This window comes from Gordonia sp. SCSIO 19800 (genome assembly GCF_018132775.1).
GTDB classification, from domain to species: Bacteria; Actinomycetota; Actinomycetes; order Mycobacteriales; family Mycobacteriaceae; genus Gordonia; species Gordonia hongkongensis.
The window spans coordinates 57,672-115,342 of record NZ_JAGRQM010000005.1 but is presented as its reverse complement, the minus strand read 5'-3'; the positions used below and the strand labels follow the sequence as shown (position 1 = coordinate 115,342).

At 67.6% G+C, this 57,671-nt stretch carries 49 protein-coding genes, 3 tRNA genes and 1 pseudogene (2 of these 53 cut by a window edge); 26 read left to right on the top strand and 27 right to left on the bottom strand.

Translation table 11 applies throughout. From position 1 onward, the window contains the following. Positions 1–137: the start of an Fpg/Nei family DNA glycosylase gene (locus KB201_RS07925; protein WP_068972584.1), read on the bottom strand. It extends 667 nt beyond the left edge of the window; 137 of the gene's 804 nt are visible here — the first part of the coding sequence; its start codon is at positions 135–137; its stop codon lies off the left edge, out of view. 15 nt (positions 138–152) lie between these two features. Next, entirely contained in the window at positions 153–635 is a 483-nt protein-coding gene (locus KB201_RS07920; RefSeq protein WP_058250044.1) for a ribose-5-phosphate isomerase, read from the bottom strand. 22 nt (positions 636–657) lie between these two features. Between KB201_RS07920 and KB201_RS07915 the strand changes: the two genes are divergently transcribed. Continuing rightward, the gene (locus KB201_RS07915; RefSeq protein ID WP_058250043.1) at positions 658–1,704 is read left to right on the top strand and encodes a M48 family metallopeptidase; all 1,047 of its coding nucleotides are present in this window, start codon (positions 658–660) and stop codon (positions 1,702–1,704) included. 33 nt (positions 1,705–1,737) lie between these two features. On the opposite strand, the gene KB201_RS07910 is transcribed toward KB201_RS07915, so the two are convergent. Next, on the bottom strand, positions 1,738–2,358 hold the full coding sequence (locus tag KB201_RS07910) for a DsbA family protein (protein WP_058250042.1): 621 nt from the start codon (positions 2,356–2,358) through the stop codon (positions 1,738–1,740). Between the two features lie 194 nt (positions 2,359–2,552). Between KB201_RS07910 and KB201_RS07905 the strand changes: the two genes are divergently transcribed. Beyond that, positions 2,553–3,818: a TetR/AcrR family transcriptional regulator gene (locus tag KB201_RS07905; protein WP_083229513.1), complete on the top strand. Its 1,266-nt coding sequence runs from the start codon at positions 2,553–2,555 to the stop codon at positions 3,816–3,818. Between the two features lie 19 nt (positions 3,819–3,837). After that, entirely contained in the window at positions 3,838–6,441 is a 2,604-nt protein-coding gene (gene pepN / locus KB201_RS07900; protein WP_068972589.1) for an aminopeptidase N, read from the top strand. 18 nt (positions 6,442–6,459) lie between these two features. Here pepN and KB201_RS07895 read toward each other — a convergent pair whose 3' ends face one another. Continuing rightward, complete coding sequence (locus KB201_RS07895) at positions 6,460–7,140, bottom strand: response regulator (protein WP_211538773.1); 681 nt, start codon at positions 7,138–7,140, stop codon at positions 6,460–6,462. Further along, entirely contained in the window at positions 7,137–8,696 is a 1,560-nt protein-coding gene (locus KB201_RS07890; protein ID WP_211538772.1) for an ATP-binding protein, read from the bottom strand. Before KB201_RS07890 ends, KB201_RS07895 begins: the two co-directional genes overlap by 4 nt. Positions 8,697–8,839: 143 nt before the next feature. On the opposite strand from KB201_RS07890, the gene KB201_RS07885 reads away from it, so the two are divergent. After that, on the top strand, positions 8,840–10,273 hold the full coding sequence (locus KB201_RS07885; protein WP_211538771.1) for a cation:dicarboxylate symporter family transporter: 1,434 nt from the start codon (positions 8,840–8,842) through the stop codon (positions 10,271–10,273). 68 nt (positions 10,274–10,341) lie between these two features. On the opposite strand, the gene KB201_RS07880 is transcribed toward KB201_RS07885, so the two are convergent. From KB201_RS07880 to KB201_RS07870, 3 genes are all read right to left on the bottom strand, one after another. Next, a complete protein-coding gene (locus KB201_RS07880) occupies positions 10,342–10,836 on the bottom strand; it encodes a DUF5130 family protein (RefSeq protein ID WP_189340153.1) in 495 nt (164 codons plus the stop codon). Further along, a complete protein-coding gene (locus KB201_RS07875) occupies positions 10,823–11,077 on the bottom strand; it encodes a hypothetical protein (protein ID WP_058250036.1) in 255 nt (84 codons plus the stop codon). Before KB201_RS07875 ends, KB201_RS07880 begins: the two co-directional genes overlap by 14 nt. Before the next feature lie 150 nt (positions 11,078–11,227). Then, the gene (locus KB201_RS07870) at positions 11,228–11,809 is read right to left on the bottom strand and encodes an HNH endonuclease (protein ID WP_058250289.1); all 582 of its coding nucleotides are present in this window, start codon (positions 11,807–11,809) and stop codon (positions 11,228–11,230) included. A gap of 133 nt (positions 11,810–11,942) precedes the next feature. Here KB201_RS07870 and KB201_RS07865 point away from each other — a divergent pair, with 133 nt between their 5' ends. Then, complete coding sequence (locus tag KB201_RS07865) at positions 11,943–12,389, top strand: globin (protein WP_223259061.1); 447 nt, start codon at positions 11,943–11,945, stop codon at positions 12,387–12,389. A gap of 77 nt (positions 12,390–12,466) precedes the next feature. Then, a complete protein-coding gene (locus KB201_RS07860) occupies positions 12,467–14,323 on the top strand; it encodes a glycoside hydrolase family 13 protein (protein WP_159370612.1) in 1,857 nt (618 codons plus the stop codon). Between the two features lie 90 nt (positions 14,324–14,413). Here the strand turns inward: KB201_RS07860 and KB201_RS07855 are convergent, their stop codons facing one another. Both KB201_RS07855 and KB201_RS07850 read right to left on the bottom strand, forming a co-directional pair. Further along, positions 14,414–16,117: an HNH endonuclease signature motif containing protein gene (locus KB201_RS07855; protein WP_068972481.1), complete on the bottom strand. Its 1,704-nt coding sequence runs from the start codon at positions 16,115–16,117 to the stop codon at positions 14,414–14,416. 366 nt (positions 16,118–16,483) lie between these two features. Further along, positions 16,484–16,846 (bottom strand): Rv2640c family ArsR-like transcriptional regulator, encoded by a 363-nt coding sequence (locus tag KB201_RS07850; RefSeq protein WP_137811025.1) that lies wholly within the window; start codon positions 16,844–16,846, stop codon positions 16,484–16,486. A 99-nt stretch (positions 16,847–16,945) separates the two neighbouring features. On the opposite strand from KB201_RS07850, the gene KB201_RS07845 reads away from it, so the two are divergent. Then, positions 16,946–17,431 (top strand): ArsI/CadI family heavy metal resistance metalloenzyme, encoded by a 486-nt coding sequence (locus tag KB201_RS07845; RefSeq protein ID WP_171011717.1) that lies wholly within the window; start codon positions 16,946–16,948, stop codon positions 17,429–17,431. 23 nt (positions 17,432–17,454) lie between these two features. Here the strand turns inward: KB201_RS07845 and KB201_RS07840 are convergent, their stop codons facing one another. From KB201_RS07840 to KB201_RS07820, 5 genes are read right to left on the bottom strand one after another with little or no spacing between them, the layout of a single operon-like run. Continuing rightward, positions 17,455–17,865 (bottom strand): low molecular weight phosphatase family protein, encoded by a 411-nt coding sequence (locus KB201_RS07840; RefSeq protein ID WP_137811027.1) that lies wholly within the window; start codon positions 17,863–17,865, stop codon positions 17,455–17,457. Further along, the gene (locus KB201_RS07835) at positions 17,862–18,287 is read right to left on the bottom strand and encodes an arsenate reductase ArsC (RefSeq protein ID WP_137811028.1); all 426 of its coding nucleotides are present in this window, start codon (positions 18,285–18,287) and stop codon (positions 17,862–17,864) included. Before KB201_RS07835 ends, KB201_RS07840 begins: the two co-directional genes overlap by 4 nt. A gap of 41 nt (positions 18,288–18,328) precedes the next feature. Continuing rightward, positions 18,329–19,012 carry a three-helix bundle dimerization domain-containing protein gene (locus KB201_RS07830; protein WP_137811029.1) on the bottom strand — a complete coding sequence of 228 codons (684 nt, stop codon included), beginning with the start codon at positions 19,010–19,012 and terminating at the stop codon, positions 18,329–18,331. Further along, positions 19,005–20,114 (bottom strand): ACR3 family arsenite efflux transporter, encoded by a 1,110-nt coding sequence (arsB, locus tag KB201_RS07825; protein ID WP_137811030.1) that lies wholly within the window; start codon positions 20,112–20,114, stop codon positions 19,005–19,007. Before arsB ends, KB201_RS07830 begins: the two co-directional genes overlap by 8 nt. Beyond that, entirely contained in the window at positions 20,111–20,473 is a 363-nt protein-coding gene (locus KB201_RS07820) for a helix-turn-helix transcriptional regulator (protein ID WP_137811031.1), read from the bottom strand. Before KB201_RS07820 ends, arsB begins: the two co-directional genes overlap by 4 nt. 153 nt (positions 20,474–20,626) lie before the next feature. Between KB201_RS07820 and KB201_RS07815 the strand changes: the two are divergent. Continuing rightward, positions 20,627–21,915 (top strand): annotated as a pseudogene (locus tag KB201_RS07815) (integrase core domain-containing protein). 180 nt (positions 21,916–22,095) lie between these two features. On the opposite strand, the gene KB201_RS07810 reads toward KB201_RS07815, so the two are convergent. The 5 genes from KB201_RS07810 to ettA all read right to left on the bottom strand — a co-directional run bounded on the left by KB201_RS07810 (position 22,096) and on the right by ettA (position 32,124). After that, a complete protein-coding gene (locus KB201_RS07810) occupies positions 22,096–22,785 on the bottom strand; it encodes a hypothetical protein (protein ID WP_058250035.1) in 690 nt (229 codons plus the stop codon). Next, positions 22,785–23,273, bottom strand: coding sequence for a thioesterase family protein (locus KB201_RS07805; RefSeq protein ID WP_065629020.1), 489 nt, complete (start codon positions 23,271–23,273; stop codon positions 22,785–22,787). Before KB201_RS07805 ends, KB201_RS07810 begins: the two co-directional genes overlap by 1 nt. A 73-nt stretch (positions 23,274–23,346) precedes the next feature. After that, positions 23,347–25,608 (bottom strand): molybdopterin-dependent oxidoreductase, encoded by a 2,262-nt coding sequence (locus KB201_RS07800; RefSeq protein ID WP_211538770.1) that lies wholly within the window; start codon positions 25,606–25,608, stop codon positions 23,347–23,349. A gap of 68 nt (positions 25,609–25,676) precedes the next feature. After that, the gene (locus tag KB201_RS07795) at positions 25,677–30,410 is read right to left on the bottom strand and encodes an NAD-glutamate dehydrogenase (RefSeq protein WP_078113585.1); all 4,734 of its coding nucleotides are present in this window, start codon (positions 30,408–30,410) and stop codon (positions 25,677–25,679) included. 40 nt (positions 30,411–30,450) lie between these two features. Continuing rightward, complete coding sequence (gene ettA / locus KB201_RS07790) at positions 30,451–32,124, bottom strand: energy-dependent translational throttle protein EttA (protein WP_065629023.1); 1,674 nt, start codon at positions 32,122–32,124, stop codon at positions 30,451–30,453. A 270-nt stretch (positions 32,125–32,394) separates the two neighbouring features. On the opposite strand from ettA, the gene KB201_RS07785 reads away from it, so the two are divergent. The 5 genes from KB201_RS07785 to KB201_RS07765 are packed head-to-tail and all read left to right on the top strand — an operon-like array spanning position 32,395 to position 37,381. Beyond that, positions 32,395–33,387, top strand: a complete 993-nt coding sequence (locus tag KB201_RS07785; RefSeq protein WP_078113584.1) for a glycoside hydrolase family 26 protein — start codon at positions 32,395–32,397, stop codon at positions 33,385–33,387. Further along, positions 33,384–34,616 (top strand): PP2C family protein-serine/threonine phosphatase, encoded by a 1,233-nt coding sequence (locus KB201_RS07780; protein ID WP_078113583.1) that lies wholly within the window; start codon positions 33,384–33,386, stop codon positions 34,614–34,616. The genes KB201_RS07785 and KB201_RS07780 overlap by 4 nt, the downstream gene beginning before the upstream one ends. Further along, positions 34,613–36,589 carry a glycosyltransferase family 2 protein gene (locus tag KB201_RS07775; RefSeq protein ID WP_211538769.1) on the top strand — a complete coding sequence of 659 codons (1,977 nt, stop codon included), beginning with the start codon at positions 34,613–34,615 and terminating at the stop codon, positions 36,587–36,589. Before KB201_RS07780 ends, KB201_RS07775 begins: the two co-directional genes overlap by 4 nt. Continuing rightward, entirely contained in the window at positions 36,589–36,927 is a 339-nt protein-coding gene (locus tag KB201_RS07770; RefSeq protein WP_058250027.1) for an STAS domain-containing protein, read from the top strand. The genes KB201_RS07775 and KB201_RS07770 overlap by 1 nt, the downstream gene beginning before the upstream one ends. Before the next feature lie 40 nt (positions 36,928–36,967). Further along, the gene (locus KB201_RS07765; protein ID WP_058250026.1) at positions 36,968–37,381 is read left to right on the top strand and encodes an ATP-binding protein; all 414 of its coding nucleotides are present in this window, start codon (positions 36,968–36,970) and stop codon (positions 37,379–37,381) included. 32 nt (positions 37,382–37,413) lie between these two features. Here KB201_RS07765 and KB201_RS07760 read toward each other — a convergent pair whose 3' ends face one another. Next, a complete protein-coding gene (locus KB201_RS07760) occupies positions 37,414–37,842 on the bottom strand; it encodes a single-stranded DNA-binding protein (RefSeq protein ID WP_058250025.1) in 429 nt (142 codons plus the stop codon). 159 nt (positions 37,843–38,001) lie between these two features. On the opposite strand from KB201_RS07760, the gene KB201_RS07755 reads away from it, so the two are divergent. Next, positions 38,002–38,586, top strand: coding sequence for a chorismate mutase (locus KB201_RS07755; protein ID WP_068972493.1), 585 nt, complete (start codon positions 38,002–38,004; stop codon positions 38,584–38,586). Between the two features lie 13 nt (positions 38,587–38,599). On the opposite strand, the gene KB201_RS07750 is transcribed toward KB201_RS07755, so the two are convergent. After that, a complete protein-coding gene (locus KB201_RS07750) occupies positions 38,600–40,624 on the bottom strand; it encodes a cytochrome c oxidase assembly protein (protein ID WP_078113581.1) in 2,025 nt (674 codons plus the stop codon). A gap of 133 nt (positions 40,625–40,757) precedes the next feature. Here KB201_RS07750 and KB201_RS07745 point away from each other — a divergent pair. From KB201_RS07745 to KB201_RS07735, 3 genes are all read left to right on the top strand, one after another. Further along, a tRNA-Arg gene (locus tag KB201_RS07745) sits at positions 40,758–40,831 on the top strand. A gap of 110 nt (positions 40,832–40,941) precedes the next feature. Continuing rightward, entirely contained in the window at positions 40,942–41,304 is a 363-nt protein-coding gene (locus KB201_RS07740) for a hypothetical protein (RefSeq protein WP_058250023.1), read from the top strand. Beyond that, positions 41,304–43,016: an alpha/beta hydrolase gene (locus tag KB201_RS07735; protein ID WP_211538768.1), complete on the top strand. Its 1,713-nt coding sequence runs from the start codon at positions 41,304–41,306 to the stop codon at positions 43,014–43,016. The genes KB201_RS07740 and KB201_RS07735 overlap by 1 nt, the downstream gene beginning before the upstream one ends. Positions 43,017–43,161: 145 nt before the next feature. Here the strand turns inward: KB201_RS07735 and KB201_RS07730 are convergent, their stop codons facing one another. Continuing rightward, entirely contained in the window at positions 43,162–44,481 is a 1,320-nt protein-coding gene (locus tag KB201_RS07730; protein ID WP_068972489.1) for a uracil-xanthine permease family protein, read from the bottom strand. Positions 44,482–44,619: 138 nt separating this feature from the next. Here KB201_RS07730 and KB201_RS07725 point away from each other — a divergent pair, with 138 nt between their 5' ends. The 3 genes from KB201_RS07725 to cmrA all read left to right on the top strand — a co-directional run bounded on the left by KB201_RS07725 (position 44,620) and on the right by cmrA (position 48,153). Then, a complete protein-coding gene (locus KB201_RS07725) occupies positions 44,620–45,168 on the top strand; it encodes a PadR family transcriptional regulator (RefSeq protein WP_211538767.1) in 549 nt (182 codons plus the stop codon). Between the two features lie 73 nt (positions 45,169–45,241). Then, positions 45,242–47,305 (top strand): NADPH-dependent 2,4-dienoyl-CoA reductase, encoded by a 2,064-nt coding sequence (locus tag KB201_RS07720; protein ID WP_058250285.1) that lies wholly within the window; start codon positions 45,242–45,244, stop codon positions 47,303–47,305. Between the two features lie 41 nt (positions 47,306–47,346). After that, the gene (gene cmrA, locus KB201_RS07715) at positions 47,347–48,153 is read left to right on the top strand and encodes a mycolate reductase (RefSeq protein WP_211538766.1); all 807 of its coding nucleotides are present in this window, start codon (positions 47,347–47,349) and stop codon (positions 48,151–48,153) included. Positions 48,154–48,172: 19 nt separating this feature from the next. On the opposite strand, the gene KB201_RS07710 is transcribed toward cmrA, so the two are convergent. Next, positions 48,173–49,729 (bottom strand): helicase HerA-like domain-containing protein, encoded by a 1,557-nt coding sequence (locus tag KB201_RS07710; RefSeq protein WP_374193900.1) that lies wholly within the window; start codon positions 49,727–49,729, stop codon positions 48,173–48,175. A 62-nt stretch (positions 49,730–49,791) separates the two neighbouring features. On the opposite strand from KB201_RS07710, the gene orn reads away from it, so the two are divergent. The 5 genes from orn (at position 49,792) to KB201_RS07685 (ending at position 55,272) form a co-directional block, all read left to right on the top strand. Next, positions 49,792–50,391 (top strand): oligoribonuclease, encoded by a 600-nt coding sequence (gene orn / locus KB201_RS07705; RefSeq protein ID WP_068972491.1) that lies wholly within the window; start codon positions 49,792–49,794, stop codon positions 50,389–50,391. Between the two features lie 102 nt (positions 50,392–50,493). Beyond that, positions 50,494–50,566, top strand: a tRNA-His gene (locus KB201_RS07700). A 160-nt stretch (positions 50,567–50,726) separates the two neighbouring features. Next, the gene (locus KB201_RS07695) at positions 50,727–51,071 is read left to right on the top strand and encodes a YciI family protein (protein ID WP_010841666.1); all 345 of its coding nucleotides are present in this window, start codon (positions 50,727–50,729) and stop codon (positions 51,069–51,071) included. 3 nt (positions 51,072–51,074) lie between these two features. Then, positions 51,075–52,406: an RNA polymerase sigma factor gene (locus KB201_RS07690; protein ID WP_165630217.1), complete on the top strand. Its 1,332-nt coding sequence runs from the start codon at positions 51,075–51,077 to the stop codon at positions 52,404–52,406. An 814-nt stretch (positions 52,407–53,220) separates the two neighbouring features. Beyond that, complete coding sequence (locus KB201_RS07685; RefSeq protein WP_211538764.1) at positions 53,221–55,272, top strand: neutral/alkaline ceramidase; 2,052 nt, start codon at positions 53,221–53,223, stop codon at positions 55,270–55,272. 57 nt (positions 55,273–55,329) lie between these two features. Here KB201_RS07685 and KB201_RS07680 read toward each other — a convergent pair whose 3' ends face one another. The 3 genes from KB201_RS07680 to KB201_RS07670 form a co-directional block, all read right to left on the bottom strand. Further along, a complete protein-coding gene (locus tag KB201_RS07680) occupies positions 55,330–56,520 on the bottom strand; it encodes an Ig-like domain-containing protein (RefSeq protein ID WP_058250283.1) in 1,191 nt (396 codons plus the stop codon). Positions 56,521–56,833: 313 nt separating this feature from the next. Then, a tRNA-Lys gene (locus tag KB201_RS07675) sits at positions 56,834–56,906 on the bottom strand. A 127-nt stretch (positions 56,907–57,033) separates the two neighbouring features. After that, complete coding sequence (locus tag KB201_RS07670) at positions 57,034–57,258, bottom strand: DUF3618 domain-containing protein (RefSeq protein WP_058250014.1); 225 nt, start codon at positions 57,256–57,258, stop codon at positions 57,034–57,036. A 150-nt stretch (positions 57,259–57,408) separates the two neighbouring features. Here KB201_RS07670 and bcp point away from each other — a divergent pair, with 150 nt between their 5' ends. Next, positions 57,409–57,671, top strand: the 5' portion of a protein-coding gene (gene bcp / locus KB201_RS07665) for a thioredoxin-dependent thiol peroxidase (protein ID WP_055474734.1). It continues 214 nt past the right edge of the window; the window shows 263 of its 477 coding nt (coding positions 1–263); the start codon lies at positions 57,409–57,411; its stop codon lies beyond the right edge, outside the window.

The window sequence follows — 57,671 nt, the reverse complement described above, 5'->3', positions numbered from 1 at the left end:
GCGTGGAAGGTGAGTCCGTCCACCATCGCCGCACCGTCGGCGAACCGACCCTGCGGGCTGCTGACGCGAACCCGCTGCCCGCCGAACAGTCGCTGCTGCCGGCGGGCCAGTCGATGGAGAGTGTGGCCCTCGGGCACGAACTCGGCCGAGACCTACTGGGCCGGGGCCCCCGGCACCTCGGGAGCCTCGCCGGTGCGCTCGTACTCCGCGAGGATGTCGATGCGCCGCTGGTGCCGCGCCTCTTCCGACCACGGGGTGGCCAGGAACGCGTCCACGATGGCCAGCGCCTCGGCAGTGCTGTGCATCCGGCCGCCGATGCCGATGAGCTGTGCGTTGTTGTGCTGCCGGGCGAGCTGGGCGGTCTCGACGCTCCAGGCGAGTGCGCAGCGCGCGCCGGGGACCTTGTTCGCGGCGATCTGTTCGCCGTTGCCGCTGCCGCCGAGCACGATTCCCAGGCTGCCCGGGTCGGCGACGGTCTTGGCCGCGGCGGCGATGCAGAACGCCGGGTAGTCGTCGGCGGGGTCCATCTCGTGGGCACCGCAGTCCACGACCTCGTGGCCGGTGGCCTCGAGATGGTCTGCGATCTGGTTCTTGAGTTCGAATCCGGCATGGTCGGCACCGAGGTAGACACGCATGGCGTCACTATAGATTGAGGGCGTGGACACGCCCCTGCCCGTCCCCCGCGAGCCGGCCGCCGGCACACCCGCCTCCGGGGCACCGATCCCCAACGTGCCCGGCGTCGCCGACCCGCCGCCACCCGCGCCCGCCGACCCCGGTCGACGGTGGCTGCGCCCGGCGCACTACGCCGCGCGGCCGCGGCTGCACCCCTGGGAGATCCCCACCCTCGTGCTGGTGATCCTCGCGACGGTGGTCGGGTACGCGGCGATCATCGTCCTCGTCGCGCTGGGCACCCTCGACCAACTCCTGTTGGGCGCGTTGCTGTTTCCGCTCCTGCTGTTCGTGATCCGCGGCCTGACCTATGCATCACCGCGGGTCAACGGCGTACAGATGACGCCGACCCAGTTCCCCGACGGACACCGGATGGTCGTCGAAGCCGCAGCCCGCTTCGGACTGGAGTACGTGCCGGATGCCTACGTCGTCCTCGGCAACGGCGCGATCAACGCATTCGCCTCCGGGCACGGGTTCCGGCGATTCGTCGTCGTGTACTCCGACCTGTTCGAGGTGGGCGGCGCCGCCCGGGACCCGCAGGCGCTCGAGTTCATCATCGGCCACGAGGTCGGGCACATCGCCGCCGGGCACACCTCGTACTGGCGACAGCTCTCGACGATCGTCGGCATGAACATCCCCGTGCTCGGCGCCGCCCTGTCCCGCGCGCAGGAGTACAGCGCGGACAACTACGGGTACTACGCCAGACCCGGTGGGGCGCCCGGGGCGATGGGGGTCCTGGCCGCCGGCAAGTACATGCTCTCGGCGGTGGACTTCGACCAGTTCGCCGACCGGGCGACCCACGAGCGCGGGTTCTTCACCTTCCTGACCAACGCGATGTCGTCGCATCCGGTGCTGACCTGGCGGGCAGCCGCACTTCGCGACCGGACCCGCGCGGGGGCGATGCTGCTGCGTCCCAGCCAGATCGTCCGGGGCGTCGGGAGCGGAAACGTGGTGGCGGTGCCGCCGCCTCCCCATCCGGCGACCCTCGGGCCCGACGGACTGCCCAACGGCATCGAACCGCCACCACGCTTCTGACGTACGGAACCGCAAGCGCGCAACCGAACCCGATCAGTCGAACTGCGGATCCTCGTTGCGGGTGCGCTTGAGCTCGAAGAAGTGGGGGTAGGACGCGAGTGCGCGCGCACCGTCCCACACCGTCCCGGCGTCCTCACCACGCGGGATCCGCGACAACACGGGGCCGAAGAAGGCGACGTCGTTGACGTGGATGGTGGGCGTCCCGACATCGTCGCCCACCTTGTCCATCCCGGCGTGGTGGCTCTCGCGGATGACCTCGTCGAACTCGGTGCCGTCGGCGGCCTCGGCGAGCGAGGCGTCGAGGCCGACCTCCTCGAGCGCGCCCGCGATGACCTCGTCGAGATCCTTGATGCCCTGGTTGTGGATGCGGGTCCCCATCGCCGTGTACAGCGGCGCCAGGATCTCGTCGCCCTTCTGCGCGGCGGCGGCGGCGATGACCCGGACCGGACGCCAGGCGTGCTTGAGGCCCTCGCGGTACTCCTCGGGGATGTCCTTGCCCTCGTTGAGGACGGCGAGGCTCATGATGTGGAAATTGACCTCGATCGGCCGGACCTTCTCGGCCTCGAGGATCCAGCGTGAGGTGATCCAGCACCACGGGCAGAGCGGGTCGAACCAGAAATCGACGCGATCGGTGGGCTGGGCCTGCTCTGACATGGAACATCCTCTCGAGAGTCGACATTGAACACGTGCCGCCGACGATCGGCCGGTGGCGCCGTCGGACGGCTCAACACCCCGGCGGTTCGAACTGTTCCCGATGCGCGGAGCAGTCGCCGGCGCTGTGGATTCGCGGGGCCCGGTCCGGGCACGGTGTGAGATGGTGCAAGAACCGCCGAGGAAGAGGACCCGGGATGCCGTCGTCGCCACCGTCCGATCCGGACGAACCCGCCCGGGTGGTCGCGCGTCTCCGGCCGCTCGAACCCCGATCTCTCGGACAGCGCTCGGCACAGATCGTCCGGGCCGCCACAAGACTGTTCCAGGACGCGGGATTCCGAAACGTCAGCATCGAGCAGATCGGCGCCGCGGTCGGTCTCACCGGGCCGGCGGTGTACCGACATTTCCCCGGCAAACACGACATCCTCTCGCAAGCGCTGACGACGCAGGTGGAGCTCGTCGCGACACTCATGGCCGACGCCGAGGAGCACGGCCGCTCGCCGGTCGAGCAGCTCGCACTTCTGCTCGACGGGCTCGGTGACCTCACCGCCCATCGGGACGTGTCGACGCTGTGGCGTCGCGAGCAACGGCATCTGCAGCCGGCCGAACTCGACGTCATGCGCGGATACTTCGCCCAGTTGAGTGAGCACTTCGCCGCACTGGTCGCAGCGGCGCGTCCCGACGTCGCGCCGTCGGACGCGGCGATGCTGGGTGCCGCTGCACTCAGCGTGTACTCCAACACCTCCGGGATGCGGGGCTCCTTGTCGCCCGCCCGCCTCATGGAGGTCCAGCGCGCCGTGGCGGACTCCATCCTCGCGTGCCGGCTGCCGGGGCCACCGGAGCCGGACCCCGATGCCGAGCGCGCACCCGCGCACCGTCGCCCCGCCTCCCGTCGCGAGCGCATTCTCGACGCCGCCACCCAGTTGTTCTCCGAGCGGGGGTTCCCCGACGTCCGGATCGACGAGATCGCCCGCACGGCCGACGTCTCGATCGCGACGCTTTATCAGGAGGTGTCGGGCAAATCCGATCTCCTGCTGGCCGTTCTGTGGCGCGGCGTGCAGGGAATCCTCTACGTCACCGCCCATGCGTTGAGCCGCGCCGGTTCCGACGACCCCCTCGACGTGCTCATCCGCGTATTCGTCGAGTACGCACTCGACGTCCACGGCCGCATCATGCCCGTCTTCACCAGTGACCTCATGTATCTGCCGGACACCGAGCAGACGCAGCTCCGGAACGCGCAGACGGATTACCGGGCCGAATGGATCGACGCGATCCGGTCCCGTAACCCACTGCTGACCGCGGCCGACGCGAATGCGCTCGCCCAGGCGTTGTTCGGCTACACGTGCGAGATCATCGAGTCGCCGCAGCTGCGGTCCCGGCCCGGGGTCACCGCCGAACTCGAGACGATCGCACGGGCGATCCTGAACCCCGCCGGACTGCGTGGAGCACCGCCGGAGTCCTGACCTGGATAAGCTGGCCTGCGTGACTGCTCCGAACCTCACCAGAGACCAGGCCCGCGACCGCGCAGCGATTCTCGACGTGTCGAACTACCAGATCGACCTCGACCTCACCGACGGTTCCGGGGCGCCCGGGACCGAGACCTTCCGCTCGACGACGACGGTGCGGTTCACCGCGACGGAGGGCAGCGAGACGTTCGTCGATCTCGTGGCACCCACGCTGATCTCGGCCACCCTCAACGGAGCCGACCTCGACGTCTCCGGTTTCGACGAATCAGTGGGTATCCCGCTGTCGGGCCTCGCCGCCGAGAACACGCTCACCGTGGTCGCCGACTGCGCGTACTCCAACACCGGCGAAGGATTGCACCGGTTCGTCGACCAGTCCGACGACTCGGTGTACCTGTACTCACAGTTCGAGACGGCCGACGCCAAGCGGATGTTCGCTTGCTTCGATCAGCCCGATCTCAAGGCGACCTACACGGTGACCGTCACCGCTCCCGCGGACTGGAAGGTCATCTCCAACGCCGCGCACGCGGAGGCTCCTGGCGAACCGGACGGCTCCACATCCGCTGTGGTGCACCGATTCCGGGAAACAGTACCGATGAGCACCTACCTCGTCGCACTCATCGCGGGGCCGTATGCGGAGTGGACCGACGTCTACTCCGACGAGCACGGCGACATCCCGCTCGGCATCTACTGCCGCGCATCGCTCGCCGAGCACATGGACGCCGAGCGCCTGTTCACCGAGACCAAACAGGGCTTCGGCTTCTACCACCAGAACTTCGGGATCCCGTACGCCTTCGGCAAATACGACCAGCTGTTCGTCCCCGAGTTCAACGCCGGCGCGATGGAGAACGCCGGCGCCGTGACGTTCCTCGAGGACTACGTCTTCCGGTCCCGCGTGACCAAATACCTCTACGAGCGCCGCGCCGAGACCGTCCTGCACGAGATGGCACACATGTGGTTCGGCGACCTGGTCACAATGCAGTGGTGGGATGACCTGTGGCTCAACGAGTCGTTCGCTACCTTCGCGTCCGTGCTGTGCCAGGCCGAGGCGACCGAATACGCCAGCGCCTGGACGACTTTCGCCAACGTCGAGAAGTCCTGGGCCTACCGGCAGGACCAGCTGCCCTCGACCCACCCGGTCGCGGCCGACATCCCCGACATCGCGGCCGTCGAGGTCAACTTCGACGGCATCACCTACGCCAAGGGCGCGTCGGTCCTCAAACAGCTGGTCGCCTACGTGGGCCTCGAGGACTTCCTCGCCGGGTTGCGCAGCTACTTCGCCGCGCACCAGTTCGGCAACGCCACCTTCGCCGATCTCCTCGGCGCATTGGAGAAGTCGTCGGGCCGGGACCTGTCGGACTGGGGCGACCAGTGGTTGCGCACCACGGGCATCAACGTCATCCGGCCCGACTTCGAGGTCGACGACTCCGGCGCCTTCACGCGGTTCACCATCGTCCAGGACGGCGCCGCCCCGGGCGCCGGCGAGACCCGGGTACACCGACTGCGCGTCGGTGTCTACGCCGACAACGGATCCGGTGCCATCGAGCAGACGCACAGTGTGGAACTCGACATCGAGGGCGAGCGCACCGACGTCGCCGACCTCGTCGGTGTGCATCGTGGAGATCTGGTGCTGCTCAACGACGGTGACCTCACCTACGCCTCGGTTCGGCTCGATCCGGAGTCGCTGGCGACGGCGACCGCCCGGATCGGCGACATCAGCGATCCGATGCCGCGCACCCTGGTCTGGTCGGCGGCGTGGGAGATGACCCGTCAGGCCGAGATGCGTGCCCGTGACTTCGTCGAACTCGTTCGGCAGGGCATCGCTGGGGAGTCGGAAATCGGTGTGGTGCAACGAGTTCTGCTGCAGGCGACGACCGCCATCGAATCCTATGCCGACCCGGAGTGGGCGGCCACCACGGGCCGTCCCGGATTCAGCTCGCGCATGCTCGAACTCGCCCGCGCGGCCGAGCCGGGTTCCGACCATCAGCTGGCGTTCGTCAACACCTGGCTCGGCGGCCTTATCAACGACGACCACACCGAGGTGGCCCGGGCGCTGCTCGAGGGCGCGGATCCCGCCGACCACGGGCTCGAGGGTCTCGCCGTCGACACGGACCTGCGGTGGAAGCTGGTGACCGCGCTGGCCACCGCCGGGGCGATCGACACCGATCCGGAGTCGACCCCGGTCATCGACGCCGAGGCCGAGCGGGACAACACCGCCACCGGCACGCGTTCGGCGGCGCTGGCGCGGGCGGCGCGTCCGCTGGCAGAGGCCAAGGCGGACACCTGGACTCGCGCCATCGAGGACGACTCGTTGTCGAATGTGTACACCCGCACCATGATCGGCGGATTCGCCCGTCCCGGCCAGGGCGAACTCCTCGAGCCCTACGTGGAGAAGTACTTCGAGGCGGTTCCGAAGGTGTGGGCACGCCGGTCGAGCGAGGTCGCGCAGACCGTCGTCATCGGCCTGTACCCGAGTTGGGCGATGTCGCAGCATGCCCTCGACCTCGCCGAGGACTTCCTGTCCGGGGACCACCCGTCTGCGCTGAAGCGGCTGATCTCCGAGGGCCGCGACGGCGTCGCCCGCTCGCTGCGGGCGCGCGCCTACGACGCGCAGGAGAGCTGAACCCCGCGGACGCCGGGTTCAGCGCCGTCGCCACCGGTAGCGCACCTGCGGGCGGCCCGCCGAGCCGTACTCGGTATCGCGTTCGAGTACATGGTCGTCGGCGAGCCGCTCGAGGTAGCGCCAGGCGGTGACCCGCGACGATCCGAGGGCGCGCGCCACTTCCGAGGCGGTCAGCCCGTCGGGGCTGTCACGGACCGCCCGGCTGACCGCGTCCTCGGTCTGCGGCGCCGCGCCCTTCTTCGCCGACCGACGGGTGTCGCTCGTGCGCAGCTCGGCGAGCGCCCGGTCGACGTCGCGCTGACTGACCGCGTCGGCGTCGCCGGTGAGGGCTTTGCGGTAGCGCAGGTACTGCTCGATCTTCTCCCGGAACGCGGCGAAGGTGAAGGGTTTCAGCAGGTAGAGCAGCACCCCGCGCGACATCGCGCTCCGGACGGTGGCGAGGTCGCGCTGGGCGGTGATCGCGATGACGTCGGGCGCCGGGCGGACACCCGACAGCGCCGAGGCGAGGTCCACGCCACGTGCGTCGGGCAGACCCAGATCGAGCAGCACCAGATCCACCGGTCCGGCGGTGGCCATCCGCAGCGCCTCTTGCGCGGTGGACACGGCACCGACGACCTCGAATCCGCCCAGCCGGACGAGATAATCGCGGTGCGCCTCGGCGATCACGGGTTCGTCCTCGACGATCAGGACGCGGATCATCGTCCGCGCTCCCCCGCGTCGGCGCGCACGCGTACCGAGATGACCGAGCCGTAGGTGTTCTCGGCGCTCATCGTCCCGTGCCGGCGGGCGACGACCTGGGCGACGAGGGCGAGACCGAGGCCGCGCCCGGCGGCGTCACCTCCCGGCTTCGTCGAGTAACCCCGAGTGGTCGCCAGGGCGAGCAGGTCGGCATCCATGCCGCTGCCGCTGTCGGCGACGACGATGTCGAGCACGCGGTCGTCCCCGACGACCGTCACCTCCACCCACGGGTCCGCGGGGTCGCAGGCGTCCAGGGCGTTGTCGATCAGGTTGCCCACGACCGTGATCATCTCACCGGGCGTGAGGAGCCCAGTGGCGGCGTCGCTCACCTGCGATTCCTCGGTCAGGGACAGCGCAATCCCGCGTTCGGCCGCCTGCGCCGTCTTCCCCAGCAGGAGGGCGACAAGCGCGGGCTCGGCCACCGCCTGGGTCATCCGGTCGATAAGGTGCTGGGAGAGCTCGAACTCGGTCGTCGCCAGCCGGATCGCCTCGTCGGGCCGGCCCATCTCCACGAGGGCGACGATCGTGTGCAACCGGTTGGCGGCCTCGTGTGCCTGCGATCGGAGGGCCTCGGCGAACCGCGTCATCGAGTCGAGTTCGCCCATCGCCTCCGAGAGCTCGGTGCGGTCACGGATGGTGACCACCGACGACGCGCGTCGGCCGGCCACCGGGGAACGACTCACCAGCAGTACCCGGCCGCGGTCGGCGTAGGTCACGTCCGTCTCCTCGTCGCCGTCGGTGAGGAAGGCGGGCAGGTCCGCGGGGGCCGTGTCGGGTCCGATCTCGAGGAGGCGGTGCGCCTCGGAGTTGACGAGTGCCGGTCGCCCGTCCTCCACGACGACCAATCCCTCGCGCACGGAACGCAACACGGCGTCGTGGTGGTCGTACATCAGCCGTAACTCGTCGGGCGCGAGTCCACCGGTCTGCCGCAGCAGTCGTCGCCGGATCCACCACACGCCGCCGACGGCGGTGAGCAGTGCCGCGAACGCGGCGAGGGCGATCAGCGGCAGCTGGCCACGCCACGCCGACGTCAGCGAGCGCTGGGTGATCCCGGCAGCGACCATCCCCACCACCCGGCCGTCGGCATCACGGACGGGAACGACCGTCCGGATCGACGGGCCCAGCGTGCCGGTGTAGTTCTCGGTCACGGTCTGCCCGCGCAGTGCCGCGTCGATGCTCCCCAGATACGGTTCGCCGATTCGCGCCGGGTCGGTGTGGGTGTAGCGGGTCCGGTCGGGCGCCAGCACGGTGATGAACGCGATCCCGGTTGCCGCGCGCACCCGCTCGGTGACCGGCTGCAGCACCGCGCTGGGATCCGGAGACGTGAGGGCCGCGACGGTCGACGGCGACTCCGCCAGGCTGACGGCCACCGCTGTCACCTCGGCCCTCGCCGCGCGGTCCGCGTCGATGCGGGCGTCGACGGCCGCCAGAACGCTCTCGGCGACGACGACCACCGCGAAGACCGCCAATGCGAGCGCGGCGACCTGTCCGGCGAGCGTGCGCGGGTACCACCGCATCCCTGCCGACCTCGTTCCTGTCCGCAGTGATGACTCCGGACGTGCTGGGTATGAACGTAATGAACACAATCGTGACCCGCGTCACCACATCGGGCCACAATCCTAATCACTGTTGTCCGAGGTGTACGAGGAGAGAATCACCGATGAACATTCGAGGCAGGTCCGGCGACTCACCGGCCGGGGACGGCTCCGATCCCATCGTGACCACGCCCGACGATACGGCCGACACGCCATCCAAGACCAAGCGCGACCGCACCCACTGGCTGTACATCGGTGTCATCATCGCGGTGATCGCGGGCGTCGTGGTCGGGCTCGTCGCGCCGGGCGTCGGCAAGGACCTCGGAGTGCTGGGGACCATGTTCGTCAGTCTCATCAAGATGATGATCGCCCCGGTCATCTTCTGCACGATCGTGTTGGGCATCGGCTCGGTTCGCAAGGCCGCGACGGTCGGCAAGGTCGGCGGACTCGCGTTCGTCTACTTCCTGGCGATGTCGACGGTTGCGCTGGCCATCGGCCTGGTCGTCGGCAACATCATCCAGCCGGGCGACGGCCTGAACATCGACTCGGTGTCGGGCAAGGGCCAGGAACTCGCCGAGGACGCACACGAGTCCGGCGGAACCCTCGACTTCATCCAGGGCATCATTCCGGAATCGATGCTGTCCGCGCTGACCGAGGGCAGCGTCTTGCAGGCGCTGTTCGTCGCGCTGCTCGTGGGCTTCGCGATCCAGGCGATGGGCCGCACCGGCGAACCGATCCTCACCGCGGTCTCCTACTTCCAGAAGCTCGTCTTCAAGGTGCTCACCATGGTGCTCTGGGTGGCCCCCATCGGCGCGTTCGGCGCCATCGCCAGCGTCGTGGGACAGACAGGCTGGGCCGCGGTCCAGCAGCTGCTGACGCTGATGCTCGCGTTCTATCTGACCTGCCTGGTGTTCGTGTTCGGCGTGCTCGGGGTGCTGCTGCGCACCGTGTCGGGCGTCTCGATCTTCAAACTCGTCAAGTACCTCACCCGCGAGTACATCCTGATCTTCGCGACGTCGTCCTCGGAGTCCGCGCTGCCTCGCCTGATCGCGAAGATGGAGCACCTCGGCGTGGAGAAGACCACTGTCGGCGTCGTGGTGCCGACCGGGTACTCGTTCAACCTCGACGGCACCGCCATCTACCTCACGATGGCGTCGATCTTCATCGCCGACGCGATGGGCGACCCGCTGTCGGTCGGTGAGCAGATCGGCCTGCTCGCGTTCATGATCATCGCGTCGAAGGGCGCCGCCGGCGTCAGCGGTGCGGGATTGGTCACCCTCGCCGGCGGACTCCAGGCCCATCGCCCCGACATGCTCGACGGCGTCGGCCTCATCGTCGGCATCGACCGGTTCATGTCGGAGGCGCGCGCGGTCACCAACTTCTCCGGCAACGCGGTCGCGACGCTGCTCGTCGGCTCGTGGACCAGCACCATCGACAAGCAGCGCGTCGACGACGTGCTGTCCGGCCGGGATCCGTTCGACGAGAGCAACATGGTCGACGACGAACTCGACGACGACCCCACCGCTCGCGGAGCCCACGAGAAGGTCCTCACCCACTGACGACCCGCGACGAAGGCCGCCCCACCGGAATGGTGGGGCGGCCTTCGTGTATCTGGGTGTGCGAGCGATCAGCCGCCGGCGGCGGCGGTGGCCATCACGCGCAGCGAGGCGATCAGCCCGTCGATCAGGTTGCCCTGACGGAAGCCGGTGACCGCGGCGGTGACACCGAGAGCCGCGACGCGATCGTTCACGCGGGTGGACACCTTGTTGCCGGAGACGATGACCACGTCACGCGAGTTCGGGGAGACGGCGATGAGGGTGCCGTACGCGGGCTCGGGCGATCTCGCGAGGATCGCACGGGCGCTGGTCTCCAGCTCACCGTCGAGGTCGCCGATGTAGACCGAGAAGCGCACGAGGGCCTTCTCGCTGGCGGCCTTCAGCGTCTCGTCGAGCGCGATCAGATCCTTCTTGCTGAACGGCGGCGTCGTCGGAGCGTCGGCCGGGTAGCGTGCCGCGGAAATGCGACCGCTGTTGGTGAAGACGGCGCCCAGCGGCAGTTCGGCGGCCGACCGGGCCGCGACCTCGGCGCTCACATTTGCGTGCGTAACCTCACCATTTGCCACTGGCCGAGCTCCCATCGACGTCGCCGGGTTCCGCATGCCGCGGAAGTGCCATCGGTTCGATGTCGGTGGCACTGAAGAGAAGCGGTGCGTGTTCCCACTGCTGGTCGAGGGTGTATTCCTCGACCTTCGGGTACTTGACCCCGGAGGAGAACACCATCGCGACAACACAGAGCAGAACAGCAAGCACCGTGAGAATCGTGACTGGCACTCCGATGGGGACGATCAGGCTGTCGACGTCCATGTCACCCTTTCGATGGTCGCGCCGGACCCGCCCGGTTGTCGGCGCAGGTCATCGTTGATCAATCTAACCCACTGGCCGCCGCCCGGCCCACGGGGGCCTACAGCGCGTCGTAGACGTGTGAGGCGACCCCGTGCGACCGGATCATGCCCCTCACGCGGCGCCGGCATCGAGGTACTGCAGCCACGCCGGATCGATGTCCTTGATGGTGGCCAGCACACGCCAGTGCCTGCCCTTCGGCACGGTCGGAACCGTCCGCAGCGTCCACCCCAGCTCCCCGAGCAGACGATCCGCCTTCCGGTGATTGCACGAGGCACAGCACGCCACGCAGTTCTCCCAGGTGTGCGTCCCGCCCCGACTCCGCGGGACCACGTGGTCGATCGTCGTCGCCCGTGCACCGCAGTAGCCGCACCCGTTCAGGTCACGACGCATCAGAGCGGCCCGAGTCATCGGCACGGTCGCCCGGTACGGCACGTGGACGTATCTGCGGAGGCGGATCACGGTCGGAACCGGGACCGCACCACCCACGGAGTGCACCGCCTCGCCCTGTTCGTCGGCGTGCACCAGATCGGCGCGATCACGGAGGATGAGGACGACCGCACGCCGGACCGTCACGGCCGTCAGCGGCTCGTACGTGGCGTTGAGGAGCAGCACCCGGCGGCGTGTCCAGGCCCCGGCGCCGGGAGCGGGACGGATCTGCCCGCGTCCCGTCTTCGCGTGTGATCTGTGCGTCATCTCGCCTCCCGCCACCCCGCCGAGCACAAGTCCACCACGGTGGCGGTCCCCGTGACAGCTGTTTCACGGTGTCCGGCCAGCTCACGGGGCCGACCCGGCGTCGACGTTGAGACACCGCGCCCGGGTGAGGACAATGGCGAGGGTGACTGGCGAACCCAACACATCCCCTCCGACCGCACCGGCGCCGGCAACCCCCGCGCGGACCTTCTACGACGAGGTCGGCGGTGCCGAGACGTTCCGGCGACTCACGGCTGTGTTCTATCGCGAGGTGGCGCGCGACGAGGTGCTGCGCCCGCTGTATCCCGAGGAGGACCTGGGTCCGGCCGAGCGTCGGATGCGGATGTTCCTCGAACAGTACTGGGGCGGCCCGCGAACCTACTCCGATGAGCGCGGCCACCCCCGACTCCGCATGCGTCACAACCCCTTCCGCGTCGGTCCCATCGAGCGGGACGCGTGGCTGCGCTGTATGCACACCGCAATCGCCTCCATCGACGACGACACGCTCGACGCACCCCACCGCCAGGCGCTGATCGACTACATGGAGATGGCTGCGCAATCGATGATGAATTCACCCATCTGAGAGCGTTTTCTGTCCCGACACGCCGCCCGACTCGCCGACTGACCTGGATTTCTCCGAGAAAACTCAGGTAGGGCACAATGACCACGGTGAGCGATGAGACACCAGAGGTCGTCCCCGCCGAGCCATCCGACGGGGGTCAGCCCGACGACGTCGCGTTCGACGACGGCGCGATCGAGTCCGACGTCGCGTTCGACGACGGCGCGATCGAGTCCGACGTCGCGTTCGACGACGGCGCGATCGAGTCCGACGTCGATGCGCTCGAGGAGCCGGCTGCCGGCGAGGCCGTCGTCGCCGCCGACGCACCGGTCGCACCACCCGTTGTGTCGCAGCTGGATCCGGCTGACACCACGTGGTGGAAGTCCGCGGTGTTCTATCAGATCTATCCGCGCTCGTTCTCCGATGTCAGCGGTGACGGCGTCGGCGATCTCGCCGGTGTCATCGACAAACTCGGCTATCTCGAACTCCTCGGGATCGATGCGATCTGGCTCAGTCCGATCATGGCCTCTCCCATGGCAGATCACGGTTACGACGTCTCCGATCCCCGGGACGTCGATCCCCTCTTCGGCGACCTCGACGTCTTCGACGAGCTCATCGCCGAGGCCCACGAACGCGACATCCGGGTGACGATGGACCTCGTCCCCAACCACACGAGTGACCAGCACGAGTGGTTCCAGGCCGCGCTGGCCGCGGCCCCCGGCAGTCCCGAACGCGAGCGGTACATCTTCCGGGACGGCCTCGGTGACGACGGCGACGAGCCGCCGAACAACTGGCACAGCATCTTCGGCGGACCTGCCTGGACCCGGGTCACCGAGGCCGACGGCTCGCCGGGACAGTGGTACCTGCACATCTTCGCCAAGGAGCAGCCGGACCTGAACTGGGAGAACCCGGACGTCTTCGCCGATCTCGAGAAGACGCTGCGCTTCTGGCTGGATCGGGGTGTCGACGGCTTCCGCATCGACGTCGCGCACGGCATGGCCAAACCCGCGGACCTGCCCGACATGGATCTGTCGGCGACCAAATTGCTGCAGAACTCCGACGACGACCCTCGTTTCAACAACTATGCGGTGCACGAGATCCACCGCAAGATCCGCAAGGTCCTCGACGAGTACCCCGGGGCAGCCAACGTCGGTGAGATCTGGGTCAGCGACAACGAGCGATTCGCCGAGTACCTGCGTCCCGACGAACTGCACCTCGGGTTCAACTTCCGGCTCGCCAAGGCGCCGTTCGAATCCGGTGCGATCAGGGAGGCCATCGAGAACTCACTCGACGCGGTGTTGTCGGTGTCCGGTACTCCGACGTGGACGCTGTCCAATCACGATGTCGCCCGCGAGGTCACGCGATACGCCGTCGCCGACCCGGAGACCGGGGCACTCGACCTCGAGCGCGGCACGAGGCGCGCAAGAGCGATGCTCGTCGTCGAAATGGCGCTGCCCGGAACGGTTTTCCTCTACAACGGCAGCGAACTGGGACTGCCGAACGTCGACGACCTGCCCGACGACGCACTCCAGGACCCGGTGTGGGAACGGTCCGGACGCACCGAACGCGGGCGGGACGGCTGCCGCGTCCCGATCCCCTGGGAGGGGACCGAGCCGCCCTTCGGATTCAGTGCGACGTCCGAGACCTGGCTGCCGATCCCGGATTCGTGGCGCGCGCTCACTGTCGAAGCCCAGCTCGAGGACGTGGGGTCGATGCTGTCGCTGTACCGCGCAGCCCTCGACCTGAGGGTGACCCGTCCGGAGTTCACCGGTGAGCACCTCGAGTGGTACGGCGCGCCGGAGGGATGCCTGGCGTTCCGTCGTTCCGAGGGTCAGCTGGTCTGTGCGCTGAACGCCGGCGATGAGCCGGTGCCCCTTCCGCCCGGCGAATTGCTGCTCGTCAGTTCACCTCTCGTCGACGGGATGCTGGCGCCGGACGCAGCGGCCTGGCTGGTGTGACTGAACTCGGGCAGCCGGCCGCGGACCACGTGAGGGGCACGCAGGCACCTCACCGCCGTCGATAGCAAGCAAGACAATCGTGAAACGCTGCTAGAAGGGCGGCGGGTTGGCGTCGTTCCAGCGCTTCTCGGCGCGTTGGTGGCGTCGGAAGTCGTTGTCGCGCTGCTTGGTGAGTCGGTCGCGGGCGGGGTGATCGGGTGATCGTCTGGGGAAGAGCTTGTTGAACAGGTCGCGTCCGCTGAAGGCGTTGCCGACGAACATGTGACCGGTGGGTGTGGTGAACCAGGCGGTGCGGGACTCGTCTTGGTGGTCCTGCCAGCTGGTGAAGGTCTTGATGCGGTGATGGAAGCGGCACAGCGGTTTGAGGTTGCGCGCATCGGTCGGGCCACCGCGCCGCGGGTCGGTGTGATCGAAGGGTTCGGTGTGGTCGAGGTCGATCTGCCAGACCGGGGCGTTGCAGCCGGGGAAGGTGCAGCACAGTTCGCCGGCACGCACCAGCGCCTGCAGCTTCTTCGACGGGGTGTACCGCGTTGTCGAACTGTCTGCCTCGGGAGCCGATGCCAGTGGCGCGGCGGGGGTCGGTGCGGGATGGATGTAGGTGCGTCGCGCTTCGGCGAGGAGTTCTCGCGCGGTGTCGGCGTCGATGATGCCATGGCGGTCGAGGAACGCGGGATCGTCGTCGAGACCGATCAGGGTCGACAGGTTCACCACGATGTGAAAGGTCGCGCGCGGCGCCAGCGAGTCCGACGCCGAGTCGGTCGGCGCGGCCGGGTCATCGGCAGCGGTGTCGGGGGCTGACGGGTCGACGAAGGTGTCCGCATCCACCATCTCAGCAGCTGGTGCAGGCGGCTCGGCGGTATCCACTGTCGCTGGGTCGAAATCTGGTGCTGTGTCGGGTTCGGTTGCGGCAGGTCGACAGTCGTCGCATAGGCAGGTGATGGCGGCTTCGCCGCGCGAAAGTGCTTTGAGGGCATCGACCCGGCGATTGGCCAACTTTCGAGGGTCACCGGCGTGGACCGCGGTGGCCATCGCCGTCAGGCGGGCGTCGAACTCGGCGGCATCAGCATCGGGCAGCGTCCCGGAGATCCGGGACTGCCCCGGCGTGAACCGATCGGGGGTGACCGTCACCTTGCGGTCGGACTTCACTCGCTCCTTGCGTCGGCGGATCGCGTCGGGTGCCCACTTGGCGACGATCGAATCGACCATGGCGGTGAACCGGGCCGTCGACATCGGTGGGCGGGCGAAGATCGCTTCGGCGAGATGGGCGTCGACGGTCTGCATCTCTTCGTCGTCGGTGATGAGATCGGTGCGCTTGAGAGCGATGAGGAAGCGGCGCTTGTCGATTCGACCGCACGCCAGTGCGTGCCCGGTGAAGGAGAGTCGGTAGCGCAGTGCGTCGCCGGCCTCGATGAGGTCTTTCGCCTCGGCCGGTGTCACGGTGAGGGTGGCGCCGACTTCGGCGATGGCTTGTTCGAGACCGTTGGGCCCGAACTGCTCGTAGGGGTTCTCGCCGGCGGCCACTCGCGCTGATAGGTGCTCGAAGGCTTCGATGGAGTCGAGTTCGCCGCTGTGCGTCTCGGCGCGGCGCTGCGCGTAATCCATCTCGCGTTCATCGTGAATGAGGCTGGCAACGACCATCATTCGATGCGCGGACGCTGCCGCCAAGCCCGCGCAGTGGTTGAGGACCTCGACGAGTTCGGATGCGGAGAGTTCATGGTCGGGACGAAAGCGCGGTTCGACGGACTCCTGTGATGGGTCCACCGCCGTGGATCCGGCCCCCGCCCCCGATGACATGACACCATCGTACTCGAAAATATGTTCGAGTCAAGGCTTGATTTTTCCAAGTCCCGGATGTTATCTCGCAGGACATCGGTGACACTTCCGCATCAGGACATCGGTGACAGTGTGAGTGGTCTTGGTGGTGACACTTCGCTGTGAACGACAGTCGAGGAGCCGATCATCTGTGCAATGTCCGCCTGTCGCGGCACCGCACTGTTGGTGGGCTCGGTCCGGTTGTGCACAAGGGTGGTGGGTGCGCGCTCGCCTATGCGAGAGACTGACCTGACGCAAGCTATGTGGTCGTGACTTCCTCAGCCCGCCCGTCAGTCCAGGGCTCTGGCGGTGCTAGTGGAATGCCGCGACGTCAACGTCTGCACCGGTTCAGCAGCACCCGGTGGTGGCGCTGAGGACGTTGCGCAGTGCTTCTAGCGAGTCGGGTTGTGCGCGGTAGTAGACGTTCATTCCTCGGCGGTCAGGGCTCACCATGCCGGCCTTACGGAGCTGACCCAGGTGATGGCTGGTCGTCGCCTCGGTGAGGCCGACCGCGGTCGCGAGATCGCAGGTGCAGATTCCGTCACCGGTGTCGGCGAGCAGGATCGACACGAGCTTGATGCGCACGGGATCGGCAAGAGCCTTGAGCCGCAACGCGATCTCGAGCGCGGTGTCGTCATCGAGCGGGGCTGCCGATACCGGGGCGCAGCAGATCGGGGCACTGATGTCGACCATCGGCAACGTCTTCGGCATGCCCCGACCATACCCTGTCACTTGACATATGTCGAAAAGGTAGGCACCCTGCAGGGTGACCGTAGTTCGATATATGTCTCACAGGTGAAGGTGATGGCCATGTCCCGTATGCAGCTCGCGCTCAATGTTGATGATCTCGATACCGCAATCGAGTTCTACTCCAAGCTGTTCAACACCACCCCGGCCAAACGCAAGCCGGGATACGCCAACTTCGCAGTCGTCGAGCCGCCGTTGAAGCTGGTGCTGCTGGAGAATCCGGGCCAGGGCGGCACCATCAACCACCTCGGTGTCGAGGTCGAATCCAGCGAGAAGGTGCACGCCGAGATCGCCCGGCTGTCCGGGGAGGGCCTGTTCACCCAGGAGGAGATCAACTCGACCTGTTGTTTCGCGACGCAGGACAAGGTGTGGGTGACCGGCCCGGCGCAGGAGAAGTGGGAGGTCTACACCGTGCTCGCTGATTCCGACACGTTCGGGACCAGCCCGAAACTGTTGGAACAGACCACCACTGAGGACACCGAACCGGGTTCGGTGTGCTGCGGCGGCAGCGCCGCCAACCCGGCCGAGGCACGCACAGCCTGCTGCTGACGAGCCGCGGGTCGCGTTCTCGCCTACCGCGTGAGTCGGTCGGCGAGAGCGCGAATGCGGTGAGTGATGTCGTCGCGGATCAGCCGCATCCGCTCGACGCCGTCGATGCCCCGCTGCGAGGGCTCATCGGTGTCCCACACTTCGAGGACCACACCAGGCGGGGGCGTGACCTCGGCGGTGCCGACCACCACGACGAGATCCGCAGCCTGCATCAGTTCGTCGGTCAGTTGCCGCGGCTGGTGGCCGGCGACATCGGCGCCGACTTCGGCGAGCACCTGGGCAGACAGTTCGTTGACCTGCCCGCCGATCTTCGCACTGGTTCCAGCCGATGATGCTGCGATCTCGTGGGTGACCGTGGGCGTGAGATATTCGGCCATCACCGATTTTCCGCGGTTGGACACGCACACGAACAGCACCTGCGGTGGCGTGTTCATCGGCCGGCCTGCTGGTCGGCGGGTGCGAGTTCGTCGAGCAGATCCTCGACGAGCCTGCGGATCTGGTCGCGGATCGGGCGGACCGCGTCAATGCCTTGACCTGCTGGGTCGTCGAGGGCCCAGTCGCGGTAGCTGATGCCGGGGAATACCGGGCACGCATCGCCACAGCCCATGGTGATCACGACGTCGGAGGATTCGACGGCGTCGGGGGTGAGGATCTTGGGTGACTGGTCAGAGATGTCGATACCAACTTCAGCCATCGCCTCGATGGCAGCAGGGTTGATCGAGTCGGCGGGTGTGGATCCGGCGGAGCGGACCTCGACGCTGTCGTGGCCGAGTGCGGTGAGGAAACCGGCGGCCATCTGCGAGCGGCCCGCGTTGTGGACGCACACGAACAGCACGCTGGGTCGAGAGGAAGACATGACAGACAAGCCCTTTCGGGGATGGTGGAAGCTCGGGAAAGTCACACACGTTCGGTCGCGAGCTCGACCAAGAGCTCGCGAACTCGGGTATCGAGATCGTCGCGGATCGCGCGAACCTCGTTGAGGGGGCGGCCCTGCGGATCAGAGACCGTCCAGTCCAGGTAACGCTTGCCGAGATAGATCGGGCACGCGTCGCCGCAACCCATCGATACCACCACGTCAGCGGCGGCGACCACATCGTCGGTGAGCGGCTTGGGGTACTCGGTCCCCAGATCGACACCGATCTCAGACATCGCCTCCACGACGGTCGGGTTGATCGAATGAGCCGGCACCGATCCGGCCGAGCGCACATGCACTCGCCCGGCGGCGTGATGGGTTAGCAGTCCGGCAGCCATCTGCGAGCGCCCGGCGTTCTGCACGCAGATGAACAACACCTCGGGCACATCCTTGGGCACTGAACCCTCGGCCTGGGCCAGGGCGCGTAACCGATCGGCAGCGAACCGGCCGGCGAGAGTCGTCAGGTGCGCATGCACCCGCGAGGTGCGCCGTAACGCGGTGTACGACTCGAAGACACAGCGTTCGACCGTCTGCCGAGACACCACCCCCTCGTACTTTGCGGCCAGGTCAGCGGCCGTGCGGGCAAGCACGGTATGGGGCATCAACAGTTCAGGTTGGGCGCGGTGTTCACCGCGCCTCAGACGTTCGTCCAACATGTACTCAGACATCGCGAGCGGTCTCCTTCACCCCGTCTGGGCTGGAACTGGCAGCGGCGGTCGGGCCGGTGAGGCGCTTCCGCAACGCGAGGGACACATAGACCAAGGCCACGAGGACGGGAACCTCGATGAGCGGTCCGATGACCCCGGCCAGGGCCTGCCCGGAGGTCGCACCGTAGGTGGCGATCGCAACCGCGATGGCGAGTTCGAAGTTGTTGCCCGCGGCAGTGAATGCCAGCGTGGTGGTGCGCGCATACCCCAAACCCATCGCGGCGCCGAGCGCGAACCCACCGCCCCACATCACCGCAAAGTAGATCAGCAGCGGCAGAGCGATCCGCACGACATCCCAGGGCTGCGAGGTGATCTGCTCACCCTGCAACGCGAACAGGATGACGATCGTGAACAACAATCCGTAGAGCGCCCACGGCCCCAGGCGCGGCAAGAACGACGACTCGTACCACTCACGACCCTTGGTGCGTTCACCAATCCGGCGGGTCAGATAGCCTGCGACCAAAGGGATGCCGAGGAAAATCAGCACCGACTTCGCGATCTGCCAGGGCGAGGCGTCGATGGTCGTCTGTTCCAGGCCGAGCCAGCCGGGCAGCACCGAGAGGTAGAACCACCCGAGCACGGCGAACATCACCACCTGAAACACCGAGTTCAGGGCGACCAGGACGGCAGCGGCTTCGCGGTCACCGCACGCCAGGTCGTTCCAGATGATGACCATCGCGATACATCGGGCCAGCCCGACGATGATCAGTCCGGTCCGGTACTCCGGCAAGTCCGGGAGCAGCAGCCAGGCCAGCGCGAACATCAACGCCGGGCCAAGGACCCAATTCAGCAGAAGCGACCCGAGGAGCAGGCGGCGGTCGCCGGTGACCGAGTCCAGCTTGTCGTAGCGCACCTTGGCCAGCACCGGATACATCATGATCAGCAACCCGAGAGCGATCGGCAGCGAGATGCCATCGACCTCGACCGCGGCCAACGTGTCACCCAGGCCTGGAACAATACGCCCGAGCAGCAGTCCGGCGACCATCGCTGCGCCGATCCACACCGGCAGAAACCGGTCCAGCGTCGACAGCTTGCCCGCGACCGCGGTGTCAGGGGCGGTCACCGGTCGGCCTCACACGAGCGTGTTTCCCCCACGACCGTAGCGAGATCGCCCAGCAGATCCGACAGTTGCTGCAGCGCTTCAGCGTTCACCCGGTAGTACACCCACGTCGCGCGGCGCTCACTGGTCACCAAGCCCGCTTCGCGCAGCACCTTCAGGTGATGTGAGATCGTCGGCTGCGACAACTCGAAGGGTCCGGAAATGTCGCACACGCAGGCTTCGCCTCCCGGATGCGCGGCAACCTCCGACAACAACCGCAACCGAACCGGATCCGCAAGCGCCTTCAACAGTGGGGTGAGGGCCCCGGTCTGGTCACCACTGAGGCCGCGGCCCGGTGGCAGCAGAAGATTCTTATTCGACACTCGTCAATATTGACATACGTCAATGCAAGCGACAAGGCGTCGATTCCGTTCAGCGGGTGTGACATGCCCGATGGGCTGCAGCCAAGCCGGCACCCTGGTCTTCGGTTCACGCTGCGAGCACTCGACGCTCAGGCGGTGGCAGTTAACGAACCTATCGATCCTGTCGTGCGGCTGGCGATCTCGCAGTGGCCTGATGATGCACCCCGCGGAGCGGTCTCGACATTCTGCGCCGAACACGGGATTTCGCGGAAGTCGTTCTACGAGTTGCGTAAACGAGCACGAGTGGATGGGCCGGCGGCGGTCCTGGAACCCCGTACCCGCCGCCCGAAATCGAGCCCGTCAGCGCTCAATGAGGAGGTCAAAGCGCAGGCGGTGGCCGTGCGCGCCGCGTTGGAAGCATCCGGTCTGGATCACGGGCCGATCAGCGTGCACGACAAGATGCAGTCGATGGGGTTGACGCAGGTGCCTTCGACGGCCTCGCTGGCCCGGATCTTCCGCGAAGCCGGTGTCGCTCGCCGTGAGCCGAAGAAGAAGCCCCGCTCGGCGTGGCGGCGGTTCGTCTACCCGGCGCCGAATGCGTGCTGGCAACTCGATGGCACCGAGTACGTCCTGACCGGTGGCCGCAGGTGCGTCATCCTGCAGCTCATCGACGATCACTCGCGCTACGCCGTGGGCTCACATGTGGCCGACGGTGAAACCGCTGAGGCTGCGATCGCCGTGTTCGACAAAGCAGTGAGCGCCCACGGAGTACCTCAACGACTCCTCACCGACAATGGGCCCGCGCTCAACCCCTCCCGGCGCGGACGTCTCGGCCAGCTCGTCGAGCACGTCCGCGTGCTCGGGGTGGAAACGATCACCGGCAAGCCCTACAAGCCGACCACGCAGGGAAAGAACGAGCGATTCCATCAGACGCTGTTCCGGTATCTGGACAAGCAGCCATTGGCTGACACCCTGGCCGAGTTGCAGGCCCAGGTTGACGCGTTCGATCACATCTACAACACCCAACGGCCTCACCAGGGCCTGCCGGGGCGGGTCACACCACTGGCCGCGTGGCAAGCCACACCGAAAGCCGATGCGCCACACCCGATAGCCGGTGGGTCAGTGTTCGACCGACCTACACCGCGCCCGCGGCCGGCGCCGCGCCCACCCGCCGATCTGCCCGAGGGCGTCCTGGTACGAACTGTCAGCACTTCCGGCACCATCAGCGTGGACTCAGTCACCTACATGGTCGATGTGGACCACGCCTTCGACCAGGTCCTCGTCGGCATCGACGAGGACGTAATCGTCATCGCCAGCACCGAACAAGAAGTCATTGTCGAACACCCCCGGCCCGCTCCCGGCATCACCTACGTCGGCAACAGCCGACCGCGCGGCCCACGTCCCACCAAGAAGACCGGACCGTCACCGAAGTCCTGACACACCAACTGTCACCGAAGTCCTGATTCAGAACTGTCACCGAAGACCCGATACATCACATTTCCAAGTCCCGGACGTCCTACAAATCGAACCACGACGTACTGACAGGCCTCCGACTTCGAGATAATCGTGTCTGCGTGGCGGCCAGTGCGAATCACCATGGCTGGAGCTCAGGCGACAAGAGAGATCATCGTGAGACACACCGTTTAGTTCAGGACGGTGACCGCGAGATCGCGGTGCCGGCGCTGATACACCGAGCCGAAGCGTGCATCGATCCGAATCCACGCCGCCGACATCCGGATTCGTACCGGTTCGTCGGCTGCGATCGCCCCGGTGTCGGAGGTCTCGGTGACCGCTCGTCCGTCCGCGTCGCGGATGAATCCCATGCCGGTCAGGGCGAAGACCGATCGCATGCTCACCGCGGCCCGCAGCGCACCCTCCTCCGACGTGACCTCGAGGACATCCTGATCGAGCAGACCCGTTGCGGGACCGTGCCCGCTCCCCTCCTCGCGCGCCACCCGGGCGCCTTCTCGGGACAGTTCGACCACGCTGCGGGCGGGTACGTCGTCGATGTGCCGGAACCCGACCGCAGCGGGAAGCGCTCCGCGCCAGGCACTGTCGAGTGAGAAGCCGGGATCGACCGCGGTGCCCGGGCCGGCCGATTCGACGGTCGCACGCAGTGTCGAAGCGTCGCACACGATGTCGGTCGGCGCGATTCGTCCGGTCACCGACCGGGTGGCGAGGACGTCGAACCCGGTATGTGCCCACAAGGCCACCAGACCGTCCGAACGCGCGACCACCCGGACGACGGCGGCATCGTCGAGACGTACTGCGTGCGAGAGGAACGCGAGGGCGTTCGATCGGTCCGAGGACGCGAACTCGATGAACCGCTCCATCAACTCGGCCCGCCGCGTGTGGCCGATTCCCCGGCAGGGCGGCGGAATCCGGCGAGGTAGACCTTCTGTTCCGGGGTGAGCCGGGCGATGCGCTGGGCCGCCACGTCGAAGGCGACGAGCTGTGTGCTGGCGACCACGGCGGGGCGAGAGGCGGGGTCGGCACCCGCCGCGCGCACTTCGTAGCCGACGGTGAAGTCGACGGCCCGCAGGCGTTCGACGAACATGGTGACCTCGATCGGTCCCTCGGAATGACGCAGCTGCGCTTGATATCTCACGTGTAGGTCGGCGACGAGGCAGCCGTCGCGCAGGGGCGCGGTCGGTCGGCCGTCGTAGAAGAGCCAGGGAATGCGCGCCTCTTCGAGCAACGTCACCATCCGGGCGTGGTTGATGTGCGCGTAGACATCCATGTCCGACCAGCGCACCGGCACCTTGACCAGGTATCCGTCAGCGGTCGTGGTCCCGGCGTCCTCGTTGAGCACGTGCGTCATCCCCTGTCAGATCGGTGTCGGCGGGCGGCCAGCGCGGCCACCCCTGCCCAACCCTACGCACTACCCGACCCGGTCAAGCAGGCGCGATCTCCACCGGCAGACCGTTGAGGACGACGGTCCCCGAGAGCGGGTCCAGCAGGGCGCCGTCGTTCAGGTCGTTCACGTTCGCACCCGGCTCGGCGGCAGCGACGCCCAGTCTGATGCCGTCGACATCATGACCCCACCCGTGCGGCAGCGACGCGACCCCGGGCCGGATGTCGGTGGTGATCTCGACGGGAACGGTCAGCGAACCGCCCGCACCACGGACCTTGGCGACGTCGGAGATGCCGAGTCGGTCGGCATCGTCGGGATGCATGAGCAGGGTGCAGCGATTGGTACCGCCGGTGAGGGCCGGGAGATTGTGCATCCAGCTGTTGTTCGAACGCAGGTGGCGGCGGCCGACCAGCAGCAGGCTGCCGTCGGCGGCCGGCGCCGGGTCGCCCCCGGCGTCCACCGCTGCGCTCAGGCGTGCGAGGTCGCCGATGAGCGGGTCGGGAGCGAGTTCGATCTTGCCGGATGCCGTGCGGAGCACCCCGGGCAGGCGCGGCCGCATCGGCCCCAGGTCGATGCCGTGCGGCGCGGCCAGCACATCCGCGAACGTGAGGCCGTTGCGCGCGCCGAAGGCGTCGCCGTACGCCCCGAGGCGGAACAGCATGTCCAGCCGACGCTGGTGCCCGGGCGCGTCGGGCAACTTCGCGACGAGCGAGGCGACGTCACGGCCGGCAACGGGCGAATAGGGGTCGGCGACCTCCTTCGACAGAGTCGCCGCGATGACCTGTTCGTCGACGAGCCCCGGGTCGGCGTCGACCCCGGCCCCGGACAGGCCCATGATCAGCCGGCACACGATCTCGATCTCGTCGGGACGGCCTGCCGGCAGCGGTAACACGGGCGGCGAGTAGCGGGCGGTGGCCCGGACCGCCAGGTTGTTCAGGATGGCATCGAAATGCGGACTCTGCGACGGGCGCGGCGGCGGCAGCACGACGTGTGCGTGCCGCGTCGTCTCGTTCAGATAGGGGTCGACGCAGACCACGAACTGTGCGTCGTCGAGTGCGCGTCCCAGTCGTGCGCCGTTCGGCGCGGACAGGACGGGGTTACCCGACACCGTCACCAGCGCCCGCAACCGCCCCTCGCCGGGCGTCTCGAACTCCTCGGCCATCGCGACGGCGGGGAGCTCACCGCCGACCTCCGCGTGACCGGAAACCCGGCTGCGCCACCGCCCGGTACGGAACCCCCGGCCCGCACGGGCCGGGCGGGGCGACGGAGCGGTCGGTGCGAGCGGGAACATCACTCCCCCGGGCCGGTCGAAGTTGCCGGTGAGGATGTTCACCACGTCGATGAGCCAACTGCCGATGGTCCCGAATTGCACTGTGGTGGTGCCCATCCGGCCGTAGACGGCGGCCGATTCCGACGCGGCGATCGACCGGGCGAGAGCCCGGATGTCGGCGGCCGCCACACCACAGAACGAGGCGACCCGTTCGGGAGTGTAACCGCTCAGCTCGTCGCGCAGCGCCTCCACACCGAGGACATGCGCGGCGATCCCGCCGAGGTCGTCGGCGACGAGATCCTCGTCGAACAGGCACTGCACCACCGCGCACAGCAGCGCCGCATCCGTTCCGGGACGCGGCGCGATGTGGGTGTCGGCGAGCTTCGCCGTGCGGGTGCGTGCCGGGTCGATGACGGTCAGGCGGCCGCCCCGGCGGCGCAGCGCGGTCAGTTTCCCGGGGAAGTCGGCGGCGGTGGTTACACTGCCGTTGGAGACCACCGGGTTCGCACCGATGATCACGAGATGATCGGTGCGGTCGAGGTCCGGGACGGCGAAGGTCCCGGCATGACCGACGAGGTAACCGGTGGCCGCCTGCTTCGGCATCTGGTCGAGGGTGCTGGCGCTGAACACGTTGCGGGTGCCGAGTGCCCGGATGAGCAAGGGCGCGTATATCGTGCCGGCGACGGTGTGCGCGGACGGATTGCCGAGGTAGAAGCCGATCGACTCGCCGCCGGAGGTCGAGATCACCTCACGCAGCCCGTCGACCGCAGCGGTCAGCGCTGTGTCCCAATCGGTTTCGACGAGCCGACCATCGCGCCGGATGAGCGGACGGTCGAGACGATCGGGATCGTTGTCGAGCTGGGCGAAACTCGCACCCTTCGGACACAAGTAGCCGGCACTGAACACGTCGTCGGCGTCACCGCGCGCGGCGGTGACGATCTCACCGCCGGTCGTGCGGTCCCGGCCGATGGTGAGGGTCAGACCGCAGGTGGCCTCGCAGAGCGGGCAGATGCGCGGTGCGGTTCGGGTCATGTGCTCAGGCTAGGCGCTCGGCACACCTGACTGCGACGGATTCGACGACGGCAGCCGTCGCCTGCGCATCAGCGGATCACGCTCCGCAGCTGCCGGGCCGCGACGGAGAGCGTGGCCAGATCCGCGGTCCCGGTCTCCTCGATCTCCCGGAGCACGCTACGTACCCGGCTCAGCCGGTTCGACCGCGAGGACTCCCACTCGGCGATCTTGTCGGCCGTGCTCTCGCCGGGTTCGCTGACCTCCAGGATCCGCAGGGTCAGCGCACGGAGCGCACCGTGCATGTCGTCACGCACTGCCAACCGGGCCAGCGCATGCCATCGATCGCCGAATTCGAGTCCCGACACCGCCGTGAGCAGCTGTTCGAGACCGAAGTGCTCCATCACCCCGAAGTAGAGGTCGCCGACCTCGCCGGCGTCCCGGTCGGCGATCTCGGCCGCGTCGATGATGTCGAGCAGACAGAAGCGGTGCAGGCTAGCCGCGACGGTGTGGGCGAGGTCCTCGGGAACGCCGTGCTCGATGTAGGTGTCGGCGCGCTCGGCGACATCGCGTGCCGAACTCGGCCCGTACCAGTCGTCGATGACCTCGGACAGTGCTGCCACCCGCTCGCCGTAGCGGGTGATCTCGGCGGCCATGGCCAATGGTTGCGGCCGGAAGGCGAGCAGCCACCGCGAGGCGCGGAACAGCAGACGGCGCGCGTACAGCATCATCTCGTCGACGGCCTCGACCGGAGCCGGTGCATGCCGGATGCCCTCGAACACCTCATTCATGCCGAAGACCTTGTTGGACACCACATACGCGCGGACGCCCTCCTCGGTACTGCAGCTGCTCCCCTCGCTCAACCGGAACAGGTGGGTCATCCCGGCGTGGTCGATCACGTCGTTGACGAGGGTCGTCGCCACGATCTGACGCCGCAACCGGTGTCCGCTGATCGCGTCGGAATGCTCGGTGCGCACCGCGTCCGGGAAATAGCGCGCGACGCGGGGTGCGAACACGTCGTTGTCGGGGAGGTCGGTGGCGAGCAGGTCGGATTTGGACTCGAGCTTGACGTGCGCCATGAGCGTCGCGAACTCGGGCGACGTGAGACCGCGGTGGAGCTCGCCGCCGACCCGCTTGCGCAGCTCGCGCGGCTCGGGCAGCGCCTCCAAGCGTAGGTCGACGCCACGTTTGGCGGCGAGGTGTTCGAGCATGCGGGCGTGCACCTCCACCCGCAGCAGCTCGAATGTGCGGCAGAATCCGAGCTCGGAGTTCTGCGAGATGTTGTCGGCGAGAACGAGTTCGGCGACCTCGTCGGTCATCGACTCCAGCAGGGGGTCGCGTTCGTCGGCGTCGAGGCCGCCCGCCGAGACCGCCGCGTCCAGCAGGATCTTGATGTTCACCTCGTGGTCGGAACAGTCGACCCCGGCCGAATTGTCGAGGGCGTCGGTGTTGATCCGGCCCCCGGCGAGGTCGAACTCGATGCGACCGCGTTCGGTGACCCCGAGGTTGCCGCCCTCCCCGATCACCTTGGCACGCAACTCGTTCCCGTCGACGCGGATCGCGTCGTTGGACTTGTCGCCGACACTCGCATGTGATTCGGTCGACGCCTTCACGTAGGTCCCGATGCCGCCGTTCCACAGGAGGTCGACCGGAGCGAGCAGGATCGCGCGTATCAATTCGGGGGGTGAGAGTTCTGTCGTACCGTCTTCCATGCCTAGCGCGTCCACCATCTCGGGGGTGATCGGGATCGACTTGCGGTCGCGCTCCCACACCCCGCCGCCGGCACTGATGAGGTCGGTGTCGTAGTCCGCCCACGACGACCGCGAGAGGCCGAACAACCGCTTCCGTTCGGTGAACGACGCCGCCGCCTCCGGATCGGGGTCGACGAAGATGTGCCGGTGATCGAACGCGGCGACGAGCCGGATGTGCTCGCTGAGCAGCATCCCGTTGCCGAACACGTCGCCGCTCATGTCGCCGATCCCGACGACGGTGAAGTCCTGCGACTGCGTGTCGGTACCCATCTCGCGGAAATGCCGCTTGACCGACTCCCACGCGCCCCGGGCAGTGATACCCATGGCCTTGTGGTCGTATCCGGCCGACCCGCCGGAGGCGAAGGCGTCGCCGAGCCAGAACCCGTACGACTTCGACACGTCGTTGGCGATGTCGGAGAACGAGGCGGTGCCCTTGTCGGCCGCCACCACCAGGTAGGTGTCGTCGGAGTCGAGCCGGACGACCCCGCGGGCGGGGATCACCTCCCCGGTCGCGAGGTCGATGTTGTCGGTCACGTCGAGCAGGCCGGCGATGAACTGCCGGTAGCACGCGATCCCTTCCTCCCGCTGCGCCTCCCGGTCCCGCGCGGCGTCACCGGTCGGCGGCGGCGGCCGTTTGACCACGAAACCGCCCTTGGCGCCGAGCGGCACGATCACCGCGTTCTTCACCGCCTGCGCCTTGACCAGGCCGAGGATCTCGGTGCGGAAATCCTCCCGGCGGTCCGACCAGCGCAGGCCGCCACGGGCGACCGAGCCGAATCGGAGGTGCACCCCCTCTACGCGTGGTGAGTAGACGAAGATCTCGTGCAGCGGACGGGGTTTAGGGGTCTGCGGGATGTCGCGCGGACGGAGTTTGAACGAGATGACCGGACAGTGATCGGAGTCCGACGACCCGCCGTCGACGAAGTAGTTCGTGCGGTCGGTCGCCGACAGCACCGCCGCGAACGCGGAGACGATGCGGTCGGCATCGAGGCTCAACACGAGTCCGATCTCCTCGTCGAGCTTGTCGCGTACCCGCTTTCGGCGCTGTTCGTCGGCGGTGTCGGGATCGAACGACGCGACGAACAGGTCGACGAGGCCGCGGGTGATGGCGAGGTGTTGGCCGAGGACGCTGGCGACGTGGGCCGAACTGTACGAGAACCCGCATTGGCGCAGGTACTGCCCGTAGGCGCGCAGCATCGCCGCCGACCGCCAGTCCAGGCCCGACCTGATGACGAGTTCGTTGTAGGCGTCGACGTCCGCACCGGCGAGCCAGATCCGGCGGAACGCCTCGGTGAACCGATCGGCGAGGTCGTCGGCGTGGTCGAGGTCGACGGTCATCCCGGCCGCGAGTTGGACGCTGAATTCGTAGGCCCAGCAGACGGTGTCGTCGAGCCGATGGATCTCGTACGGGTGCTCCTCGAGGACATCGAGACCGAGACTGTGCAACACCGGCAGGACATCGGTCAGTGTCGCCGACGCACCGCAGAGGTACAGCGTGAAGATCCACCGGTCCGGCTCGCGCCCGTCGGTCGCCGTCTCGGCGGCGTCGAGGGTCACGTCGATCTCACCCGGTTCCAGACCGACGACGCGGATGAGGTCGGCGAGGGCCGCATGCGGCTCGCGGAGCTCCTTGTAGTCCTCCGACAACGAGGACAACTGGCGCAGCAGCACGTCCGGGCCGCCGTCGAGTGCCGGGATGTCTTCTGCGACAGCCAGTTCGCGCACCCGCTCGTCCCAACCGCGGATGGCGGCGACCAGCGCCGCCTGCACGCGTGCGTGGGCCGGTGATCCGGTGTCGACCGAGCCGAGTTCGGCCGCCGTCGTCGGGTCGATACAGACCAGCACCTGCAACAGTGCCAACGGCATCTCGCTGACACGCGCCGTGTACTCCAGCCCGGTCCCGTCCACCTCGGCGACGAGCGCGCGCTCGAGGGCGAGACGGGTGGACGTGTTGTAGCGGTCCCGGGGCAGGTAGATGAGGGCGACGGCGGTGCGTCCGTCGAAGTTGGTGCGCAGGAACAGCCGCAGCGACCGCGTCGCCACCGCGTCCAGCATCTCGGTCAGGCGGCGTTCGAGCTCGTCCTCGGTGGACGAGAACATCTCCACCAGCGGATAGTTCTGCAGCAGCTCGATCATGGACTGACCGGCGAAGGAATCCTCCTCGACGCCCGCCTGCGCGAGGACGTCGTGCACCTTGGCGCGCAGGACCGGGACGTCGAGCACCGCCTGATGATTGCCGGCGGAGGTGAGGGTACCCAGGAAACGATGCTCGCCGTCGTGTTCGCCATTCGCATCGAACGTCGGAACCTGCACGAGCACAGGGAAATTGGTGCGCTGGATGCCGGTCGCCACGAACACCCGGCTGACCCGCGGGACCAGCGGACGATTAGTCACCGACGGGAAGTCGCGGCTGATGGAGTCGGTTCGCCACACACCGAGACGGTCGGCGTCCCCGGCGGGCCCGTCCCCGCCCACCCGCACATGGCCCAGCGGGTGGAAGTGGTTGCCGGCGAACCACTCGAGCAGTGCGGCGTACTCACCACGGTCGGCGTCGGAGACTCCGGCCCCCGGCAGCGGCGCCTCGGCCATCCCGGCGGCGCACTCGGCCATCCGAGAGCGCATCGCCGACGCATCGGCGTCGACGTCGATGACCCGCGAGACGACCTCGCGGAGGTCGTCGCGCAGCGGTTCAGGATCGATGCCCGGGTGACGTGCGAGGCCGCAGACCGCGATCCAGGACTCCGGGGTCGTCTCGCCGGAGTCGACGGCGACGAGTGTGCCGTCGGGGTCCCGCTGAACGGGTATCACCGGGTGGTCCATGCGATCGACGGTGAGGTCGTGCGCCTCGACCGTCGCCAGGACGGCTTCGACGAGCATCGGCATGTCGTCGTTGACGACGAGGATCTCGACGGTGCCGCCCTCGCCCGCGGTCACCCCGACGAGCGCCTCTCCGCGGCGGCGGACCCGCGCGTCATCGAGATGTCTGCGCACCCGGTCGGCGGCCGACTCACCTGCCGACCCGTCGGTCCGCGACCTGAAGTAGTGGTCCACCGCGTCCGGAACGAGTGACGTCACATCTGCCGATGCTAGTCACCCGCGCCGGGCGGAACCGGGATTAATCGCGAGTCAGTTTGCGGTGCGTGACCCGGTGCGGGCGGGCGGCGTCGGCGCCGAGGCGATCGACCTTGTTGGCCTCGTAGGCCTCGAAGTTGCCCTCGAACCAGAACCACTGCCCCTCTTCGACGTTGCCCTCCCACGCCAGGATGTGGGTACAGGTGCGGTCGAGGAACCAGCGGTCGTGGCTGATGACCACGGCACACCCGGGGAACTGCTCCAGCGCGTTCTCCAGCGAGCCCAGGGTCTCGACGTCGAGGTCGTTGGTCGGCTCGTCGAGAAGGATCAGGTTGCCGCCCTCTTTCAGGGTGAGCGCGAGGTTCAGGCGGTTGCGCTCACCACCGGAGAGCACCTCCGAGCGCTTCTGCTGGTCAGGGCCCTTGAACCCGAAGGCGCTGACGTAGGCGCGCGAGGGCATCTCGTTCTGGCCGACCTCGATGTAGTCGAGCCCGTCGGAGACGACCTCCCACACCGTCTTCTTGGGGTCGATGTTGGCGCGGCTCTGGTCGACGTAACTCAGCTTGACCGTCTCGCCGACCTTCACCGTGCCCGAATCGGGCTGCTCGAGGCCGACGATCGTCTTGAACAGGGTCGTCTTGCCGACGCCGTTCGGACCGATCACACCGACGATGCCGTTGCGCGGCAGGGTGAACGACAGGTCCTTGATGAGAACCCGGCCCTCGAAGCCCTTGTCCAGGTGCGAGACCTCGACCACGACGTCGCCCAGGCGCGGCGGCGTCGGGATCTGGATCTCCTCGAAGTCGAGCTTGCGGGTCTTCTCCGCTTCGGCCGCCATCTCCTCGTAGCGTGCGAGGCGGGCCTTGTTCTTGGTCTGGCGGGCCTTGGCGCCGGAGCGGACCCAGGCGAGCTCTTCCTTGAGCCGCTTCTGCAGCTTCTGGTCCTTCTTGCCCTGGACCTCGAGACGCTCGGCCTTCTTCTCCAGGTAGGTCGAGTAGTTGCCCTCGTAGGGGTGCAGCTTGCCGCGGTCGACCTCACAGATCCACTGCGCGACGTGATCGAGGAAGTACCGGTCGTGGGTCACGGCCAGCACTGCTCCCGAGTAGTTCGCGAGGAACTGCTCCAGCCACAGCACCGACTCGGCGTCGAGGTGGTTGGTCGGCTCGTCGAGCAGCAGGAGGTCGGGCTTCTGCAGCAGCAGTTTGCACAGTGCGACGCGGCGACGTTCACCACCGGACAGGTGGGTGACCGGCGAATCGGCCGGCGGGCAGCGCAGCGCATCCATCGCCTGCTCGAGCTGGGAGTCGAGGTCCCAGGCGTCGTTGTTGTCCAGGTCCTCCTGGAGCTTGCCCATCTCTTCCATCAGCTCGTCGGAGTAGTCCGTCGCGAGCTGTTCGGCGATCTCGTTGAAGCGGTCGAGCTTGACCTTGATCTCACCCATGCCCTCCTCGACGTTCTCCTTGACCGTCTTCTCCTCGTTGAGGGGCGGCTCCTGCAGGAGGATGCCGACGGTTGCGTCGGGGTCGAGGAACGCCTCGCCGTTCGACGGCTGGTCCAGGCCGGCCATGATCTTCAGGATCGACGACTTGCCCGCGCCGTTGGGTCCCACGACGCCGATCTTGGCGCCCGGGTAGAAGGACATGGTGACGTCGTCGAGGATGACCTTGTCGCCGTGCGCCTTGCGAACCTTCTTCATCGTGTAGATGAACTCAGCCACGTGAAAACTCCTTCGGACCTGCTCGATGCCGTGTGATCTGTCTGCCGCGGACGCGGGGGGTGCGCGCCCGGGCGCACACACAATGGGGACAAGCCTAGTCGCCGTCGCATGCCGGGCGACGGTCCGGTGCGTCTGCGCCGGTTCGGTGCACCGTCTTTCGCGGTTGACGCGCGGGTGGGCAGGTTTGCCGAGAGAATGTCGTGGGGACGAGAACGGGGGAATGGGTGAGCGCCGTGCCGGTGTGCGGCGGCGAGGCGATGGGAGCGGTCGATGGGTGCGGTACCCAGATGGACGATCGTGTCCGTGGTCCTGGGTGTCATGGTCGGGTCGATGGGCGTCGTCGCCTGCGAGCCGGCGCCGCGCGAGTGTCCGCCGACCATCTCTCCCCTGCACGCCCCGGCCGGGGACTGCCTGCGGTTCGGTGTCAGCACCCCGAGCGGCCCGCTCCGCCCGGCCGAGGTCGCCGCGGTCACCGACCTCGTCGGGGTCCGGCCGACCGTCAACCTGTTCTTCGAGGACTTCACCGCGATCCCCCCGATCGCCGCACTCGACGCCGTGGTCGCCTCGGGTGCCGAACCGGTGGTCACCTGGGAGCCGTGGCGCCACCTCGGTGGTGACGACTACGACTGGGGCGCGTTCACGATGTCGTCGATCGTGGCCGGAGCCCACGACGACTACCTGTACCGCTGGGCCGACGAACTCGTCGCCTGGGGCGGGATCGTCTACCTCCGGTTCGCGCACGAGCCGAACGGCGACTGGTACCCGTGGAGCCCCGCCGGCGGGACCTCCCCCGAGCTGTACATCGCCGCGTGGCGCCATGTCCACGACCTCTTCGCGTCCAAGAACGCGACCAACGTGAAGTGGGTGTGGGCCCCGAATGTCCCCCTTTCCGACGACGCTCCGCTGTCACGCTGGTACCCGGGCGACACCTACGTCGACGTCCTGGGGATCGACGGCTACAACTGGGGCGCGGTGCCCGGCCACCGATGGACTCCGCCGGCGGAGTTGTTCGCCGATTCGTTTGCACAGCTTCGTAACTTGTCCTCCGAGAAACCGATACTCGTCACAGAGGTCGGGTCGACAGAAGCCGGTGGTTCCAAAGCCGACTGGATCGCCGACCTGGTGACCTACCTCGACGACGCCGACGACGTCACCGGCTTTGTCTGGTTCGACCACGACAAAGAAGCGGACTGGAGATTGGGCAGCACGGCAGCAGCGGGCGCCGCGATGGCGCACGCACTCGAGAAAGCGGGACTGAGGTGACCCTGGTGGACGCGCACATCGATGCCGACATCGAAGAGGCACGACTGCATTCGATGCAGCAGTTGAACGTACTCGACTCGCCCCCGGAGGATCGGTTCGCGCAGATCACCCGGATGGCGAAAGCCGTGTTCGGCGTACCGATGTCGACGGTGTCGCTGCTCGACCGAGACCGGCAGTGGTTCAAGGCGGTCGACGGCATCGAGCTGCAGAACCTGCCGCGGGAACAGACGGTGTGCCAGGTGACGGTCGCGCGCGCCTATGACCACCCCGACGATCCGGCGCTGATCATCCCCGACGTCTCGAAGGTCCCGGCCTTCGCCGCGATCCCGCAGATCGCCGCAGACGACGGAATCCGCTTCTACGCGGGATATCCGCTGTACGGCCCCGGCGGACATCCCGTGGGGACCTTCTGTCTGTACGACACCCGGCCGCGGGAACTCACCACCGATCAGGAGGCGGCGTTCCGCGAGCTCGCCGCATGGGCGCAGCGGGAGATCGCGAACAGCGACGACCTGGAACGCGCGGCACTGGTGCAGCGTCAATTGCTGCCGCCGCCCCTCGGAGTCGTCCCCGGATGGTCGATCGCGGCGATGTGCCTGCCCGCCTTCGCCGTCGGCGGGGACTTCTACGATCACTACCCCTGGAGCGACGGCCTGGTGTTCACCGTCGCCGACGTCATGGGGAAGGGACTCGGCGCGGCGATCCTCACGGCGACGGTTCGATCGGCGATCCGAGCCGCATCCCGCGCACTCGACGCCGCCGGACATGGTGCGGCCGACGCCGACCTCGCGAAGGTGGTCGAGACGGTGGCCGATCAGCTCGCCGACGACTTCGCCGGCACCGAGACGTTCGCGACCGCGTTCCATGCACGCCTGCACACCGACGAGGGGCAGCTCGAGTACGTGGACGCCGGCCACGGTCTGTCGATCGTCCGCCGGGCCGCCGGAGGTGTGGAGTCGCTCCCCGGGGGCGGTCTGCCGATCGGCATCCTGCGCGACGACACCTGGGACTCCGCCCGGGTCCACCTCGATCCCGGCGACATGGTCGTCATCACCTCCGACGGGCTGCTGGACCTCTTGCCGTCTGGTGACGAGTCGGCGTTGCAGGCACTGTTCGCCGACACCTCGACCCCGTCGGAGGCGTGCTCGATGGTGAGCGAACTGGTCGCCTCACGGCCGCCGATCGACGATGTGACCGTCGTGGCCATTCGTCGAGACGATGCGGGATGAGCGAGAGCGTCGAGAAGGCCACCCTCGCACGCACGGCCCCGTCGCCGTGGCTGCGGCTGGTGATCGTCGCCGCCGCGATCCTCGGGATCAACTACATCGTGTGGCGCTGGCTGGCGTCGGTGAACTGGGACGCGTGGTGGATAGCGGTTCCCCTGGTCGTCGCCGAAACGTACAGCCTGATCGACTCATTGCTGTTCGGGCTGACGATGTGGCGACTGCAGCATCGCCCCGACCCGCCTCCCCCGCCCGAGGGCGCCACCGTCGACGTCTTCATCACCACCTACAACGAACCCCTGGATCTGGTGATGAAGACCGCCGTCGCGGCGAAGGCGATCACCTACCCGCACACCACGTGGATCCTCGACGACGGTGATCGACCCGAGCTCGCCGAGGCCGCGGCCCAGGCAGGCATCGGGTACATCACGCGATCGTCGAACTGGCTCGACAAACCACGACACGCCAAGGCCGGCAACCTGAACAACGCCCTGATGCAGACCGACGGCGAGTTCCTCCTCATCCTCGACGCCGATCAGATCCCCGAACCGCAGATCCTCGACCGCACGCTCGGCTACTTCCACGACGACAAGATGGCCCTCGTCCAGACGCCGCAGTATTTCGTGAACGTGCCGCCCGGGGACCCGCTCGGCAGCCAGGCTCCGCTGTTCTACGGGCCGATCCAGCAGGGCAAGGACGGGTGGAACGCCGCGTTCTTCTGCGGATCCAACGCCGTGCTGCGCCGGGAGGCGCTGATGCAGCTCGGCATCACCCAGTACGTCTCCGCCGTCTCCGACGGCATCGATCGCGCCCTGCGCACCGCGCGTTCTGTCCTCAAGTCGACGCGCAAGCAGGTCGGGAAAGACAACCCCACCGCCTCGGCCGCGCTCGACGCCGTCGACGAGGCCGTGAAAGACGCTCGCGCGCAGCTGAAGAAGAAAGAGCCACTGGCCGAGATCACCTATCGCTTCCAGGCGCGCGTCGAGGAGGCGGCACGCGGGCTCGTCGACGCCGACGTCGAGGCCATGCGCGCCGACCTCGAGGCCATCGAGGCGCTCACCGAGCTGAGCGAGCAGGAAGCCGGTGCCGGCGCCGTCGACTACGACGCACTCGCGGTCCTCGCCGAGCGCGAGTGGTCGCCGCTCGGCGCCATCGAATCCATCCGCGCCATGGTCGCGGCGGTCGACGTCGGGCGATCCGACGAGGCCCAGCCCATGCTGCCCCTGGCCACCATCTCGGTGACCGAGGACATGGCGACCTGTATGCGGTTGCACGCCCTCGGCTGGAACTCCGCCTATCATCACGAGAATCTTGCCTTCGGCCTGGCGCCGGAGGACCTGAAAACCATGGTGACGCAACGGCTTAGGTGGGCGCAGGGCACGATCCAGGTGATGCTGCGGGAGAACCCGCTGGTACAGAAGGGCCTCACCCTCACCCAGCGACTCATGTACTGGGCGACGATGTGGAGCTACCTCGCCGGTTTCGCGGCCATCGCCTACATCGCGGCACCGGTGGTCTACCTGGTGCTGGGCATCCTGCCGGTCGAGGCCTACAGCTGGGACTTCTTCCTGCGGCTGATCCCGTTCCTGGTGGTCAACCAGATACTGTTCCTGGTGGTGGCACGAGGCACGCCGACGTGGCGCGGCCAGCAGTACAGCCTCGCTCTGTTCCCCGTCTGGATCAAGGCGTGCACCACCGCATTTCGCAACGTCTACATGAACCGTCCGCTCGGTTTCGCGGTGACCCCGAAGACCAAGCAGTCGCAGGATGCGTTGCCCTGGCACATCGTTCGGCCACAGCTGATCGCGATGGCGTTGCTCGTGGTGGCCTCGGTCATCGGTATCGTGCAGCTGTACCGGGGCGCCGTCTCCGTTCTCGGCGTCGGCGTGAACCTGTTCTGGGTAGTGTTCGATCTGGTGATCCTGAGCGTTGTCATCACCGCGGTGCGGTACCGCGGTCCCGATGAGGAAGGGCAGTGATGGCGAATTTCGCAACACGTAGCGTCGACGGCGGCGCCGTGGCGATCCGGCCCGAGGGCCGGCTCAACATGGTTGTCGCCCCGCGACTCCGAGACCAGTTGCACGAGTTGGTCGGGTCCGGTTCGGCCCGGATCGTCGTCGACTTGTCCGGCACCGACTTCATCGATTCCTCGGGCCTGGGCGCACTCGTCTCCGGGTTGAAGGTGGCACGCCAGGCCGGCGGCGACCTCCGGATCGCGGCCCCGACGCCGCAGGTGGTCACCGTCCTGGAGTTGACCAATCTCAATCGCGTTCTGCGCGTCCACCCGTCGGCCGACGACGCCTTCGACGGGGCCTGACGGGACCCGTCCCACTCACCCAGAGATCGAGGACCCGGCGATGACCGAGAACACCGCGACCCGCACCCTCGAGGAGATCACCTCGCTCGAGACCATGGACCACATCCACGCACTCCTCGCCGATCTCCTCGCGGAGTGCCCCATCGACGACATGGACGCGATGCAGTTCGAGCTCGCCGTGGCCGAGATCGGCGCCAACATCATCGAACACGCCGGGGACGGAGCAACCGTCACCCTGTGCCTCGAGCTGGAGGTCGCACCGGACCGGATCGAAGCCCGCTACTCCGACGACGGCAGTCCCGCCCGCGTCGATCTCGACGCCGTGAGCCTGCCCGACGACTTCGCCGAGCGTGGCCGCGGCCTGGCCATCGCGATCAACGTCCTCGACGAACTCGCCTATCGTCGTGCCGACGGCAAGAACCACTGGCGACTGGTCCGGAACCGTTCGGACTGAGTCGTAATCGGCTCAACCCCACGATCGTGCGTTCACGCCGCCGACTCGCGGGTCTCGGGCGCGGTTGCGACGACCGGCGCGTCGGCCGCGCGCCCCTGGGCGGGCGTGCCCCGATAAGTGACGACGCAGCGACTGAGGTCGAGTCCGACGGCCACGGCCGTCATCTCGAGATCGGAGCGACGTGAGCCGTCCGCCGACGGGTACTCGTTGGTCTTGATCTGACCGTGCGCGATCACCGGTCGACCCTTGGCGATCGCCAGGCCGACCCCGGTCAGCAGGCGCCGCCAGCAGCTGACCGTCAGGTACAACGTGGGTCCGTCCGACCACTCGCCGGTGTTCTTGTCGATCCGCCGCGAGGTGCACGCCACGCGGAAGGAGATCACGTCCTCCCCGGTGGTCGTCTGCCGCCGACGGGGATCGGACACTACGGTTCCGATGACGGTCGTGTACGTCTCAAACATGGTCGTCTCCTACGGTTGTCGGCCACGGGAAGGTGTGGCCGCACCAGCATCACCCGCAGCGGGGCCGTCAACCGTCGAGGCCGCACGACTGTGGAGAACTCGACGGGTTACCCACAGATCGCGATCCACCTGACGCTCGCCGCCCATACACTTCGCAGGGTGCGCATCCGAAGGCTCCTGGTAGGTCTCATCGCAGCGGCAACAATGCTGGTTGCCCCGCCCCTCGCAGGCGCTGCGCCGGTCGCTTCGCCGACATTGACCGGTCTGACCGAGGCGATCGCGGGCCGGCTCGCACTGGCCGACACCGTCGCCGCGACGAAATGGGCGTCCGGCGCGGCCATCGACGACCCAGCGCGCGAACAGGTGGTCCTCGACACCGTGTCGCAGCTGGCCACCGACCGCGGTCTCGACCCCGCCTACGTACGCGGTGTGTTCCGCGATCAGATCGAGGCTAGCAAGACCGTCCAACGCGGACTGTTTGCGCAGTGGCGGCTGCCTGGGCAGACTGCTCCACCTGCGACGTCCGATCTCGGTCCGGTCCGGACCGCGATCAACGAGTTCACCGTGGCCATCGTCGACCAGCTTGCCGCCGCAGGCGAACTCGTGACGAGCTTCCGGTGTCCCCCAGAGCTGATCACTGCGACCGGCCGCACCGCTGCCGATTTCGGCTTCGATCCCCTGCACACCGGCGCCTTGATCCAGGCCGGGTCGTCGGTCTGCACGGTGTCGACGGGGTCCGGCTGAGACCTGTTGCCGCTCAACCGCGCTTGTTGAGTTCCTTCAACATCTCGTTGTAGCTGCCGAGGTCCGCGTCGTGGTCGCGGTCCGCGTTGCGGTCGAAGCGTCGCGCCAGCTTCGTATCGCTGCGCTGCCACTGCACGAACAGCGCGAGCAGGACCACCACCAGGGGGATCTCGCCTGCGGCCCAGGCTATTCCGCCCCCGACACGTTGGTCGTCGAAGAGTCCGTAGTTCCACGGGAGATTGAGCCCGCGGTAGTAGGTCTCGGCGATGACCGCGGTCGTCATCATGAGGGCGATGCCGAAGAACGCGTGGAACGGAATCGAGGCCATCACGAGGCCCAGCTTTGCCACGGGTGACACCTGACGCGGGGCCGGGTCGATGCCGATCACCAGCCAGTAGAAGAGGTAGCCGCTGATCAGGAAGTGCAGATTCATCAACAGGTGCGCCGCGTGGTACTGGACCACGGACTCGTACAGACCGCCGAGATAGAGAACGTAGAAGCTGCCGACGAACATGACCGCGGCGATCAGCGGATGCGTCAGGATCCGGGACGGCGCCGAGTGCACGCCCAGCTGAATCCACTCGCGCGGGCCCGGCGGATTGCCCCGACCGGCCGGCGGCAGTGCCCGCAGGGCGAGCGTGACCGGGCCACCGAGCACCAGCAGGACCGGCACCATCATCGACAGCAGCATGTGCGCGATCATGTGGATGCTGAACATCGCCGGGGCGTAGCGGCCCAATCCCGATGACGTCGCCAGCAACAGCAGCAGACACCCGAGGAGCCACGCGACGGTGCGACCGACCGGCCAGGCATCACCCCGGCGCCTCAGGCGGATGACTCCCCGGAGATACACGACGGCGAGCACGATCGCCGCGAGCCCGAAGATCAGGTCGAAGCGCCACTCGGTGAGAAGGCGGACGAACGTCGGCGGCCCGTCGAGGTCGTAACCGATCGCGTTCTCGGTCGCCGAGATCTGGGTGGTGTCCACGAGTGGAGGCGGCGTACGGCTCAGGCCGACGGCCAGGCCGAAGGTCGCGGCGAACACGGCGAGTTCGACCAGTCCGAAGCGGACGAACAGCGACGGCTTGTCGTCGGCGTCCAGTTGGGCGATGGTGACACGACGATGCCACGCGCCGAGTCCGCCGAGCACGACCAGGGCCACCACCTTGGCCACGACCAGACGGCCGTAGGTGTCGGTGAACAGGTCGCCGAGCGGCACCCGCACCAGGGCGTTGACGACACCGCTGGCCCCCACGACGAGGATGCACCAGAACGCGACGCGCGAGAACCGGCGCACCGCCAGGGCACGCCATCGTCCGTCGGCGAGGGCGTAGACCACGACCGCGGCGAGACCGCCGAGCCACAGGGTCGCGCCGATGATGTGCAGAATCAGGCTGTTGGTGGCGACGTCGTGGTTGCCACCCGACGAGGAGTGGCCCGCGAGCGCGGACGGCATCAGGCTGAACACGGAGAACGCGATGACCGCGATGGTCGGACCCCAGTGCAGGGTCATCCGGGCGATGATGGCCGCGACCAGTGCGAACACCGCGGTCCAGAACCAGGTGCGCACCTCCGCGACCTGGCCGTAGGCGGTCAGCAGGTTCGCCGGGCGGATCGCCTCCGCCAGCGGCGCCCCACTGACCTCCGACGCCGAGAACGGCATCAACAGCAGAGCGGAGACCGACCACGTCAGCGCGCTCGCCGCCGCGATCCGGATGGCGCGGTAACCCCCGACGTCGAGGACGCCGCTCGCCTGGGGCGGCACGAAGAACGCGGCGAACACGGCCGACCCGAGCGCGATCGCCGCGGCGAACTCGCCGATCGCGGTCAGAGCAGGTGCGCCGTAGGTGGTCAGCGGCCCCGGATCGGGCACACCGGTCAACCGGAGCGCCGACGCCGCGGAGATCGCGGTGACGGCGACGGCGACGATCGCGGCGAGCCAACCCGATGCCCACAGGATCGCGGTGACGACGCCGCGCGGTTCGTTCATCGCGTCGCGATGCTGCTCCGCGGAGGCGGGCGTCGACGTGCGGGTCATCCTCCAACTGTAGGACCGGTCACTGACGTGATCCCAATTCGACGTGGCCCGCCGTGGCGCACGGCATAGCGACGACGGTGTCGTAGACTCTCTCTGCCCGGCCGCTCGTGCGCCACGTCACGCTCGCCGGTCAGCCTCCGTAGCTCAGGTGGATAGAGCAAGGGCCTTCTAATCCCTAGGTCGCAGGTTCGAGTCCTGCCGGGGGCACGTCATGTGCCTGTCGCCGACCGCTCGAAGTGGATCGGGAACCGTTCGGGGCACGCCGTGCGTCATAGTCCTGCCCCACACCTCGGTGGGTCGCGACTCCCTGGAGGATCATGACGCTCCCCCGCTCTCTGTCCGGTTTTCCGCCCCTCTCATCTGGTCGACGAGACCAGAAGGGTTCAGAAGCATCGCTGTTCGGTGTCGATCCCGCCGAGGTCGAGGGCATCGCGCGCACCTGGCGGGCCGCCGCGATCGCGATCCACGCCGCGGATGTCGAGGCCGTCGGAGCGGCGCTCGGACCCTCGAGTCGCGTCGTGCGTGCCCTCGCCGCCACGATCGGACCCGCACGGCTGGCGGTGGACTCCATCGGTGAACGCCTGATGACGATGAGCCAGATGCTGCGAGCGTTCGACGCGACGACGGCAGACGCCGACGCGCGGTCGGGCACCCGGTTCCGCTCGCTTCGGAACCGCTGATGCGACCCACCCTCTCGCAGTTGCGCGCGTGGGATCCGCAGTCGATCGCCGCCGCCGGGTCCGCTGCCTCGACGCTCGCCGAGCGCATCGACACCGGCATCGGTCGGGCGGTGCGTGCCTTCGACGACGCCTCGGGGTGGTCGGGCGGCACGCACGATGCTGCGCACCAAGCCATCTGGGCGGAACACGATCATGCCGGCGAGGTCCGCAACGTGGTGCAGATGATCGCCGACGAGGCCACCGATGCCGCCGCCGACCTTGGCTACGCCCGCGACTTCGCACTTGGTGTCGTCCGGGGCGCCGAGGGGCTGGGCTTCACCGTCTTCGACGACGGCGAGGTGACACATCCACAGCACGAATTCGACGGTCAGGCCGCCCTTCTCGCGGAATCCATCGCCGAGGCTCTCGACACCGTCGACGCCCTCGACGAGCGCTACGGTGCACGACTCGAGACCTTCGCGGCCGACCTCGCGTCGATGACGGCGGGTCAACCCGACGTCACACTGCCCGGGGGCGCCGAGATGGACGCGGATCAGGCCGTCCGCATGCTGGAGACGCTCACGCCGACCCAGGTCCGCGACATCATCCAACAGATGGATGCCGACGACGTCCGACGCCTGATGCAGGCGAACCCACACGTCGTCGGGAACCTACCGGGCGTCCCGTTCGCGATCCGCGCCCAGGCCAACGAGATCAACATCCGCAACGCGCTTCTCGACGAGATGGCGGCCGGTCGCGGGCACGGCCGAAGAGCTCGGACCCTGCGCGGACTCCTCGAGCCCAGCCCCGACCCGATCGCCGACGAGACACCCCGCGGCGACGACGGACTCGTCGAGCGGACCTTCATCACCTTCGTCAACACCCCGCGCGGACGCCTGGTCGAGATGATCGGATCGTTGCGGCCCGGTACCCCGAACACGGCGACCTACGTGCCCGGGACCGGCACGAACCTCGACACCGTGGTCGGCCACAACCGCACGGCCGCAACCGAACTCGCGGCACGCACCGGCGGCCCGGTGTTCCTCTACCTCGACGGCGACCTCCCGCCCGACCTCCGCTCGGCGGCGAGTCCGAGCTTTGCCGCAGCCATGGCGCACCGCCTGGAGCTGTTCGGTCGCGAACTCGACGCCGAGATCGCGCATCTCGCACCCGGCGCGACCACCACCTACATCGGCCACAGCTACGGCGGGTCGGTCGTGGGCTCGGCCGAACAACTCGGTTTGTCTCCCGACCGCGTCATCTACGCGTCGTCGGCGGGCACCGGCATCTACGACACCCCGCATCCCGACGGCGTGGATCGATACTCGCTGACCTTCCCGGGCGACCCGATCCACTACGTCCAGTCCTTTCCCGGGAACCCGCACGGCCACGACCCCGACACCGCGCCCGGCGTGATCAGGCTCGACACCGGCACAGTCGACGTCATCGAGCGCACAGTCGACGCAGATGGACGCACGGTCGACGGGGGTCTGGTCACCCACGGTGCTTATTGGAACGACCCGGAATCCACGGCCTTCCAGAACATGGTGAAGGTCATCGTCGGCGCCGAACCCGACCTCTACGTCCCTCGCAAGCCCGACGTCGCCGAACTTCCGCCACCGGTCGGCGCACCCGCTCCCCTGTGGTGGCTCTATCTGTTCAACGATCGCGCCGACGGGGACATCGACCTGCCGGGGCCGATTCCCGACATCCCGCTACGGCTGCCGTGGTGAGCCGCGACTCGAACACACGCCAGGCTTTCGAGTAGTCGTCTGTTTTGTCCCGGTCCCCTCGCGACCGTCCACCTGCGAACCTCAACTCGACTCCTGGACCTCGATCGAAGTCGATCAGTCGAGTTGAGGTTCGTCGGTCGGACACCTATGCGTCGCCGTGGTGAGTGCCCGTCCGGCCGACATCCACCGTCCCCCGCCACCCGCCGATGAGGCGCATGGAGTGATAGATGACCAGTGCCGCGACCGAGCCCAGCGAGATCCCGGCGAACACGAGGTCGCCGACCTGCCAGGTGTAGTCGGCGATGCCGATGATGAGCGGGATCGCCGCGGTGAACTGATTGATCGGTTTGGAGAAATCGACCTTGTTCGCCACCCAGATCTGGACGCCGATGACACCGACCAGACCGTAGAGCGCGGTCGTGACACCGCCGAGCACGCCAGGCGGGATCGCGGCGATCACGGCGCCGACCTTGGGCGACAGTCCGAGCAGGATCGCCGCGCCGCCGGCCACCCAATAGGCTGCTGTCGAGTACACCTTGGTCGCCGACATCACGCCGATGTTCTCGGCGTAGGTCGTCGTGGCCGACCCGCCGCCGCTGCCGGCCAGCATGGTGGCCACTCCGTCCGCGGCCAGCGCCCGACCCATGGTCGCGTCGTAGTCCTTCCCGGTCATCATCGCGACCGACTTCACGTGGCCGATGTTCTCGACGACGAGCACCAGCACCACGGGGAGGAACAACGGCAGGACACCCAGGTCGAACGTGGGCGTCTGGAAGTCGGGCAGTCCGATCCAGGCGGCGTCGCCGATGGCGGAGGTGTCGATGTAGTCGTTGTCGCTGTCGATCCGGTCGAGGATCAGCGCGAGGACATAGCCGGCCACGACGCTCAAGAAGATCGCCAGGCGACCGAGCAGCCCGCGGAACAGCACCGCGGATGCCACCAGCAGCACCAGCACGATCGTCGCCAGGACGGGATCGGCGACGAAGTTGTTCTTGGCCGCCGGCGCCAGATTGAGCCCGATCAACGCGACGATCGCGCCGGTCACGACGGGTGGCATCAGGGTCTCGATCCATCGCACACCCGCGAAATGGCTGATGAGCCCGATGACGACGAGCAGTGCGCCGACCGCCACGAGTCCCCCGAGCGCCGACGACGCCCCGTCGGAGGCGACGGCGGCTGTCACCGGCGCGATGATGGCGAAACTCGAACCCAGGTAACTGGGCAGGCGGTTGCGGGTGATCAGCAGGAACAGGATCGTGCCGACGCCGGAGAAGAACAGCGTCGTCGACGGTGGGAATCCGGTCAGCACCGGGACGAGGAAGGTCGCGCCGAACATGGCGACCACATGCTGCAGACCGATGCTGACCGTCCGCGGCCAGGTCAGCCGTTCCTCCGGTGCCACGACCGCGTTGTCGGTCAGCTTCCAGGACAGCAGATTCCGAGACCTCGTCTCCGGTTCACCCATGCCGAACAGTGTGCGGCACGGATGCTGACGACGCCTCACTTCGGGTCCTCCTCGGTCGGTGTCGCCGCCGCCCGATATGCAACTCGACTCATATACACCCTGTTGCATAGTGCGTTGTTGCACTGTTAGCTTGCTCTCATGGCGCTCGAACACGCGATTCTGGTGTCGCTGGCCGAGCGACCGGGAACGGGCTATGAGATCGGTCAACAATTCGACCGCAGCATCGGCTACTTCTGGTCGGCCACGCACCAGCAGATCTACCGGACGCTGAAGAAGCTCCTCGACGACGAACTGGTCAGCGTCGAGTCGATCAGTCAGGACGGTCGTCCGGACAAGAAGGTCTACACGATCTCCGATGCGGGGCGAGACGCCCTGGCCGACTGGGCGATGAGTCCGACCCCACTGCAACCGCTCCGCAGCGACATCGGCGTGAAGCTGCGGGCCGCCGAGTTCGGCGACCTCGCCGCCATCATCGGCGAACTCAAGGCCCACCGCGACGAGCACCTCGCGCAGCTGAAGCTCTACACCGGCTTCCAGGCCGACTACTACCCCGATCCCGACACGCTCTCCGGCCGCAAGCTGCACCAGTACCTCGTCCTCCGCGGCGGCATCCGCCAGGAGCAGGGATACATCGAATGGTGCGACGAGGTCATCCACGGACTCGAACGGGAATTGACCGAGAGCTGAGTTCGCCGGTCCCGCAACACCTTCGATATCGCCAATCCGTCCACCCAGGTTCACCGAGATGAAAGGTCGCGCCATGTCAGCCCCGACGGCACAACCGAACCAGCACTATCCGCACCTGTTCACGCCCCTGCAGATCGGCGGCATGACCATCGAGAACCGACTGGTCATGGGTTCGATGCACACCGGTCTCGAGGACCGGTTCTGGGACACCGACAAGCTGGCCGCGTACTTCGCCGAACGCGCCAAGGGCGGTGCGGGACTGATCATCACCGGCGGCTTCGGCACGAGCCGGACGGGTTTGCTCGCCTTCGCCGGCGGCAAGATGACCAACGTCGTCGACATGACCCGCCACAAGCGCGTGACCAAGGCCGTGCACGACGAGGGCGGCAAGATCGCGATGCAGCTGATCCACGCCGGCCGCTATGGATACACGCCGTTCAAGGTCGCTCCCGGCACCGATCCGTCGCCGATCCACCCCTTCAAGCATCTGAAGATGACCGAGCCGATCATCCGCCACGTCATCAGGTCGTTCGGGCAGTCCGCCAAGCTGGCACGCAAGGCCGGTTACGACGCCATCGAGATCATGGGCGGCGAGGGCTACCTCATCAACCAGTTCCTCTGCCCCCACACCAACGACCGCACCGACAAATGGGGCGGCAACACCGAGAACCGCCAGCGTTTCCTGGTCGAGGTCATCAAGGAGATCCGCCGTCAGGTCCCCCGCGACTACCCGGTGATCCTGCGTCAGTCGATCGCCGACCTGATCCGCAAGGGACAGACCTGGGACGAGGTCGCGCTGATGGCTCGCAAGGCCGAGCAGTACGGCGTCGACGCCATCAACACCGATATCGGCTGGCACGAGGCCCAGGTTCCCACCATCGTCACCTCGGTGCCGCGCGGCGCGTTCGTGAAGTTCACCGAACGGCTCCGCGACGAGGTCTCGATCCCGCTGATCGCGGCCAACCGCATCAACACCCCGGAACTCGGCGAGGAGATCCTCGCGAACGGACGCGTCGACGCCATCCAGATGGCCCGGCCGTTCCTCGCCGATCCCCACCTGGCGAACAAGGCCCGCGAGGGTCGCTCCGACGAGATCAACACCTGCATCGGCTGCAACCAGGCCTGCCTCGACCACGCCTTCGTCGGCAAACACGTGTCGTGCCTGGTGAACCCGATCGCGGGACGCGAGACCACGCTCATCCTGGGTCCGACGCGAAAGGCCAAGCGCCTCGCCGTGATCGGCGCGGGCCCGGCCGGCCTCTCGGCCGCCGTCGCCGGCGCCAAGCGCGGCCACAAGGTCACCCTGTTCGAGGGCGGCGACTCCATCGGCGGCCAGTTCTCCATCGCCGCACGCATTCCCGGCAAAGAGGAGTTCAGCGAGACGATCCGCTACTTCACCCGTCAGATCGAGGTGCTCGGTATCGAGGTCCGGCTGAACACCCGCGCCGACGCCGAGCAGATCATCGCCGAGAAGTTCGACGACGTGATCGTCGCAACCGGCGTCGTGCCGCGCATCCCGAGCTTCCCCGGCGTCGATCACCCGATGGCGATGTCGTACGCCGACGCCGTGCTCGGACATCGGGAGATCGGCAAGCGTGTGGCCGTGATCGGTGCCGGCGGCATCGGTTTCGACGTCAGCGAGTTCCTCACCACCGACGAGTCGCCGACGGTGAATCTCAAAGAGTGGGAACAGGAATGGGGCGTGACGGAGGATCCGGAGAAGCCCGGCTTCGTCACCAAGCCGCGGCCGCTTCCGCCGGTGCGTCAAGTCTACCTGGTCCAGCGCAAGGTCGGTAAGCAGGGCAAGTCCCTCGGCAAGACCACCGGATGGGTCCATCGCGCGACGATGAAGATGAAGGGCGTCGAGCAGATCAGCGGCGCCACCTACGACAAGATCGACGACCAGGGGCTGCATCTGAGCTTCCGCGACGACGAGGGCAACGTCACCGACACCCGCGTGCTCGAGGTCGACAACGTGGTGATCTGCGCGGGCCAGGAGTCGGTACGCGATCTGGTCGATCCGTTGACGCTGGCCGGGGTCACGACGCATGTGATCGGCGGGGCCGATTACGCCGGCGAGCTCGACGCCAAGCGCGCGATCCGGCAGGGCACCGAGGTCGCCGCCGGCATCGACTGACGCTCGGTCTCGGCGCGAGAGGCGGCGGCTACCATTGCGACATGCCGGTACCGCCGCCCTCCGCCACCGCCCGTGCCGTCGTCACCGGGGCCTCGTCCGGAATCGGACGGGAACTCGCACGCGCGCTGGCCGCCCGGGGTCATTCGGTCATCCTCGTCGCCCGCCGGGGCGACCTTCTCGAGGAACTCGCCGGCGAACTCCGCACGGCACACGAGGTCTCGGTCGAGGTCCGCGCGGTCGACCTGTCGGACCCGACGAAGGTGGAAGTGCTCGCCGCCGAGTTCGCCGGCCGCGACATCTCGATCCTCTGCAACAACGCGGGCATCGCGACCTTCGGACCGGTCGCCGACCTCGACGCCGACTACGAACGCGCGCAGGTCCGCCTCAACGTCAACGCGGTCCACGACCTCACCCTGGCGGTGCTCCCGCAGATGGTCAGGCGCGGCTCGGGCGGCATCCTGATGGTCGGGTCAGCCGCCGGAAACATGCCGATTCCCAACAACGCGACGTACGCGGCATCGAAAGCCTTCGTGAACAGCTTCAGCGAGTCCCTGCGCGGCGAGGTGTCCGGGCAGGGCGTGCACGTCACCCTGCTCGCGCCCGGCCCGGTGCGCACGCACACTCCCACCCCGGACGAGGCGTCCATCGTCGACAAGGTCGTCCCGGACTTCCTGTGGCACTCCTCGGCCAAGGTCGCCGCGATGAGTCTGGACGCGTTGGCGCACAACAAGATGCGCGTCGTGCCCGGCACCCTGTCCAAGGCGATGTCGGTGGCCGGCGGGTACACACCGCGCGGGGTGGTGGCCCCGATCGTCGGCGGCTTCTACCGCAAGTTCAGCGCAGAGTAGGAGTCGTCTAGACCGCCGTTCAGCGCCGGCGGCGACGCCCCGTGCCGAAGATCGCGCGACTGAACTCACGTCCGGCCGCGCTGGCCGCCGATCGCAGGAAACTCTGCATCGGCTTGCTCGTGAGCACCTCGGTCAGCAGCCCCGGCTCCTCCGGCATCGGCTCCGGGGCCGGCGTCGGCGGCACGGGTGCCGGTGCGTCGGCGGGCTCCCCCGGTGCGAGGGTGTTGGCGGCCAGGATCTCGTACGCCGACTCGCGGTCGATGGGCGTGCCGTACTTCGCGTACAACGGCCCGGCTTTCGCCGCCGAGGTGACGGCGTCGGCGCCGATGGCCTCCATCGCCGACCGGGGCGCTCGGACCACCGTCCACGCGACCGGGGTCGGCGCACCGCGCTCGGACAGCACCGTCACGACCGCCTCGCCCGTACCGAGAGAGGTCAGCACCTGCTCGAGGTCGTAGACCTCCGACACGGGGTAGGTCTTGACCGTCGTACGCAGCGCCTTCTGGTCGTCGGGGGTGAAGGCCCGCAGCGCGTGCTGGATCCGGGCACCCAGCTGGGACAACACTTCTTTCGGGATGTCCGTCGGCAGCTGGGAGCAGAAGAACACGCCGACGCCCTTCGACCGGATCAGTTTCACCGTCTGGACGACCTGGTCCACAAAGGCTTTCGACGCATCGTCGAACAGCAGATGCGATTCGTCGAAGATGAAGACCAGCTTCGGTTTGTCGAGGTCGCCCACCTCCGGCAGGAACTCGAACAGATCGGCCAGAATCCACATGAGGAAGGTCGAGAAGAGCGCGGGGCGGGCCGCCTGGGTACCGAGCTCGAACAACGTGATGATGCCGCGTCCGTCGGGCGTCGTCCGGATGAGGTCGGCGGGATCGATCTCGGGTTCGCCGAAGAACGTGTCACCGCCGTCGGCCTCGAGATTCGACAGCGCCCGCAGGATCACGCCGGCGGTCTGCCGCGACACCCCGCCGATCCCCTTCAGATCGGCCTTGCCCTCGTCGCTGGTGAGGAAGGCGATGACCGACCGCAGATCCTTCAGATCGAGGAGCGGCAAGGCCTTCTTGTCCGCCCAGTGGAAGATGAGGCCCAGCGTCGACTCCTGGGTGGCGTTGAGCCCCAACACCTTACTGAGCAGGATCGGCCCGAACGAGGTGATGGTCGCACGGATCGGTACCCCGATTCCCTCCGAACCCAGCGAGACGAACTCGACCGGGTGCGCTGCCGGTTGCCAGTCGTCGCCGGTCTGGTGGGAGCGTTCGGCGATCTTGTCGTTGCCCACGCCCGCTCGGCTGAGTCCGGACAGGTCGCCCTTGATGTCGGCCATGACGACAGGAACGCCGTTGCTCGACAGTTGCTCGGCGATGAGCTGCAGCGTCTTGGTCTTTCCCGTCCCGGTCGCGCCGGCGACGAGACCGTGCCGGTTCATCATCGACAGCGGGATTCGGACCTTCGCCGCGGGATCCACCTGCCCCGCCACCGAGACGGCGCCCAGTTCGAGTGCGGCGGTGCTGAACGCGTATCCGGCGGCGATGTGCTGCGCCGGACTGGAGGCTTCGGTCACAAGCACACGATAGACCTCGGGGGCCGATGTCCCACGGATTCGCGCGCGAGGTTGGCTAAGGTTGTCGGGTGCAGGACAAACTGGTGTGGATCGACTGCGAGATGACCGGACTCCGACTCGAGTCGGACAAACTCATCGAGATCGCGGCCCTGGTGACCGACGGCGACCTCAACATCCTCGGCGACGGTGTCGATGTCGTGATCCACGCCGACGACGAGGCGCTGGCGTCGATGCCCGACGTGGTGACCAAGATGCATGAGGCCTCGGGTCTCACCGAGGAGGTGCGGGCGTCCACCGTCACCCTCGCCGAAGCCGAGAAGCTGGTGCTCGACTACATCCGCAAGCATGTGACCACCGCCGGCGCGGTCCCCCTCGCGGGCAACTCGATCGGTACCGACCGTGGATTCATCACGCGGGACATGCCCGAACTCGACGCCTACCTGCACTACCGCATGGTCGACGTCAGCTCGATCAAGGAATTGTGCCGGCGCTGGTACCCCAAGGTCTATTTCGGCCAGCCCGAGAAGGGGCTCGCGCACCGGGCCCTCGCGGACATCCGCGAGTCGATCCGGGAACTCCGCTACTACCGCGCCGCGGCGTTCGTGCCCGCCCCCGGCCCGGACACCGATGCCCTCGCCGAGATCGTCAAGGACCTCGGCCCCGCCTGAACACGCAGGTCGGGTAACCGATTGGAGTTCTGCGGCACCGACCCGCTAGAGTGTTGATGGCTCTGAGACCCGGCGCTGACGCCCAGGTTTCCGACGCCGATGGTGGATGTAGTTCAGTTGGTAGAGCACCAGGTTGTGATCCTGGCTGTCGCGGGTTCGAGTCCCGTCATCCACCCCGACGAAGCCCCGTCTGCGATCCGCAGGCGGGGCTTTTTGGTGCTGCGGTCTCTTCCCCGGCTTGCTGTCGATATCCGGAATCGCCGTACGTCACCATGGTGTCGGACCGATCCGGTTCGGCATCATGGCCACATCAGTCGGCCGAGACTGGAGGAACGATGAAGTACGCATTGCTGCTCATGGGACATGTCAACGATCCGGCCTGTGGTGAGGACGGTGGCGCCAGCCCCGAAGAGTTCTTCGCCTTCGACGAGGAGATCACCAAGGCCGGTGTCGTCGTCAACTCCTTCGCGCTGGAGGACGAGCGCGCGGTGGTGCACACCGACGACAGCGGCGAGCGGGTGGTCGCGTCGTCCGGGCCGTTCGCCGAGGTGCGGGAGTTCGTCGGCGGGGTGTACGTCATCGACGTCGCGAACGTCGACGAGGCGATCGAGTGGGCCCGCCGCAGCCCCGGTTCGGCGCCCGGCGGCCATGTCGAGATCCGGCCGCTCGCACCGTACTGAGCGATGACGAACAATTCACACCGTTCGGCGGCCACGGATTCCGCAGGGTCCGTGGCCCGCCGGGCGGTGTCGGCCGTCGATCGCGACGTCCGTTCTCGTGTACTCGCCACGCTCACGAAGAAGTTCGGCGATCTCGACCTCGCGGAGGACGCGTTGCAGGACGCGATCGCGCAGGCCCTGATCACCTGGTCGCGTACCGGAGTCCCGGATTCACCGGAGGCATGGCTGACGACGACGGCCAAACGCAAGGCGCTCGACGTGGTGCGGCGTGAATCCGTCCTCGCCGGGAAACTGGCCCGCCTGCACACCGAGAGCGAACGTGCCTCCACCCCTGCGGAGTTCAGAGACCCGGCCGAGGCGCCGCCACCGGGGTTGCCGGACGAACGCCTCGGCATGTTCTTCGCCTGCACCCATCCCGTGCTACGCGCCGAGGATCGAGTCGCGCTCACCCTCCGGTTCGTCGCCGGGCTGACCACCGCGGAGGTCGCGCATGCGCTGCTGATCCCGGTACCGACGACCCAGCAGCGAATCGTGCGCGCCAAGAAGCGAATTGGCGCGCTGGGTGTTCCGTTCGCGCCGCCGCGCGAGGGCGATCTCCCGCGTCGGCTCGGCGGGGTCCTGCGAGTCATCTACCTGCTGTTCTCCGAGGGGTTCGCGCGCTCGACCGGGGACGCGCACATCCGCGACGATCTCACCGGCGAGGCCGTCGCCCTCGCGCGCACCCTGCGCGCACTGCTCCCCAACGCCGAGACGACCGGACTGCTCGCCCTTCTGTTGCTCACCCAGTCCCGCCGGCCGGCTCGACTCGACTCCGACGGCCGACCGGTTCCGCTGGATGACCAGGATCGCCGGCTCTGGGACCGGGCGCTCGTCGCCGAGGGCGTCGCGCTCGCGGAACACGCTGCGGCACAAGCAGACGCCGGTCTGTACACGATCCAGGCGGCGATCGCGGCCGTGCACGCCGAGGCCGCCACCGCGGACGAGACCGACTGGACCCAGATCGCCGTCCTGTACCGACTACTCGAAGTGCACGATCCCGGACCCGTGGTGCGCGTCGGTCGCGCAGTCGCCGTCGGACGCGCGTACGGCCCGGCGCGCGGTATCGCGATGCTCGATCGATTGCAGTCGGACACACAACTCGACCGGTTCCGGCCCTTCCACATCGCCCGTGCCCTCACGCTGAGCGAACTGGGCGACGACCGCGGCGCGGCGACCGCGTACCGTCGCGCGCTCGAACTACCCGGCAACGGCGCCGAGGACGACTATCTCGCCGACGCACTGTCCGGGCTCTTCACCGGCCCGGTCCGAGACGACAGGAAGCTGGGCGAGATGTGATCTCGTTGCAGAAGCCGTCGTCCAGTCGGACGAATAGGTGTCAACCTCACTACGCCGAACCCGCGATGTATCACACTGAGATCCCCGTCTAGGAGATCCCCGTGCGTAGAATTCTCGCCCTGCTCTGCGTTTTTGCCGGCGCTGCTCTCGGGTTGACGAACGCTGTGCCAGCGAACGCCAGCGTCAACGTGCTTTACACAATCGAGGCGGATGCCCCTCACGTGTCGATCGCGTATGCCCCTGGACAGTGGCAGGACTATGTGATTCCGTACTCGAACCTCGCCGGACGGTACTCACTGACACTCAACACCAGACCTGCGACCAGGCCGGCCGCAATGTACATCGCCGCAATCGGCTCCGGGACGGTGCACTGCCGAATACGCGTCTCCGGTCAGGTCGTTGCTGTGGACAATTCACGGTCCGTCGTTGTCTGCCAGGCGTGACCTCCCGACCGCCAGACTTTAACTCGACCGGCAGACTTCGATCGAGGTCTGCCGGTCGAGTTGAAGTCCAGGGGTCGGGGGGTCGACGGCGCCCGGGGACCTTCGTCCCCGAAAGTCCCCGAAGCCGGGCGCATGGGCATGCCTCGCAGTAACGTTCACCACATGCCTTCCTACTGGGTCATGCCTGCCGTTGCCCTGATCTCGTGCATCATCATCGGGATCGGGTTCATCATCGGGATCCCGGGCGGCGACGACAACGACTGAGTTCGACGTCCTGAACTGATCTCGACCACACGGCCGCGCCGTCAGGGCGTGTGCCGCGATGACACCGCACGTCTGCCGGTGTCGTCCGACGCCCGGAAGGACGGCACGTGGACCTCACGCGCAGACAGTTGATGGCCGGTGCCGCCGCGACCGCCGCCGCGGCCGGGCTCGGGTCCGGCCTGTCCGCCGCCCCGGCCGGCGCGTCGCCCCCGGGGTCGACGAGTTACCTCGTCGGCTGCGGCATCGGAGATGTCACGGGCGCGGTCGCCGGCCAGGGCATGATGGGGTATTCGAATCCAGAGCAGGTCGCGGCCGGGCTCCTGCAGCGTTGCTGGGCGCGGGCCTACATCATCGTCGATCCCGCCACCGGTCAGCGCGTCGTCTTCCTGACCGCCGACCTCGCATGCCTGTTCCAGTCGCACCACATGGGCCTGATGGCCAAGCTGCGCAACCGATTCGGCTCCTTGTACACCGAATCGAACGTGAATCTGAACGCACAGCACACGCACGCCTCCTGCGGCGGCACGTCCTGGGACTACGCGTATTCGCTCGCCGCGTTCGGGTTCAAGAAGAACTCCTACGACGCCGAGATCGACGGCATGTTCGCCGCGATCGTTCGCGCGCACGAGAATCTCGCGCCCGGCAGCGTCACGATCGGCCGCGAGGAACTGCACGACGCCAGCCGGAATCGATCCCGGGTCGCCTTCGACGCGAACCCGTCGGCAGACAAGCGGCACTTCCCCGATGCGATCGACCCTCAGGTCACGGTGCTACGACTGCGGCGGCACGACACCTCCGGCGGCCGGGATGTCGGTGCCATCACCTGGTTCCCGACACACGGCACGTCCCTCACCGACCGCAACGTCCTCATCGCCGGCGACAACAAGGGTTACGCGAGCCACCTGTGGGAGCGCACCCTGCCCGGGTTCGTGGCCGCCTTCCCACAGACCAACTCCGGCGACATGACGCCGAACCTCGCACTCGCGCAGTTCGATCCGCGCGGACCGACATCGGACAACAGGCGCAACTGCGAACTCATCGGCGAGCGTCAGTACGTCGCCGGACGGCGAGGCTTCGAGGCGGCCCGTCCGATGACCCGGGGCGGCGTCGACTCCATCGTGCGGTACGTCGACATGTCGGCGGTCCGGATCTCCGGTACCTACACACCCGACGGCCGACCGGCGTCGACCACCCCCGCGATGATGGGTGCCGGCGCGGTCGCGACCAGCAGCGAGGACAACTACGAGCAACCGCTGCCCTTCCTCGTGGAGGGCATGACCAATCCCCTCGTCACCGCGCTCGGCGGAGACCGCGTCCCACCGATCGCACCGTGGATGCGAGACATGCAGGCGCCCAAACTGATCGCGTTCCCGCTCGGTCTGCTGCCGCCCTCGGGCTGGATCCCGGCGGTGGTGCCGCTGCAGCTCATGCGCATCGGCGAACTCGTGCTCGTCGCCGTACCCGCCGAGGTCACCGTCGTCGCGGGTCTGCGGCTGCGTCGAGTGGTCGCCGACGAACTGCGGACCGACGTCGACAACGTCCTCGTGCAGGGGTTCGCGAACGCCTACACCCAGTACGTCACGACGCCCGAGGAATACGACCTGCAGCACTACGAAGGCGGCGAGACCCAATTCGGGCGGTACACCCTGTCCGCCTACCTGCAGGAGTTCGCCGCGCTCGCCGCGGCCATGTCGTCCGGACGCCGGATCGGCCGTGGTCCGGCGCCGGTCGACAAGTCCGGACTGCAACCCGACCTGGTGCCCCCGGTCCCCGCCGACCGTCCGATACCGGGCCGACGCTACGGCGACGTCCTGCGTGAACCCGACGCCACGTACCGCCCCGGTTCGATCGTGACCGTGCAGTTCGTCGGCGCGCATCCCAACAACGACTTCCGGCACGGCCGGACCTATCTCGAGGTGCAGCGGCGTACCGGCAGCGAGTGGACGACGGTCGCCGACGACAACGACTGGTCCACGGAGTTCCGGTGGGCGCGCCCGGCCGGCAGCACCGACACGTCGCGGATCACGATCACCTGGCGGTCGCCGACGGACGCGTCCGGGATGTACCGCATCCGCTACTTCGGGGACAGCCGCGATGCGAACGGGTCGACGAGGCCCGTCTCTGGGACGAGTCGCACGTTCCGCGTCGGGTCCCGCTGACGCACGGACGCCACCGACCGCGCTGCGGTTCGGTGGCGTCCGAAGGCGTGCTGAGCGTCAGGCGTTGTCGGCGTTGCCCTTGCGCCACACCGACCATGGGATGTTCCAGTCGCCGAGACCATCGGTGCCCGACAATGTTCCGCCCGTGGTGTTCTTCACGATGACCGGGTCGCCGCGGAGGGTGTTCTCCATGACCCAGAGAGCGTTCTCCGGACTCAGGTTCAGGCAGCCGTGACTCGTATTGGTGTTGCCCTGCGCCCACACCGACCATGGTGCGGAGTGGAAGAAGATGCCGCTGTAGGACATCCGGGTCGCGTAGTCGACCGGGGTGCGGTAACCGTTCGACGAATTGACCGGCACGCCGTAGGTCGACGAGTCCATGATGATGTGGTCGTGCTTGTCCGAGACCAGGTAGATGCCGTTGTCGGTCTCGTCGCCGGCCTTGCCCATCGACGTCGGCATGGTCCGGATGACCTTGCCGTCGCGTTCGAAGACGACCTGCTTGGTGTTGTCGTCGGCCGTGACGATCATCGAGCGTCCGACGGTGAAGTTGGTCCGCACGTTCTCCTGGCCGAAGAGTCCGTCACCCAGGTCGATGCCGTAGGTGTTGACCGCGACCCGCACCTTGGTGCCCGGCTTCCAGTACTCCGCCGGCCGCCACCGGACCTCGCTCGGGCTGATCCAGTAGAAGGCCCCTTCGACCGGAGGGTCGGTGGTGATCCGGATGGCGCGCTGCGCCGCACGACGATCCGCGATCGGCTCGTCGAACTTCACCGCGACCGGCTGTCCGATACCGACGGTCTCGCCGGGGCTCGGTGTCAGATACGCCTGCGTCAGGTTGTTGGGGCTGCTCGTGGTGAAGGTGACCTTCTTGGTGACCGCACCACCGATGCCCACCGCGTCGGTCTCCAGGGTGTAGGTGCGGTTGTAGCCGAGGGCCTCGTTGCTGACCCACACCGTGTCGTTGTCGGCGAGGGTGCCCTTGACGGGGGTGCCGTCGGACTTCTTGATCAGCACCCGGCTGATGGTGCCCTCACTGGTCTTCACCTTGATGGGCGCACCCGGCTGCACGCCGACGGCGTTGTCGTTCAGGGGACGTTCGGCCCACTCGGTGATCTCGAGACCCGGCTTGAGCAGATCGTCGAAGAGACTCGAACTGCTGACGTTGTCGGAGTACGACGCCTCCTGCGTGCACGACGTCACCAGCGCGACGATTGCCAACATCACACCGCTGATGATCAGCGGCATCCGCCGAGTACGACCGATCCCCATCTCACTCCCGCCTGTCGACGCCCCGACCCCGAACCGGTCGGTCACGCTGCCCCGCAACCTTGAGAACACTGCACACCCCGAATCCGAAACGGACATTCCGAACCCCGATGTCGCGGACCAGTGTACGAGAGATCGGACCGAACGCTTCGGCCGTCATCCATTCGAGCGGCGTGTTGCGCACCCGAAACGCCGAACGTTCATCTGCCGTTCATCGACCACCGGCCGCGGTCGAAACCGTCTGAGACGCCACAAGACGCCTCGCTCGATGCGAGGCGTCTTGAGTACTCTGTGCGCCATCAGGGACTCGAACCCCGAACCCGCTGATTAAGAGTCAGCTGCTCTGCCAATTGAGCTAATGGCGCTTGGCGGTGCGAGATGGAACCTTACAGGACCCCCGCGGCAGAAGTGAAATCGCCTGGTCGGAGTGGCTTCTGCCGTTCGACGGGCCCGTGCGGACGAGGTCGCGCCGCCGATTGCTGGATCAGCGGGTCATCGCGAGGCGACCTTGCGGACGACGACGAGCAGGACCAGGGCGCCGACCCCGGCGAGTGCGTACTTCACCGCAGGCGTCTGCAGTGTCGCGAGAGCCTTCGACTTGGCGTCGTCGGCGAGCCGCTGGGGGTTGGCGCGCTCGGCCAGCGCGTCGAGCGTGCTGGCGAGGTCCTCACGGGCCTTGGCGATGTCCTGCTCGATACGTTCGGTATCTCCGGCCACGTTGCATCCTTCCGGCGCTTCTCGTTGGTCTTCTCACTTCCCGGCCGCCGCACGACCTCTCGGCGCCGGGGACGAACCGCCAGATGGCAGCGACTCGATGCTACGACATCCCGGCATCCGGGCATGTCGCCATGCACTAGCCTGGCTCTCATGGCTGAGACCACCACCCGACTGTCCGTGGGCGACACGGCGCCGTCGTTCACGCTGCCCGACGCGAACGGCGACCCGGTCTCGTTGTCGGACTACGCCGGCCGCAAGGTCGTCGTCTACTTCTATCCCGCAGCGGCCACCCCGGGGTGCACCAAGCAGGCGTGCGATTTCCGCGACAACCTCGGCGAGCTGAACGAGGCCGGGATCGCGGTCCTCGGCATCTCCCCCGACAAGCCCGCGAAGCTGGCGAAGTTCGTCGAGGC

What these genes read in the sequence shown, in the direction of transcription:
- KB201_RS07775 (WP_211538769.1), top strand. Translation starts at nt 34,613, where the DNA reads ATGAGCGAGAGCGTCGAGAAGGCCACCCTCGCACGCACGGCCCCGTCG.
- KB201_RS07865 (WP_223259061.1), top strand. Translation starts at nt 11,943, where the DNA reads ATGGCGAGGGTGACTGGCGAACCCAACACATCCCCTCCGACCGCACCG.
- KB201_RS07750 (WP_078113581.1), bottom strand. Translation starts at nt 40,624, where the DNA reads ATGACCCGCACGTCGACGCCCGCCTCCGCGGAGCAGCATCGCGACGCG.
- KB201_RS07720 (WP_058250285.1), top strand. Translation starts at nt 45,242, where the DNA reads ATGTCAGCCCCGACGGCACAACCGAACCAGCACTATCCGCACCTGTTC.
- KB201_RS07765 (WP_058250026.1), top strand. Translation starts at nt 36,968, where the DNA reads ATGACCGAGAACACCGCGACCCGCACCCTCGAGGAGATCACCTCGCTC.
- KB201_RS07730 (WP_068972489.1), bottom strand. Translation starts at nt 44,481, where the DNA reads ATGGGTGAACCGGAGACGAGGTCTCGGAATCTGCTGTCCTGGAAGCTG.
- KB201_RS07890 (WP_211538772.1), bottom strand. Translation starts at nt 8,696, where the DNA reads ATGCGGTGGTACCCGCGCACGCTCGCCGGACAGGTCGCCGCGCTCGCA.
- KB201_RS07860 (WP_159370612.1), top strand. Translation starts at nt 12,467, where the DNA reads ATGACCACGGTGAGCGATGAGACACCAGAGGTCGTCCCCGCCGAGCCA.
- KB201_RS07840 (WP_137811027.1), bottom strand. Translation starts at nt 17,865, where the DNA reads ATGAACACGCCACCGCAGGTGCTGTTCGTGTGCGTGTCCAACCGCGGA.
- KB201_RS07770 (WP_058250027.1), top strand. Translation starts at nt 36,589, where the DNA reads ATGGCGAATTTCGCAACACGTAGCGTCGACGGCGGCGCCGTGGCGATC.
- KB201_RS07690 (WP_165630217.1), top strand. Translation starts at nt 51,075, where the DNA reads ATGACGAACAATTCACACCGTTCGGCGGCCACGGATTCCGCAGGGTCC.
- KB201_RS07850 (WP_137811025.1), bottom strand. Translation starts at nt 16,846, where the DNA reads ATGCCGAAGACGTTGCCGATGGTCGACATCAGTGCCCCGATCTGCTGC.
- KB201_RS07885 (WP_211538771.1), top strand. Translation starts at nt 8,840, where the DNA reads ATGAACATTCGAGGCAGGTCCGGCGACTCACCGGCCGGGGACGGCTCC.
- KB201_RS07920 (WP_058250044.1), bottom strand. Translation starts at nt 635, where the DNA reads ATGCGTGTCTACCTCGGTGCCGACCATGCCGGATTCGAACTCAAGAAC.
- KB201_RS07760 (WP_058250025.1), bottom strand. Translation starts at nt 37,842, where the DNA reads ATGTTTGAGACGTACACGACCGTCATCGGAACCGTAGTGTCCGATCCC.
- cmrA (WP_211538766.1), top strand. Translation starts at nt 47,347, where the DNA reads ATGCCGGTACCGCCGCCCTCCGCCACCGCCCGTGCCGTCGTCACCGGG.
- KB201_RS07905 (WP_083229513.1), top strand. Translation starts at nt 2,553, where the DNA reads ATGCCGTCGTCGCCACCGTCCGATCCGGACGAACCCGCCCGGGTGGTC.
- KB201_RS07895 (WP_211538773.1), bottom strand. Translation starts at nt 7,140, where the DNA reads ATGATCCGCGTCCTGATCGTCGAGGACGAACCCGTGATCGCCGAGGCG.
- KB201_RS07845 (WP_171011717.1), top strand. Translation starts at nt 16,946, where the DNA reads ATGTCCCGTATGCAGCTCGCGCTCAATGTTGATGATCTCGATACCGCA.
- KB201_RS07805 (WP_065629020.1), bottom strand. Translation starts at nt 23,273, where the DNA reads ATGACGCACGTGCTCAACGAGGACGCCGGGACCACGACCGCTGACGGA.
- KB201_RS07695 (WP_010841666.1), top strand. Translation starts at nt 50,727, where the DNA reads ATGAAGTACGCATTGCTGCTCATGGGACATGTCAACGATCCGGCCTGT.
- KB201_RS07830 (WP_137811029.1), bottom strand. Translation starts at nt 19,012, where the DNA reads ATGTCTGAGTACATGTTGGACGAACGTCTGAGGCGCGGTGAACACCGC.
- KB201_RS07870 (WP_058250289.1), bottom strand. Translation starts at nt 11,809, where the DNA reads ATGACGCACAGATCACACGCGAAGACGGGACGCGGGCAGATCCGTCCC.
- KB201_RS07835 (WP_137811028.1), bottom strand. Translation starts at nt 18,287, where the DNA reads ATGTCTTCCTCTCGACCCAGCGTGCTGTTCGTGTGCGTCCACAACGCG.
- KB201_RS07735 (WP_211538768.1), top strand. Translation starts at nt 41,304, where the DNA reads ATGCGACCCACCCTCTCGCAGTTGCGCGCGTGGGATCCGCAGTCGATC.
- KB201_RS07800 (WP_211538770.1), bottom strand. Translation starts at nt 25,608, where the DNA reads ATGACCCGAACCGCACCGCGCATCTGCCCGCTCTGCGAGGCCACCTGC.
- KB201_RS07740 (WP_058250023.1), top strand. Translation starts at nt 40,942, where the DNA reads ATGACGCTCCCCCGCTCTCTGTCCGGTTTTCCGCCCCTCTCATCTGGT.
- KB201_RS07785 (WP_078113584.1), top strand. Translation starts at nt 32,395, where the DNA reads ATGGGTGCGGTACCCAGATGGACGATCGTGTCCGTGGTCCTGGGTGTC.
- KB201_RS07725 (WP_211538767.1), top strand. Translation starts at nt 44,620, where the DNA reads ATGGCGCTCGAACACGCGATTCTGGTGTCGCTGGCCGAGCGACCGGGA.
- KB201_RS07910 (WP_058250042.1), bottom strand. Translation starts at nt 2,358, where the DNA reads ATGTCAGAGCAGGCCCAGCCCACCGATCGCGTCGATTTCTGGTTCGAC.
- KB201_RS07810 (WP_058250035.1), bottom strand. Translation starts at nt 22,785, where the DNA reads ATGGAGCGGTTCATCGAGTTCGCGTCCTCGGACCGATCGAACGCCCTC.
- KB201_RS07875 (WP_058250036.1), bottom strand. Translation starts at nt 11,077, where the DNA reads ATGGACGTCGACAGCCTGATCGTCCCCATCGGAGTGCCAGTCACGATT.
- KB201_RS07680 (WP_058250283.1), bottom strand. Translation starts at nt 56,520, where the DNA reads ATGCCGCTGATCATCAGCGGTGTGATGTTGGCAATCGTCGCGCTGGTG.
- KB201_RS07855 (WP_068972481.1), bottom strand. Translation starts at nt 16,117, where the DNA reads ATGTCATCGGGGGCGGGGGCCGGATCCACGGCGGTGGACCCATCACAG.